Annotated in this window: 49 protein-coding genes (2 of these 49 cut by a window edge); 21 read left to right on the top strand and 28 right to left on the bottom strand. The window is 58.1% G+C overall.

Annotated features, from left to right (window positions below; genetic code table 11):
* The 4 genes from ABLQ08_RS26510 to ABLQ08_RS26495 form a co-directional block, all read right to left on the bottom strand.
* On the bottom strand, nt 1-401 hold the 5' end (the start) of the coding sequence (locus ABLQ08_RS26510) for an ABC transporter ATP-binding protein (protein ID WP_352948734.1). Its footprint begins 661 nt before the window's first position; 401 of the gene's 1,062 nt are visible here — the first part of the coding sequence; its start codon is at nt 399-401; its stop codon lies off the left edge, out of view.
* On the bottom strand, nt 398-2,629 hold the full coding sequence (locus tag ABLQ08_RS26505; RefSeq protein ID WP_352948731.1) for an ABC transporter permease: 2,232 nt from the start codon (nt 2,627-2,629) through the stop codon (nt 398-400). The genes ABLQ08_RS26510 and ABLQ08_RS26505 overlap by 4 nt, the downstream gene beginning before the upstream one ends.
* An 88-nt stretch (nt 2,630-2,717) precedes the next feature.
* A complete protein-coding gene (locus ABLQ08_RS26500) occupies nt 2,718-3,719 on the bottom strand; it encodes an ABC transporter substrate-binding protein (RefSeq protein WP_352948835.1) in 1,002 nt (333 codons plus the stop codon).
* Between the two features lie 191 nt (nt 3,720-3,910).
* A complete protein-coding gene (locus ABLQ08_RS26495) occupies nt 3,911-4,951 on the bottom strand; it encodes an ABC transporter substrate-binding protein (protein ID WP_352948728.1) in 1,041 nt (346 codons plus the stop codon).
* Between the two features lie 213 nt (nt 4,952-5,164).
* Here ABLQ08_RS26495 and ABLQ08_RS26490 point away from each other — a divergent pair, with 213 nt between their 5' ends.
* Together ABLQ08_RS26490 and ABLQ08_RS26485 are read left to right on the top strand one after the other, a co-directional pair.
* Nucleotides 5,165-5,905: a response regulator transcription factor gene (locus tag ABLQ08_RS26490; RefSeq protein ID WP_352948726.1), complete on the top strand. Its 741-nt coding sequence runs from the start codon at nt 5,165-5,167 to the stop codon at nt 5,903-5,905.
* Complete coding sequence (locus tag ABLQ08_RS26485) at nt 5,905-8,025, top strand: ATP-binding protein (RefSeq protein WP_352948832.1); 2,121 nt, start codon at nt 5,905-5,907, stop codon at nt 8,023-8,025. The genes ABLQ08_RS26490 and ABLQ08_RS26485 overlap by 1 nt, the downstream gene beginning before the upstream one ends.
* 58 nt (nt 8,026-8,083) lie before the next feature.
* Here ABLQ08_RS26485 and uxaC read toward each other — a convergent pair whose 3' ends face one another.
* The gene (uxaC, locus tag ABLQ08_RS26480; protein WP_352948723.1) at nt 8,084-9,496 is read right to left on the bottom strand and encodes a glucuronate isomerase; all 1,413 of its coding nucleotides are present in this window, start codon (nt 9,494-9,496) and stop codon (nt 8,084-8,086) included.
* 122 nt (nt 9,497-9,618) lie between these two features.
* On the opposite strand from uxaC, the gene ABLQ08_RS26475 reads away from it, so the two are divergent.
* On the top strand, nt 9,619-10,314 hold the full coding sequence (locus ABLQ08_RS26475) for a GntR family transcriptional regulator (RefSeq protein ID WP_352948720.1): 696 nt from the start codon (nt 9,619-9,621) through the stop codon (nt 10,312-10,314).
* A gap of 2 nt (nt 10,315-10,316) precedes the next feature.
* Nucleotides 10,317-11,255 (top strand): sugar kinase, encoded by a 939-nt coding sequence (locus ABLQ08_RS26470; protein WP_352948718.1) that lies wholly within the window; start codon nt 10,317-10,319, stop codon nt 11,253-11,255.
* Between the two features lie 46 nt (nt 11,256-11,301).
* Here ABLQ08_RS26470 and ABLQ08_RS26465 read toward each other — a convergent pair whose 3' ends face one another.
* The 4 genes from ABLQ08_RS26465 to ABLQ08_RS26450 form a co-directional block, all read right to left on the bottom strand.
* Nucleotides 11,302-12,348 carry an ABC transporter ATP-binding protein gene (locus tag ABLQ08_RS26465; protein ID WP_352948715.1) on the bottom strand — a complete coding sequence of 349 codons (1,047 nt, stop codon included), beginning with the start codon at nt 12,346-12,348 and terminating at the stop codon, nt 11,302-11,304.
* Nucleotides 12,349-12,351: 3 nt separating this feature from the next.
* The gene (locus ABLQ08_RS26460; protein ID WP_352948712.1) at nt 12,352-13,221 is read right to left on the bottom strand and encodes a carbohydrate ABC transporter permease; all 870 of its coding nucleotides are present in this window, start codon (nt 13,219-13,221) and stop codon (nt 12,352-12,354) included.
* The gene (locus ABLQ08_RS26455; RefSeq protein ID WP_352948710.1) at nt 13,214-14,095 is read right to left on the bottom strand and encodes a carbohydrate ABC transporter permease; all 882 of its coding nucleotides are present in this window, start codon (nt 14,093-14,095) and stop codon (nt 13,214-13,216) included. The genes ABLQ08_RS26460 and ABLQ08_RS26455 overlap by 8 nt, the downstream gene beginning before the upstream one ends.
* Nucleotides 14,096-14,159: 64 nt before the next feature.
* The gene (locus tag ABLQ08_RS26450) at nt 14,160-15,431 is read right to left on the bottom strand and encodes an ABC transporter substrate-binding protein (protein ID WP_352948707.1); all 1,272 of its coding nucleotides are present in this window, start codon (nt 15,429-15,431) and stop codon (nt 14,160-14,162) included.
* Between the two features lie 229 nt (nt 15,432-15,660).
* Between ABLQ08_RS26450 and ABLQ08_RS26445 the strand changes: the two genes are divergently transcribed.
* The 5 genes from ABLQ08_RS26445 to ABLQ08_RS26425 are packed head-to-tail and all read left to right on the top strand — an operon-like array spanning nt 15,661 to nt 22,529.
* Nucleotides 15,661-16,392 (top strand): IclR family transcriptional regulator, encoded by a 732-nt coding sequence (locus tag ABLQ08_RS26445; RefSeq protein ID WP_352948704.1) that lies wholly within the window; start codon nt 15,661-15,663, stop codon nt 16,390-16,392.
* Between the two features lie 5 nt (nt 16,393-16,397).
* Complete coding sequence (locus ABLQ08_RS26440) at nt 16,398-17,477, top strand: Gfo/Idh/MocA family protein (protein ID WP_352948703.1); 1,080 nt, start codon at nt 16,398-16,400, stop codon at nt 17,475-17,477.
* A complete protein-coding gene (locus ABLQ08_RS26435) occupies nt 17,477-19,342 on the top strand; it encodes a thiamine pyrophosphate-dependent enzyme (RefSeq protein WP_352948701.1) in 1,866 nt (621 codons plus the stop codon). Before ABLQ08_RS26440 ends, ABLQ08_RS26435 begins: the two co-directional genes overlap by 1 nt.
* Nucleotides 19,343-19,360: 18 nt before the next feature.
* The gene (locus ABLQ08_RS26430) at nt 19,361-20,818 is read left to right on the top strand and encodes an NAD-dependent succinate-semialdehyde dehydrogenase (protein WP_352948699.1); all 1,458 of its coding nucleotides are present in this window, start codon (nt 19,361-19,363) and stop codon (nt 20,816-20,818) included.
* Nucleotides 20,811-22,529, top strand: coding sequence for a dihydroxy-acid dehydratase (locus ABLQ08_RS26425; protein WP_352948696.1), 1,719 nt, complete (start codon nt 20,811-20,813; stop codon nt 22,527-22,529). The genes ABLQ08_RS26430 and ABLQ08_RS26425 overlap by 8 nt, the downstream gene beginning before the upstream one ends.
* Nucleotides 22,530-22,587: 58 nt before the next feature.
* On the opposite strand, the gene ABLQ08_RS26420 is transcribed toward ABLQ08_RS26425, so the two are convergent.
* A complete protein-coding gene (locus ABLQ08_RS26420) occupies nt 22,588-24,129 on the bottom strand; it encodes an acetolactate synthase large subunit (RefSeq protein WP_352948694.1) in 1,542 nt (513 codons plus the stop codon).
* Between the two features lie 359 nt (nt 24,130-24,488).
* Between ABLQ08_RS26420 and ABLQ08_RS26415 the strand changes: the two genes are divergently transcribed.
* Nucleotides 24,489-25,232 (top strand): aspartate/glutamate racemase family protein, encoded by a 744-nt coding sequence (locus ABLQ08_RS26415; RefSeq protein WP_352948691.1) that lies wholly within the window; start codon nt 24,489-24,491, stop codon nt 25,230-25,232.
* A gap of 7 nt (nt 25,233-25,239) precedes the next feature.
* Nucleotides 25,240-26,067, top strand: a complete 828-nt coding sequence (gene proC, locus ABLQ08_RS26410; RefSeq protein ID WP_352948689.1) for a pyrroline-5-carboxylate reductase — start codon at nt 25,240-25,242, stop codon at nt 26,065-26,067.
* Nucleotides 26,068-26,103: 36 nt separating this feature from the next.
* Here proC and ABLQ08_RS26405 read toward each other — a convergent pair whose 3' ends face one another.
* Nucleotides 26,104-26,802 carry a GntR family transcriptional regulator gene (locus ABLQ08_RS26405; protein WP_352948686.1) on the bottom strand — a complete coding sequence of 233 codons (699 nt, stop codon included), beginning with the start codon at nt 26,800-26,802 and terminating at the stop codon, nt 26,104-26,106.
* 167 nt (nt 26,803-26,969) lie between these two features.
* Here ABLQ08_RS26405 and ABLQ08_RS26400 point away from each other — a divergent pair, with 167 nt between their 5' ends.
* From ABLQ08_RS26400 to ABLQ08_RS26370, 7 genes are all read left to right on the top strand, one after another.
* Nucleotides 26,970-28,661 (top strand): thiamine pyrophosphate-binding protein, encoded by a 1,692-nt coding sequence (locus ABLQ08_RS26400; protein WP_352948684.1) that lies wholly within the window; start codon nt 26,970-26,972, stop codon nt 28,659-28,661.
* A 4-nt stretch (nt 28,662-28,665) separates the two neighbouring features.
* Complete coding sequence (locus ABLQ08_RS26395) at nt 28,666-29,919, top strand: NAD(P)/FAD-dependent oxidoreductase (protein ID WP_352948681.1); 1,254 nt, start codon at nt 28,666-28,668, stop codon at nt 29,917-29,919.
* Nucleotides 29,920-29,990: 71 nt separating this feature from the next.
* Nucleotides 29,991-30,974, top strand: a complete 984-nt coding sequence (locus ABLQ08_RS26390; protein WP_352948679.1) for a TRAP transporter substrate-binding protein — start codon at nt 29,991-29,993, stop codon at nt 30,972-30,974.
* Nucleotides 30,975-31,043: 69 nt separating this feature from the next.
* Nucleotides 31,044-31,571, top strand: coding sequence for a TRAP transporter small permease (locus ABLQ08_RS26385; RefSeq protein WP_352948676.1), 528 nt, complete (start codon nt 31,044-31,046; stop codon nt 31,569-31,571).
* Nucleotides 31,572-31,574: 3 nt separating this feature from the next.
* Nucleotides 31,575-32,888: a TRAP transporter large permease gene (locus ABLQ08_RS26380; protein WP_352948673.1), complete on the top strand. Its 1,314-nt coding sequence runs from the start codon at nt 31,575-31,577 to the stop codon at nt 32,886-32,888.
* Between the two features lie 84 nt (nt 32,889-32,972).
* Nucleotides 32,973-33,407 (top strand): universal stress protein, encoded by a 435-nt coding sequence (locus ABLQ08_RS26375; RefSeq protein ID WP_352948671.1) that lies wholly within the window; start codon nt 32,973-32,975, stop codon nt 33,405-33,407.
* A 41-nt stretch (nt 33,408-33,448) separates the two neighbouring features.
* Entirely contained in the window at nt 33,449-34,573 is a 1,125-nt protein-coding gene (locus ABLQ08_RS26370; RefSeq protein WP_352948668.1) for an enolase C-terminal domain-like protein, read from the top strand.
* Nucleotides 34,574-34,633: 60 nt separating this feature from the next.
* On the opposite strand, the gene ABLQ08_RS26365 is transcribed toward ABLQ08_RS26370, so the two are convergent.
* The 9 genes from ABLQ08_RS26365 to glyA all read right to left on the bottom strand — a co-directional run bounded on the left by ABLQ08_RS26365 (nt 34,634) and on the right by glyA (nt 47,595).
* Nucleotides 34,634-36,688, bottom strand: a complete 2,055-nt coding sequence (locus ABLQ08_RS26365) for a methyl-accepting chemotaxis protein (RefSeq protein ID WP_352948665.1) — start codon at nt 36,686-36,688, stop codon at nt 34,634-34,636.
* Between the two features lie 278 nt (nt 36,689-36,966).
* The gene (locus ABLQ08_RS26360) at nt 36,967-38,382 is read right to left on the bottom strand and encodes an L-serine ammonia-lyase (RefSeq protein ID WP_352948663.1); all 1,416 of its coding nucleotides are present in this window, start codon (nt 38,380-38,382) and stop codon (nt 36,967-36,969) included.
* A 62-nt stretch (nt 38,383-38,444) separates the two neighbouring features.
* Nucleotides 38,445-41,300, bottom strand: coding sequence for an aminomethyl-transferring glycine dehydrogenase (gene gcvP / locus ABLQ08_RS26355; protein WP_352948660.1), 2,856 nt, complete (start codon nt 41,298-41,300; stop codon nt 38,445-38,447).
* Nucleotides 41,301-41,312: 12 nt separating this feature from the next.
* Nucleotides 41,313-41,678, bottom strand: coding sequence for a glycine cleavage system protein GcvH (gene gcvH, locus ABLQ08_RS26350; RefSeq protein WP_352948658.1), 366 nt, complete (start codon nt 41,676-41,678; stop codon nt 41,313-41,315).
* A 119-nt stretch (nt 41,679-41,797) separates the two neighbouring features.
* Nucleotides 41,798-42,895: a glycine cleavage system aminomethyltransferase GcvT gene (gene gcvT, locus ABLQ08_RS26345; RefSeq protein ID WP_352948655.1), complete on the bottom strand. Its 1,098-nt coding sequence runs from the start codon at nt 42,893-42,895 to the stop codon at nt 41,798-41,800.
* A gap of 35 nt (nt 42,896-42,930) precedes the next feature.
* Nucleotides 42,931-43,344: a universal stress protein gene (locus ABLQ08_RS26340; RefSeq protein WP_352948652.1), complete on the bottom strand. Its 414-nt coding sequence runs from the start codon at nt 43,342-43,344 to the stop codon at nt 42,931-42,933.
* Nucleotides 43,345-43,408: 64 nt separating this feature from the next.
* A complete protein-coding gene (locus tag ABLQ08_RS26335) occupies nt 43,409-44,782 on the bottom strand; it encodes an alanine/glycine:cation symporter family protein (protein WP_352948650.1) in 1,374 nt (457 codons plus the stop codon).
* A 145-nt stretch (nt 44,783-44,927) separates the two neighbouring features.
* Nucleotides 44,928-46,322 carry a dihydrolipoyl dehydrogenase gene (gene lpdA / locus ABLQ08_RS26330; RefSeq protein WP_352948647.1) on the bottom strand — a complete coding sequence of 465 codons (1,395 nt, stop codon included), beginning with the start codon at nt 46,320-46,322 and terminating at the stop codon, nt 44,928-44,930.
* A gap of 10 nt (nt 46,323-46,332) precedes the next feature.
* Nucleotides 46,333-47,595: a serine hydroxymethyltransferase gene (glyA, locus tag ABLQ08_RS26325; RefSeq protein ID WP_352948644.1), complete on the bottom strand. Its 1,263-nt coding sequence runs from the start codon at nt 47,593-47,595 to the stop codon at nt 46,333-46,335.
* Between the two features lie 160 nt (nt 47,596-47,755).
* Between glyA and ABLQ08_RS26320 the strand changes: the two genes are divergently transcribed.
* The gene (locus ABLQ08_RS26320) at nt 47,756-48,361 is read left to right on the top strand and encodes a helix-turn-helix domain-containing protein (protein ID WP_352948641.1); all 606 of its coding nucleotides are present in this window, start codon (nt 47,756-47,758) and stop codon (nt 48,359-48,361) included.
* Between the two features lie 188 nt (nt 48,362-48,549).
* Here ABLQ08_RS26320 and speB read toward each other — a convergent pair whose 3' ends face one another.
* The 4 genes from speB to dctP all read right to left on the bottom strand — a co-directional run bounded on the left by speB (nt 48,550) and on the right by dctP (nt 52,504).
* A complete protein-coding gene (speB, locus tag ABLQ08_RS26315) occupies nt 48,550-49,515 on the bottom strand; it encodes an agmatinase (RefSeq protein ID WP_352948638.1) in 966 nt (321 codons plus the stop codon).
* A 17-nt stretch (nt 49,516-49,532) separates the two neighbouring features.
* Nucleotides 49,533-50,813: a TRAP transporter large permease gene (locus tag ABLQ08_RS26310; RefSeq protein ID WP_352948634.1), complete on the bottom strand. Its 1,281-nt coding sequence runs from the start codon at nt 50,811-50,813 to the stop codon at nt 49,533-49,535.
* Entirely contained in the window at nt 50,810-51,421 is a 612-nt protein-coding gene (locus ABLQ08_RS26305; RefSeq protein ID WP_352948631.1) for a TRAP transporter small permease, read from the bottom strand. The genes ABLQ08_RS26310 and ABLQ08_RS26305 overlap by 4 nt, the downstream gene beginning before the upstream one ends.
* A 63-nt stretch (nt 51,422-51,484) precedes the next feature.
* A complete protein-coding gene (gene dctP, locus ABLQ08_RS26300) occupies nt 51,485-52,504 on the bottom strand; it encodes a TRAP transporter substrate-binding protein DctP (protein WP_352948628.1) in 1,020 nt (339 codons plus the stop codon).
* A 136-nt stretch (nt 52,505-52,640) separates the two neighbouring features.
* Here dctP and ABLQ08_RS26295 point away from each other — a divergent pair, with 136 nt between their 5' ends.
* On the top strand, nt 52,641-53,525 hold the full coding sequence (locus ABLQ08_RS26295; protein ID WP_352948626.1) for a LysR family transcriptional regulator: 885 nt from the start codon (nt 52,641-52,643) through the stop codon (nt 53,523-53,525).
* Between the two features lie 273 nt (nt 53,526-53,798).
* Nucleotides 53,799-54,563, top strand: a complete 765-nt coding sequence (locus ABLQ08_RS26290) for a peptidoglycan-binding protein (RefSeq protein ID WP_352948623.1) — start codon at nt 53,799-53,801, stop codon at nt 54,561-54,563.
* A gap of 55 nt (nt 54,564-54,618) precedes the next feature.
* On the opposite strand, the gene hisC is transcribed toward ABLQ08_RS26290, so the two are convergent.
* The 4 genes from hisC to ABLQ08_RS26270 all read right to left on the bottom strand — a co-directional run.
* Nucleotides 54,619-55,686, bottom strand: coding sequence for a histidinol-phosphate transaminase (gene hisC, locus ABLQ08_RS26285; protein ID WP_352948621.1), 1,068 nt, complete (start codon nt 55,684-55,686; stop codon nt 54,619-54,621).
* A gap of 81 nt (nt 55,687-55,767) precedes the next feature.
* Entirely contained in the window at nt 55,768-57,150 is a 1,383-nt protein-coding gene (locus ABLQ08_RS26280) for an FGGY-family carbohydrate kinase (RefSeq protein WP_352948619.1), read from the bottom strand.
* A gap of 6 nt (nt 57,151-57,156) precedes the next feature.
* Nucleotides 57,157-57,471, bottom strand: a complete 315-nt coding sequence (gene rhaM, locus ABLQ08_RS26275; protein ID WP_352948616.1) for an L-rhamnose mutarotase — start codon at nt 57,469-57,471, stop codon at nt 57,157-57,159.
* 3 nt (nt 57,472-57,474) lie between these two features.
* Nucleotides 57,475-57,671, bottom strand: partial view of an ABC transporter permease gene (locus ABLQ08_RS26270; protein WP_352948614.1) — the end only. 820 nt of this gene lie beyond the right edge of the window; only the last 197 of its 1,017 coding nucleotides appear in the window; its start codon lies off the right edge, out of view — the gene reads right to left on this strand; it ends in the stop codon at nt 57,475-57,477.

Genomic DNA, 57,671 nt, shown 5'->3' with positions numbered 1-57,671 from the left:
CGATGTCCCATGCCTTCCAGCCCGACCTGCACCAAGCCGTCTTCGGCGCGTTCGCGAGCTTCCTTCTTGTTGAAACCCGAGGACTCAAGCCCGTAGGCGACATTGTCCAGCGCACTCATATGCGGGAACAGCGCGTAGGACTGGAAAACCATGGACACGTCCCGCTCGTGAGCGGGAAGCATGGTCACGTCCTTGCCACCGATCAGGATCCTGCCCGAGGTCGGATGTTCCAGTCCGGCCAGCATGCGCAGGGTTGTGGTCTTGCCGCAGCCGGATGGCCCCAACAGGGTCACCAGGTTGCCGGGCTCGATCGTGAGGGAAAGATCCGGGATCGCGGTAAACGTGCCGAAGTCCTTGCGAACGTTTTCAAATACGACGGATCCGCTTTTCAGGGTAGTCATGCAGTTTTCTCCTGCGACATACGAAATTTACGTGACTTGATGACACCGGAGACCCGGTTTTCCCGGCGCAGACGCCGTTCGCCAACCAGAAGCTGGAACACGGTAATGACCGTGATCATCACGAAGATCAGCATTGAGGAATAGGCGATTGCGATGCCGTATTCGCCATTTTCGACGAGGCCGACAATGTAGGACGTCGCCATGTTGTATTCCGCGCTGACGAGAAAGATGACCGCGCTGATCGAAGTGATCGCCCTGACGAAGGAGTAAACCAGTGCTGCGGTGATTGCCGGACGCAGCAAAGGCAGGATCACCTTGCGCAACGTGCGCGCGCTGTTTGCCTTCAAGGTCAGGGAAGCTTCATCCAGGCTCTTGTCGATCTGGCTCATGGCCGCGACACCGCCGCGAACACCGACCGGCATGTTCCGGAAGACGAAGCACGCAACCAGGATCAGGGCTGATCCGGTCATTTCGAGCGGAGGCAGGTTGAAGGCCATGATGTAGCTGATGCCGATAACGGTGCCAGGGATAGCAAAGCTCATCATCAGGGCGAATTCAAAGGCGTTTTTGCCTGCGAAAGTCTGCCGGACGATGATGTAGGCGGTCAGGAGACCGACAGCCGCAGTCAATGGAGCTGAAATCAGCGCGATTTCCATGGTCGTCCAGAAGGAGTTCCAGGCAACTCCGGTCCAGACGAATGCGCCATCTTCAAAGCTGACGGAGAAGGCGCGGGCGTAGTGTTCCAGCGTCAGGGAGTTGTCGAGACCCCAGGTCTTCACGAAACCACCGAAGATGATCATGCCATATACGACAAGCGTGAAGCCCATCCAGGGAATGACGATGCCGTAGACCGAAATGGACAGGCTCTTCGGCAGTCCCGCATGCTGACCGCTGTCGCCCTTGCCGGTCACTGTGGCGAAGTTCTTGCCCGACAGCCACACACGCTGTGCAAGAAACGCCGTCAGCGTGAAGCTGAGCAGGACAATCGCGAGTACGGCTGCCCGTGATGGATCGATCTGCGATCCGACCACCGCGAAGAAAATCTCGGTTGAGAGAACGCCATGGCTGCCGCCGAGCACCAGAGGGTTGCCGAAGTCCGCCATGCTCTCGATGAAGCCGATCAGGAACGCATTTGCCAGACCCGGCTTCATCAGAGGCAGCGAAACCTTCCAGAAGGTTCGCCAGCGATCGGCACGCAAGGTTTGCGACGCCTCTTCCATTGATGGGCTGACACCTTCAACGACGCCGATCAGCACCAGGAAAGAAATGGGGGTGAAGGAGAGAACCTGTGCAATCCAGATGCCGGTCAGACCGTATAGCCAGCGGCTCGGCTCGATGCCGAAGAGGAAATCGAGCGCTTCGGTGACAACGCCGGAACGGCCGAAAAGAAGCGTCAGGGCCAGACCGATCACGAAGGGTGGTGTGATGATCGGCAGAACCGTCAAAAGCCGCAGGCCTTTCTTGAACGGAAAATTGGTGCGCGTGGCCACCAGGGCGAAGGCAAGTCCCAGAACAGTCGAGCCGATCCCGGTCATCACGGCGAGGGTCAGCGTGCGCCAGGCAACCCCGCAGCGACCTGCGCCAACAACGCAGTTGAGGCTCCAGATTGACGGGTCTTGCATATTCTCAAAAAAGCCGTCCGGCTTGAACGAACCGTCGAAATCCTGAAACGAACCGACGAACATGCTGCCGATCGGATAGAAGATGAAGACGGTCACCAGGAAGATCAGGACGGAAATCGAACCGACGACGAAAGCATCGCCCTTCATCACACCGCGCTCGGCAAAGCCGAAGGCGATGAAAAGAACAAAGACAAGGGACAGCACGATGGCACCGGCGCCCATGGCCGGTTGGCCCGTGGCCAGCATCCCGAAATTGTTGTCCATGAAGGTCCAGGCCCAGCCGGTGAAGCTGATCGCAAGGCCCTGCATGGTCATGTAGACAATGCCGAGGCTGCCGGCAATCACCATGAGCTTGCCGCGTTTGTCAGGGTCCGCGATGAAACGGGCACCTGCGCCCATTAGAAAGAATGCGAGCGCCAGGATGAGCCAGCTGCGCCCCTCGACAAACATTTGCAGGATACCGGGCGCCAGGTCTGACGAGGAAAGGAAACCGGATAGCCATTCAAAGGCAAAGAAGCCCCCCTCCACCCTGTACCAAGGCAGAATTAGAAACGAGATCAGCCCCATTATCAGGAGATAATCCAGCCGTTTATTGCCACTTTGCATGGCCACCCCTGTCATTTCAGTAAGTCATATGATTTGGGCCTGCACCAGAGCCCGAAGGCCCCGGTGCAGACCCGCCCTGGGAGCTCGATTAGTTGGCGATTGAGCCGACTTCCTCATCCCAACGCTCCAGAAGAGCCTTGCGGGTCTTCGGGTCGCCGTAGGTGGTGAAATCGTAATCGATCAACTTGATGTCTTCGAACTTCGGCGCTTCCTTCGGCACTTCAGCAGCCTTGTTGGACGGAAGCTGGAAGGACTTTGCATCTTTCATGCGGGACTGAACCTCAGGAGAAAGCGCCCAGTCATACCAGACCTTGGCATTGTCCAGATTCTTGCTGCCCTTGACGATGGACATGGAGCCGATTTCGTAGCCGGTGCCTTCGCAAGGTGCGATTGCCTTGACCGGGAAGCCGGATGCGGCCTGTGCAACGGCGTCATGCAGGAACACGATGCCGAGGCCGGTTTCGCCTCGTGCGGCAGCCTTGACCGGAGCAGAACCTGACTTGGTGTACTGCGAGATGTTGTTGTTCAGTTCCTTCAGGTATTCGAACGCCTTGTCTTCACCCATGATCTGAACCAGCGACGCCAGGGTCGTATAGGCGGTGCCGGAAGAGTTCGGGTTTGCGACCTGAACTTCACCTTTGAGTTCTTCGTTCAGAAGGTCTGCCCAGCAGACCGGTTCCTTGTAGCCTTTTTCCTTGAAGATCTCGGTGTTGAAACCCCAGCCGAGTGCACCGGCATAGATGCCGACGGTCTTGAAGCCGGAGCTTTCCGCCTGCTTTTGCGCCCACTCATGCAGGTCGCCGAGCTTGTCAGACTTGTATTCCTGGGTCAGGCCTTCGGAAGCTGCCTGAAGGTGCGGGTCACCGGTGCCACCCCACCAGATGTCGGTCTTCGGATTGCGTGATTCTGCACGGATCTTGGCATAGCTCTCGCCTGAGGACAGGCGCACCATGTTGACCTTGATGTCGTGCTGCTTTTCGAAATCGCCTTTGAGCTGTTCGCAGATGACGACGTCTGCCGAGCAGATGACATTGAGATTGCCTGCTGCCTGAGCCTGCGAAACGGTGAATGCTGCCGTAGTGGTCAGCATTGCGATGGAAAGAGCTTTGATTGACATTTAGTTTCCTCCACTTAGGGCGTTTGCCTGATGTTTGGTTTTCCGGTTCAGGCAACCGGATTCAGCCATACGGCTGGGTCATGACCGGCTTTGGACATAGTTCTCCCGTTCGGAGCCGCGAGAACGGTCCGTTGCCGGTCAGATCTGACGTGTTCGAAAATCCTCTAGTTCATGGTCACGGGCTCTGCGTTCTGGAGCACTTCGCCATTGAAGCGTTCAAGCAACCTGCGCCTCTGATCAGGAGAGCCGAAGGTCGCAAAATCGTAGTCGACCATTCTGATCAACGAGATATCAGGAGCTGCCGGTGGCAGCGCTGCCTTTGCGTTTGACGGGATCTGGTTCTGGCCGGAGGCCGCACCGGTCGCCTGTCCTGCCGGACTTAATGAAAAGTCGACGAACTGGCGGGCGGCTTCCATGTTTCGGGCACCCCTGACGATGCTGACAGCGCCGATTTCGTACCCTGTCCCCTCGCAGGGAGCGACGATGACGAGCGGCACTCCGGTTGCCTTCTGTGTCACGGCGTCATGAATGAATGAGATGCCGATCCCGGTTTCACCGCGTGCTGCTGCCTTGACCGGCGCCGCACCCGACGTTGTGAATTCGGATATGTTTCTGCTGAGGGCGGTCAGGTAGTTGAAGGCTTCATCTTCGCCCAGCAACTGCACCAGTGTTGCCAGTGTCGTATAGGCCGTTCCGGAAGAGTTCGGATTGGCCATCCGGATCAGCCCGCGATACTGCGGATCGGTCAGGTCCTTCCAGCACGAAGGCGCGGAAACGCCGTGCTCGGACAGGATTTCCGAATTGTAGGAAAAGCCGAGTGCACCCGCATAGACGCCGGCGGACATGCCGCCCGACATTAGATAAAAATTCTGCGCCCAGGGAAGAACGTCGTCCTCGTTGTAGGACCGGTAGGGTTCCAGAAGGTCCTCGGCAACGGCCTGCAAATGGGTGTCGCCGGTTCCGCCCCACCAGACATCTGTCCTGGGGTCTTCGCTCTCGGCGCGAATCTGGTCGAGGATTTCGCCTGTGCTCTTGCGCTTCGTGGAAACTTCAAAGCCGGTTTTCTCTTCGAAAGCAGCTTCCATCGACTGGCACCAGGCCTCGTCAACGCCGCACAGGACATTCAGGTCCTGAGCCGAAGCATCGGCGAGTGAGGCGGACAGCCAGATGGCTGTGCCCACTCCGAGTGGCGTGACAAGTTTCATGTTTCCTCCCATCCCGGAGACAATGCTCCAGGAACCTCACCAACATGGCAGAAGTGACGGCATTCACAACTGTAATTTGGTTACCGTTGTTTCGCCGGCATAGGAAAAAAGTTGCAAATATTACAAACCTTACAAATGTAACAAACATAAGGAAAATCAGTACTTTGCTTATGCGTCGACGATGCATATTATGCAATCCGGGAGGAATGCAAATTGCTCAATGAAGGCATCAATATCCTGATTGTCGAAGACGATCCGGATATGGCGGAGCTTATTTCGGATCTTTTAGAGGCCGAAGGCTGGTTGCCCCATATTGCCAGTTCTGCTGAAGAAGCCGCCGGAGTTCTGTCGGCAAGGCACTTTGATCTTGTGCTGGTGGATCATAATCTGCCCGGCATGTCGGGGCGCGTGTTCGCTCAAAAGCTGAGATCTCAATTGGATATAGGCATCGTCATGGTGACGGCTGCCGGCAGTGCCGCCGAAAGGGTGCTGGGTCTGGAAACGGCAGCGGATGACTATGTCGTCAAGCCGTTTGAGCCGATTGAATTGACGGCACGCATCAAGGCTGTCCTTCGGCGTCTGCATCCAGCCCTTAAAAGCGAAAAGGAACATGCCACCGTCCAGCATGAGCCGTCCGCAATTCTCCTGGGCGATTGGGTCATCGACCTGGTCAACCGCAAGGCAATCTGTACTTCCGATCCGTCGAAGACGCTGACATCATCGGAATTTTCTCTCCTTGAAATCCTCGCCGCGACACCGAACGAACCGGTAAGCCGCACCAAGATTCTGGAACAGCTTGGCGCGGAAACCGACCGCCTCATCGACCGGAACGTCGATGTGCTCGTTCTGCGCTTGCGACGCAAGATCGAGCGCAATCCGGATCTGCCTCGTCACATCAAGACCCGTCGCGGCAAGGGCTACATCCTTCACCGCGACCAGGCCGATCTGACATGATGATCAGTCGCTCCGTTCTTTCTTCAATTGCGTTCCGGCTGCCGGCGGCCATCGTGCTGATCTGCGTCGTTGCCTTTGCCTTGTCGGCAATCGCGATCTACGGCCTTCTCAAGGCAAGAGAGGAAACGGCGGCCTATGGCTTGCAGGCCTATTCCAGCCTGGCGGATGCGTCTCTTGTCTCGCGCCAGGTGTCGGACCTTGTGTCCAGCGCGCCCTTTCTGATGAACGCGACATCGCCCTACCGGGTTTCGAGCAAAAGCCGGGCGCTGGTGGAGCAGGTTGACGAATTGCTGCGCACGATCCCCGAATATCCGCCCGGCAAGGAAGCTTACCGGGCTGCGAATGCCCGGATTTTCGAGCTTCTGGAAAAGATCAGGAAGCAGACGCTGGCGCTCGCGGATAAGGCCGAAACCGCTCAGCAGTACAAAGAACAGGTTTCTTCCGCCCTTGGTGAAATCGCAGTCGGAGAAACCGTAAAGCAGAAGCAGTTGCGCCAGCGCCTGAATGCGATTGTCCATTCCGTCTCGAGCTCCGGCAGTCTGTTTCAGCTCGGAGAGTTGCGACGCAGATATGTAGCCGAAACCGGAGACCGGTCGATCCCCGCCGAAAAGCTGATGGAAGCCGAACTGGAGCCCTATGAGCGGGTCTTTGCGGCACAAACCAGTTATCTCCTGGAAATTTTCGCGGTCCGTTCCTCCATTGCCCGGCTGCACGATGTGGCGCGGGAGCTTTCCCTTGCGACCGAAACCCAATCCGACATCGTCACCGAAACGCTCAACAAGGATTTTCAGTCGACCTCTCAGACCCTGCAGAACCTCCTGATCATCGTTGCTCTGGCATCCTTGCTGGTTCTGACCATCGCCATCGTATCGATCCGCTCTGCCATCAGGGTCTCGAGAGGGATCGTTTCCCTTTCCAGCGGCATGAATGCTCTTGCCAAGGGGCAGAAGGATGTGGGGCCACCTGTCTATCAGGGTGATGAGACGGAGCTCTTGAACCTTCAGAGTGCTTTTCAGGCGTTCAAGGAGAGCGTGGACCGGGTGACGCGCCTGCGCCGCACCGCCGAAGCGGCGGCCCGGACCATTCGCTCGACCTTCCGCAGCATGAATGAAGGCATTGCCATATTCGACGCAACAGGTCTTCCGATCACAATGAACCGGCGCGTGATCGAGTTGATGGGGCACAAGGGTTCTGCCCGCAAGCTGCCGCTGGTTCAGTTTCTGGAGCCGATCCCGGAAATTCGGACCGACGTCCTGCCGGGAGGGGCGAACGGTCGTCCATTGACCGAGCCTGTCTCGGTTCGCCACCGGGCGGAAGACGGCACGGTCACCGAAATCTCGCTGTCGCACCAGAGCGACGACGGTGTCGTGCTTCTTGCGCGCGATGTCACGCTTCTGGACAAGCAGGAAGCGGAGGCTGCAAAGGCGATGCGGCTTGACGGCATCATGCGGCTGACGCATCAGCTGAGCCATGAAGTCGGCAACATGATCGGCATCATCACCGGAAGCCTTGGCCTGCTGGAACAAGACGGCGGTTTCAGTCAGAAGCAGATGCGCAACATCGCCCGCATCCGCAAGGCTGCGGACCGGGGGCGCTCGCTCGCAAGCAGCATGCTGACCATCGGCCGTCAGCAACCGATCAACTCCAGCAAGATCGAGCTTTCCGCGGTTCTTCGTGGCATGGCCGACATCCTGGAAATCGCCATAGGCGAGACCTGCAGTCTGAAACTCGATCTGGACGGCGATCTGCCAGCCATGGTGTTGGACCCGGAGCTGTTCGAGCAATCGGTCCTCAATCTCTGCCTTAATGCGGCAGCGGCAATGCCCGAAGGTGGAGAGGTCTGTGTGAAGACCCTTCAGCAGCCAGACGAGGTTGTCGTTCAGGTCGAGGACAAGGGCATCGGCATGAGCCACGAAGAGGTCGACAAGGCGTTCGAACCCTATTTCACCACCCGGACAGATCAGGGCGGCGCTGGGCTCGGACTTGCGGTGGTTTATGGCTTTGTTCGCCAAAGTGGCGGTTCCGCGAGCATCATCTCCGAACCGGGCAAGGGGACGACTGTCGAGCTGCGCTTCCCCTGTGAAATGCAGTCTTTGCCCCTGGCTGCGTCTTCCGGCTGAAATCCGGGATCAGGCCGATACCTGCGATGGCTGAACTTGTTTCTTCGAAGACCTACCGTCAGAGCCGGTAAGCCTCTTTTGCGAGCCTGTAGGAAAGGTCATGGGCAACCTCAAAGGCTTCGTCCTCGTCCAGTCTGCCTGAGGTCACCAGCGCTGCAAGGTAAGCGCAATCGACACGCCGTGCGACGTCGTGGCGCGCCGGGATCGAGCAGAAAGCGCGTGTGTCGTCATTGAAGCCGACAGTGTTGTAGAAACCCGCCGTTTCGGTTGTCATCTCGCGGAAACGGCGCATTCCCTCAGGGCTGTCATGGAACCACCAGGCCGGTCCGAGTTTCAAAGTCGGATAAACACCGGCAAGAGGCGCCAGCTCGCGGGAATAGGCGGTTTCATCCAGCGTGAACAATATGATGCTGAGGTCTTTCTCCAATCCGACACGGTCCAGCATTGGTCTGAGTGACTTCACATAGTCCGTTGATGTCGGAATATCGAAGCCCTTGTCTCGGCCGTAAGTCGCCATTATCGGATTAGAGTGGTTCCGGAAGCTGCCCGGATGAATTTGCAGCACCAGCCCGTCATCGAGGCTCATCAGGGCCATCTCCGTCAGCATATGCCCACGGAATGCGTCGGCTTCCTCCGGCGTGCAGCGGCCGGTCAGAGCTTTCTGAAAAAGGTCCTCGGCCTGGCTTGCCGGCAGGTTCTCTGTCCGCGCCGTCGGATGTCCGTGGTCGGAAGAGGTTGCGCCAAACGACTTGAAATATTCGCGGCGAATGCGGTGGGCCTGAAGATACCCTTTCCAGCATGTGGTGTCCTCTCCGGCCAGTTCGCCCAATCTTTCGACGTTGGCCGTAAAACCCTCGAACTCCGGATCGACAACCGGGTCAGGCCGGTAGGCGGTGACCACCCTGCCGTTCCAGTCGTCATCGCGGATTTGCCGGTGCCAGTTCAGGTCGTCGAGCGGAGATTCCGTTGTCGCGATGACTTCGATGTTGAACCGTTCGAAAAGCGCCCGCGGGCGGAATTCGGGCCGGGTCAGGCAATCGGCAATATGGTCGTAGGCCGCATCGGCATTTTCGGCGCTCAGGCGGGTGTTCCAGCCAAATACTTCCTGGAAAGCGTGATCCAGCCACATGCGCGACGGGGTTGCCCGGAAAAGGTGATAGTTCTGTGCAAACAGTCGCCAGATCTTCCGGCTGTCCCGCTCCGTCCAGCCCTCGTCGGTTCGTGGCACGCCGAGCGCGTTGAGGTCGATGCCCTGTGAGAACAACATCCGGAAAACGTAGTGGTCCGGGACGATAAACAGCTGTGCCGGGTCCGGAAAAGCGTCGTCTTCGGCAAACCACCGCGGATCGGTGTGGCCGTGAGGACTGATAATCGGCAGGCGCTCGACTGTCTCGTAGAGTTTTGCGGCGACGGATCTTGTGTCTGGATCAGCCGGAAAAAGCCGCTGCGGATCTAGCTTGTTGTTGCTCATCGCCAAAACACCCACCGGTTCCAATTGCTGTCAGCGCTCCCACAAGGGAAACGCACGGGTTCATGTTGAAACTGGTAAACTGATATGCTAGCTGAGTAGTTGTGTCAACGAAGGGAAACCTGATGGCAGATAGCAGCGCACTCAAGACGCTTGGTCCGTTAAAGATTCAATCGATTGCCGACACGGTGTTCGATGAACTGCATCAGCAGATCCTGTCGCTCGAGCTGCCACCCGGAACGAAAGTTTCGGAAGCCGAGGTAGCAAAGCATCTGGGTGTTTCCCGGCAACCGGTCAGGGATGCTTTCTACAGGCTCTCCCAGCTGGGTCTTCTGTTGATCCGGCCTCAAAGGGCAACAGTGATTTCAAAGATTTCGAAAGCATCCGTGCTGAAGGCGAAGTTCATACGAACGGCCCTTGAAATTGCTTGCTGGAAGCTTGTGCTCAAGGTCATTACAGACAGCCAGACCGGTGAACTGGAAGACCTTTTGAGGCAACAGCAAGCCTCAATTGCCGCCAACAATCAGCAGCTCTTTCACCAGCTCGATGACGATTTCCATCGCCTGATCTGCGAAATCGCGGGGCAGGACTATGTGTGGACGCTCATTCGAGAGCAAAAGGCACATATGGATCGGGTGCGGTTTATCTCGCTCACTGTCGGCGCGGCGCAAAAGGCTTACGAAGATCACATCATGCTTGTCGAGGCCATACGCGGGCGTGACTCAGCCCGGCTGGAGATCGTGCTGACGGAGCATCTGGGCCGTGTTGAAATGGTTCTGGAACAGATTCGCACCGAGAAACCCGAGTATTTTGAGGAGTGACAATGCCGCAGCGGTTTCTCGCCATCGGCGAATGCATGATTGAGATGTCACCGACCGCGGATGGCACCTACGCACTCGGATACGCCGGCGATACCTTCAACACCGCCTGGTATGTCAGGCAGCTGTCTGTGGGCGATGCTCTCACTGTGTCCTACTTCAGCGCGGTTGGCGACGACCAGGTATCTGCCGATCTGATCGCGTTCATGCAAAAGGCCGGTATCGAAACGCACATGGCGCAAGTGGCGGGAGTAAGTTCCGGCCTCTACATGATTTTCCTGGATAAGGGCGAAAGAAGTTTTCAATACTGGCGCTCGACATCGGCAGCCCGGCACCTTGCGGACCATCTTGACCTGTTGCCTCGGGTCGAAACCGGAGATGTTGTCTATTTTTCCGGAATCTCGGTGGCGATATTGCCTGAAGACGGCAGACGGAGATTGCTCGAAAGACTGACCGAACTGGCTCGGGACGGCGCGACAGTCGTCTTTGATCCGAACCTGCGTCCGCGGCTTTGGGAAACAGCTGAAGACATGAAGGACTGGACAATGAAGTCGGCCGCAACCGCCCGGATCGTCCTGCCTTCCTTTGCCGACGAAGCGGAGTTTTTCGGCGATCTGAGCACAGTCGAGACCGCCGATCGCTATCTCCGGAACGGCGCGAAGCTTGCTGTCGTCAAGGACGGTCCCGAACCTGTTGTCGTCAAGGAAGCTGACGGTCGTGAGTTCCGGCATCAGCCACAGGCGGCGGCAGATATCGTCGACACCACGGCCGCGGGAGATTCTTTCAACGCCGCCTTCCTGGTCGAATATCTGAAACACGGCGAACTGCAGACGGCAGTCGAAGCCGGGTGCGAACTCTCACGCCATGTCATCAGCCGGCGCGGTGCGCTCGTGCCGATCGCAAAGGCTGAGCCGGGCGATGAAGTCAGCGCTGTGCACGGCTGAGCGGGCAACGGGCTCCCGTTGCCTTTTGCCGCTCTTTCACGCGAGGTCAGACGGGAAAGACGTGAATGCTGTCCGGCTGAACCTTGAGATGCACGTTTTCCCCCTCGCCGATCGCGGTGCTGCCATCGATACGTGCGGTCAGGGGTTTGTCTGAGAACGGTGTGTTGAGATACAGCAGCGTTTCAGCTCCAAGCTTCTCTACCAGTTCAATTCTGGCGTCGAAGTCGGCTTCTTCCGACCCGACGAGACTCAGATGCTCCGGGCGGATGCCGACAGTCGCCGGTCCGCGCCGAATGACCGGGGTGGCGGGGGAGAGGCTGATATCACCAACCTGTATTGCGCCGCCGTCGCCGACTGTGCCGTCGATGAAATTCATGGCGGGTGCACCGATGAAACCGGCAACGAACGTATTCGCCGGATTGTGATAAAGCTCCATCGGCGTCCCCACCTGCTCGATGCGGCCGCAATTGAAAACCACGATCCGGTCGGCAAGCGTCATGGCCTCGACCTGATCGTGGGTCACGTAAATCATCGTGACGTCGGCGAGCTCCTTGTGCAGCCGGGCGATCTCCAGCCGCATCTGCACGCGAAGCGCGGCATCCAGGTTGGACAAAGGTTCGTCGAACAGGAAAACCCTGGGATCGCGAATGATCGACCGGCCGATGGCGACACGCTGGCGTTGACCGCCGGAAAGCTGGCGCGGTGTCCGGTCAAGCAGCGCTTCCAGCTGAAGCGTTTGCGCCACCTTGCGCACACGCTGGTCGATCTCCGCTTTGGGGACCTTGTTCAGCATCAGCCCGAAACCGATATTTTCGGCAACGGTCAGATGCGGGAACAGGGCGTAGGACTGAAACACCATCGCAAGCTTGCGCTTGGACGGCGCAACATGAGTCACGTCTGCACCGTCAATGTGAATGCTGCCCGAAGTCACGCTTTCCAGGCCCGAGATCATGCGCAGCATTGTGGATTTGCCGCAGCCCGACGGACCGACGAACACGACGAATTCTCCCCGTTCGATTTCCAGGTCAACGCCTTTGATGACCTCCACCGCGCCAAAGGATTTGCGGATGTTTTTCAAAGTGACTTCAGCCATGTCTTATCCTTTGACCGCGCCCATTGTCATGCCCTTGATGAAATAGCGCTGGAAGAAGAGGAAAATGAGAAGCGTCGGCAGACTGGCGATCAGCGAGAGCGCGCCCTGCACGCCCCAAGCCACGGTATACTGCCCGCGCAAATTCACGATGCCGACCATGATCGTGCGCATGTCGTCGGACTGCGTGAAGATCAATGGCCAGAGAAAGTCGTTCCAGATCCAGGTGAATTGCAGCGTCGCGAGAACAGCCAGTGCGGGCAGGCTCAATGGCAAGGCCACCCGTGTCAGCACCTGCCATTCGTTGGCGCCTTCCAGGATCGCCGCCTCTCGCAACGCGTTTGGAATGGTGGCGAAGAAGTTGCGCATCAGCAGGGTACAGATCGGAATGCCGAGGGCTGTGTGTACCAGGCCGATCGGCCAGAGCGTATCGATCAGGCCGACGCTGTTGAAGAGCCTGAACAACGGTACCAGGATCACCTGCGGCGGAAAGAACATGCCCGCAACGATCAAAAGAAAGAGCATGTTTGATCCGCGGAAGGGGAGTTTGGCGAACGTGTAACCGGCCAACACGCCGAGTGCCGTTGAAGCGATGGTGGCCGGAACGGTCACCAGGAGCGTGTTGAGGAAGTACCGGTGCACCGAAGGATTGCTGAGCACCTCGACATAGTTGCCGAGATAAAACGTGTCGGGCCAGGACCACAAGTCGCCAAGCGCGATCGCCCGGGTGGTCTTGATCGATGACAGCAGCACGCCGATGGTCGGCGCCAGGAACAGCACGGCCAGAATGCAGAGGATCGTGAAGATCGTGATCGGCCAGGGATTGAAGCGGGCTGGCACGGAGGTCGGGATGGAGGTGGTGGCAAGCTCAGCCATAGATCTCGTCCACCTTCTTCAGCTGCCGGAAGTAAAGTCCGATGATGGTGAGGGCAACCAGGAACAGAACCACGGAAATCGCGCTGCCGTAGCCCATGAAATATTTCCGGAAACTCTCGTTGTACATATGCATGGCAAGCGTATCGGAGCTGTTGAACGGACCGCCGCCGGTCATGATGAAAAGAATGTCGAATCCCTTGAGGGAATTGATGACCGACAGCGCAACGACAACCACGGTCGAAGGGGTGAGCAGCGGAATGATCACATGACGGATGCGCTGCCAGGCAGAGGCTCCCTCGATCTCGCAGACCTCCAGAAGATCGGACGGAACGGCGGTCAGTCCCGCCAGGTAGATCACCATGGAAAGGCCGGTCTGTTGCCATGACCAGGCAACGATCACCGAGTAAAGTGCGCTGCCGGGTCGGGCCAGCCAGGCATAGTTGAAGCGCTCACCTGTGATCTGCTCGATCGCGGTGTTCAGCAGGCCCCAGTCCGGCTGATAGATCCAGACCCAGATCTGTCCGACGACGATGGCCGAAAGGCAGATGGGAAGGTAGAAAATCGTCTTGAAGACCTTTGAGCCGCGCACCTTTGAATCAAGCAGAAGCGCCAGTGCCAGGCCGAGTACGGTCGGCAGCAGGATTGCGGCAATCATCCAGATTGCAGTGTTGACGGTTGCGTTGAAGAACAGCCGGTCGGTCCAGATGCGGGTGAAGTTCTCAAATCCCACATAATCGTAGTCGCTGCTGAAGCCGTTCCAGTTGGTGAAACTGTAATAGAACGAACTAAGCAGCGGCCAGATCACAAGAACGGAGAAGACAATCAGTGGCAGCGCCAGAAGTATCAGGCGCCATAATCGATTTTCGCGTTCCATTGCCTTCTCCAAGGTGGCGGGCTGTCTGGGGTTGGCGGTCTGACAGCCCGCTGATCGTTCTTGCTTATTGTTTAAACGCAGCCGATGCGTCTGTCGCCGCCTGGGACAGGATGTCGTTCACCTTGCTCGGGTCATCCATGAAGCGTGCAAACATGGAAAGGCCAACTTCGGCGACAGGTGGCGGAGTTGCAAGGTCGTAGTTGAAAGCAAAGACCTCGGAATCATCCACGGTATTGAAAGCCTTGAGCATCACCGAGTTGTAGTTGGACGGATCCACATTCACGTTGGCGGACAGGGCGCCCTGTGCCTTGCTCCACGCGGCCTGAACATCGGTGTTGGTGACCATGTACTCCAGGAATGCCTCGGCACCCTTGGGGTTGGCCGCATTGGCGGCAATCACCAGGCCGTCAACCGGACCGACGGATGTTACCGGAACGCCGCTATCGATCGCCGGGAAGGGGAAGAAGTCGTAATCTTCACCCGGCACCAGGCCGAGGCCGTTCCAGTAACCAGTGATCCAAGTACCCATCAGGGTCATCGCCGCATCGCCGCGGGCCACTTTGTCGGACGCGTCCGTCCAGCTGTCGGCATTGGCGTTTTCGGTGAAGTAACCCTTGTCCGTCAGGTCCTTCCACATTTCCATGGCGCGCTTGACTTCCGGATCGTCATAGGACGCTTCGCCGGCCATCAGGTGTGCACGGTACTCAGGACCTGCGGTCCGCAGCAGGAGGTAGTCGAACCAGAACTGGGCAGGCCAGCGGTTGGCTGAGCCGAGGGCAAGCGGCGTGACCCCTGCAGCCTTCAGTTTCTCGCAAAGCGCCAGGAAACCGTCCCAGTCGGTCGGCATTTCGCTCACGCCGGCCTTGTCCAGAACGGCCTTGTTATAGAAGACGCCCGCATAGTGGTAGTTGAACGGAACCAGGTAGCGGTGGCCGTTATATTCGGTGGCGCTGGCGGCGATCGAACCTGCGATTACCTTGCTCAACCCGGCCTTTTCCCACATGTCGTCGATGGGAAGAAGCGCGCCGGAATCGGCGATGAACTGAACGCGGGCACCGGCCCAGTAGCTGAACACGTCTGGCAGGCTATTGCCCGAGGCGCGGACCAGAATATCCGTCTTGTAGTCTTCGTGGCCGACCGGGCTGTCCTTGAGCGTGTAGTCGGTCGCATCCTCGAAGCGTTTGATCTGTTCGTTGAAGGCGCGCAGACCGAGCTCGCCCGTGAAGTAGTGGCTGATCGTGACCTCGCCAGATTGCGCGTAAAGCGGCGTGGCGAGCCCAACGGCCGACACTGCCATTGCTGTAGCAAGCAGAGTACGGCGGGTGATGCGGGTCATATGATCTCCTCCCAAAAAGTTTCCTTATGCTAAACTATTGCGCATATGGTGATCTTAAAAATGCAAGTATTTTCCCCCTTGTCAACAAAATGTGTTGCACAAGGCAAAAAATCTCGCAATAAATGAGCCGTCAGGAGGCAATGGATTAAAAAGTTTAACTATGCTAAACAAAAAGTACAACATGAGTAAACTTACTGAAAATCCTTTGCCAACAAGAGGAGAGTCCTCCGTGCGCCTGCTTCAATCCCTGACACGCGGTCTAAGGGCCCTTGATATTCTTTATTCAGCTGAAGGCCCGGTTCGTCTCACAGAGATGGCGGACGCGCTTGGTGTCGAAAAATCAAACGCCTCGCACATTCTCAAGACCCTTGTCGCATCGGGATATGCGGTCCAGGACGATTCGCGCCGGTACGTTGCCGAACCGCGCAAGGAGGAACCATGTCAGGGGCACTCGCTTTCCGAGGTGGTGACCTGCAAGGAGCTGTGCAGGCCGGCGCTGGAATCGCTGGTCAGGGAGACAGGGGAATGCGCGCATCTGGCGGTGCTGGTCGACACGCGCGTCTGGTACATCGACAAGGTGGACTCAACGCTGCCGCTCAAGGTGGATCATCCGATCGGATCGCTGTCCCCCTTGCACTGTACGGCGCTCGGCAAGGCATTTCTTGCCTTTGGCGACGCCACTCTGCCTGAAGAAAAGGCGCGTTACACCCCGAAGACAATCACGGATACGGATGCGTTGATGGCGGAAATCGCCAGGACGCGCAGCCGTGGATTTTCCGTCGATGATGAGGAATTTGCCCCCGGCATACGCTGTGCAGCCCGCCCGGTGTTCGACGCACGCGGCCAGATGATCGCGGCGCTCGGCGTCTCGGGGCCTTCGGTTCGAATTGATGATGCGCGTCTGGCCGAGCTTGGCGAGTTGGTCCGCGCCGTCCCCATAACACCCATTCAGGGAGCCTAGAAAATATGAGCGAAACGCCTCTTCGCGTCGGCATTGTCGGCACGGGTCGGATCTCCGATCTTCATGCCATTGAGTATATGCAGAACCCTCGCGGGCGGATTACGGCGCTGTGCGACCGCAATGCGGCGCTTGCAAGGTCACGCGCCGAAGCCTGGGGCTGCACTGACGCCGCTATCGAAGAGGACTTTGAAGCGCTTCTGGCACGCAACGATGTGGATCTGGTCGAGCTTCTCTTGCCGCATCACCTGCATTTGCCCGCTGCACTCAAGGCGATCGAGGCAGGCAAGATCGTTTCGCTGCAAAAACCAATGTGCATGGATCTTGCGGAAGCGGACCGGCTGGTTGCCGCCGCCGAAGCGCATGACCGCCCGTTCAAGATTTTCGAGAATTTCATTTTTCATCCACCGGTCATGAAGGCGAAGGCGCTCGTTGCCGAAGGAGCAATCGGCGAGCCTCTGTCGATCCGCATCAAGTCCAATCCGGGAAAGAGCCGGACGGCATGGGAAGTCCCGAAGGAGGCCGACGCCTGGCGCCAGGAGATGGACAAGGCCGGTGGCGGACCGCTGGTCTTTGACGACGGACACCACAAATTCGCTCTCGCCTGGCATTTCATGGGCATGCCGGAAGAGGTTCATGCCTTCATTCATCACACGCAGCGGCCGGATGGCGGCTGGTTTGATGCACCATCGATGATTTCCTTCCGATTTCCGGGAAGCCGGATCGGCAATCTTGAAGTCGTCTATTCGCCCGAGCTTGAAATTGCGGGTCAGTATTACGCGCAGGACGACCGAGTGGAAATTACCGGCACGCACGGTGTCATCTGGATCAACTGCGGGCATGGCAGTATCGGCAATTCATCGCCCGTGGTGCTCTACCGGAATGGTCAGGTCACGGAATATTGCGACATCGCATCCGGGTGGGAACAGAGCTTCATCCAGTCCACCCGTCATTTCCTGAACGTTCTGCACGATGGTGGAGAGCCGGTGCTGACTGCGCGCCAGGGACGTTCCGTCCTGCGCTTTGCGCTCGCGGCTGAACAGTCCGCGCGGGAAGGGCGGGCGATTGAAGTCAGGGAGGACGACTGATGGACAACCTGCCTGAAACCCGGGAAGAACGGGCCGCCTGGCTGGCCGAGATCGGCGGGATTGAAGCCGCTATCGACAAGGGGCTGCTGTCCGATTTGGTGTCATTGCCGCTGACCGAAGCTCTTGTTCTCGGTCTTATGCGGCAGGGCGTGACCAAGTACCTGATGATACTGGGGCACGGTTCTACGGAACTGGGTGAAACTCTGCGCATCTACGAAGATGCGGGTCTGGTGAAAGGTTTTCAGTTCCGCAACGAAGTTGAAATGGCCCATGCAGGCACCGCGCTTCGCTGGGTCTACAACGAACCGTGTGCCGTTGTGACGTCGATCGGACCGGGCGCATTGCAGGCAATGGCGGGTTCATTGGCTGCATCGTCCAACGGTATCGGCCTCTATCACATTTACGGGGACGAGACGACGCACGGCGAAGGCTACAACATGCAGCAGGTCCCGAAGCCCGAGCAGGGTCTTTTCGGGCAAATCACGGCGGCGATGGGGGCGTCCTATACGCTGCATGCACCAGGTGCCGTGCGCGATGCCCTGAGGCGTGGGGCCGCCACCGTCTTCCATCCCTGGAAGGCTGGCCCATTCTTCTTGAACCTGCCGCTCAACACACAGCCGGAAACGGTGGAATTGCGTCTCGATGCCTTGCCGGTCCGCCCGAGATATCCTTCAACCAGCACGCCGAATGAGCGAGCGCTGGAAGAAGCAGTGGACCTGATAACACGGCATTCGAAGATTGCGATAAAGGCAGGCGGTGGCGCGCGGTCTGCAGCGGCGGAACTGCTCCGCTTTGCCGAAGCGGCGGGTGCGGCAGTGGTGCTTGCGCCCGGTTCGACCGGCGTTCTGCCGGATGCGCATCCGCAGAACATGCATGTGGGCGGTTCCAAGGGCTCGATCAGCGGCAACTTTGCCATGACCGAGGCAGACCTTGTCATTTTTGTCGGCAGCAGGGGCGTCTGCCAGTCGGATTGCTCGGGCATTGGCTGGCCGAACGCGAGGGCGGTAATCAACATCAACGCAGATCCCCATGATGTGCAGCACTACAACAACACGCTGGCATTGACCGGCGACGCACGGCAGATCCTGACCAGGCTGTCCGACCGGCTGCGGCATTCAGAAAACAAGGTCGAATGGCTGGTTGCCTGCGCTGCCAAGAAAGCGGAATGGCAGGCGTTCAAGGCCGAGCGATATGCGGCCGGACCGGTTGATGATTCGACCTGGGCCGATCCCGTCCTGACCCAGCCGCAGGCAATTCATGTCGCTGATGCATTTGCGCGCGATGTCGGCGCCGTGAAGTTCTTCGATGCAGGCGACGTTCAGGCCAACGGCTTTCAGGTGGTTGAAGACAACAGGCCAGGCGAGACGTTTACCGAGTCCGGAGCCTCCTACATGGGCTTTGCCGTTTCGGCGCTTTTGGCAGGAGGTCTGGCCGAGGAGGGACGCTACGGCATTGCCTTCACCGGCGACGGATCCTTCATGATGAACCCTCAGGTTCTGATCGACGGCGTGGAACACGGGGTTCACGGCACGATCCTCCTGATGGACAACCGGCGCATGGCGGCCATCAGCCACTTGCAGCTGGCGCAATATGGCGAGGATTATCGCACCCATGACGAGGTCGCTGTCGACTATGTCCAGATGGCCTCGTCGGTAAAGGGTGTGAAGGCGCTCTGGGGCGGACAGTCCGCAGACAGCCTCAGAAATGCCCTTGCAGAAGCTCACGCGCATCCCGGCCTCAGCCTGATCCATCTGCCTGTCTACTATGGCCCGGACCCGCTCGGCGGAATGGGGGCGTACGGCAGCTGGAATGTGGGCAACTGGTGCGCAGACGTTCAGAAGAAATACGCCGCGACGCTGATCTGACGGCGAAGGAGAGATCGAATGTTTGAGAAATTTGGCCTTCTGATCGGAGGCGAATGGAGGGGTGCGGCCAGCGGCGAGACTCTAGGCGTGGAAAGCCCCGTCAGTGAAACCGAGATTGGCCGTATTCCGGCTGCCGGTGGCAAGGACATCGAGGCGGCTCTTGACACCTGTGCATCGGCTGCACCGGAATGGGCACGCGTTTCAGCCTGGGAACGTGCGGCGATCCTGCGCCGGACAGCGGACAATCTGCGGGATAATGTCGAGGAATATGCCCGCATCATGTCCACCGAAACCGGCAAACCGCTCGCCGAAGCGCGCGCGGAAGTCAATGCAAGTGCCGACCAGTTCGAATGGTATGGCGAAGAAGCCAAGCGCATCTACGGCCAGACCATTCCCGGACGCAATCCGGACGAACGCCTGTCGGTCACCTACCAGCCGGTTGGCCCTTGCCTGTCGCTGTCGGCGTGGAACTTTCCCATGTTGCTGCCCTCACGCAAAATCGCAGCGGCGCTGGCCGCAGGAAATCCGGTTATCGCCCGGCCTGCGTCGGAGGCTCCCGGCTCCTGTTTTACGATTGGCGAAGCATTGATGAAGGCGGGCCTGCCGCCCAATGCCTTGTCGATCCTCACAGGCCGCTCAACGCCCATGGTCAGCGAGCTCATCGCCTCTCCGGTGATCAAGAAGGTCTCCCTCACGGGTTCGGTCCCGGTTGGCCGCGAAATCCTGCGCCAGGCCGCGGAAGGCATCAAGAAAGTGACGATGGAACTGGGCGGGCATGCCCCGGTCATCGTGTTCCCGGACAGTGATCCGGTCGCCGCCGCAGAAAAGCTCGCAGGTACCAAGTTCCGAAATTGCGGTCAGGTCTGCATTTCGCCGACACGCTTTTACGTGCACCGGGAAATCTACGCCCCATTTGCGCAAACCTTTGCCGAAGTGGCCAGAAATCTGAAAGTCGGTGATGGTCTCGACGAGAGCGTAACCACCGGGCCGATGATCCGTGCGCGCGGGCTGGAAAATGCCCTGGCGCTGATTGAGGATGCGAAAGCACAAGGTGCTGAACTGCTGACAGGTGGCGGCCGCTCCGCAGAGCACAATACGGGACATTTCCTTGAGCCGACCGTTTTGAGCAACGTGCCGGACACTGCCCGCATCATGAGTGAGGAGCCCTTTGCCCCGGTTGCTCCGCTAACCACGTTCGACACTTATGACGATGTCATCGCGCGGGCGAATTCGACGCCGTTCGGTCTGGCGTCCTATGTCTTTACCCGTGACAGCGACCTTGCGGCGCGGACGTCCGAGGCTCTTGAGACCGGTATGGTCGGGATCAACGAAACCCTGCTTGCCACGGCGGAAGCGCCCTTCGGCGGGATCAAGGAAAGCGGATTCGGACGTGAAGGTGGCAGCCTGGGAATCCTCGACTACCTCACGCCGAAATACACCCGGCACAAGCTGTTGAAAGGCGCTCTGGATGTCTGAAAAGCGTAAGGGGCCGCAGGGAATAACTGGCGGGCTGACAAATTACGGCGATCCGGATTTCGCGCGTTATCTGCGCCGGTCGTTCGCCAAGTCGATGGGCTACACCGGAGCAGCGCTCGACAAGCCGATCGTCGGCATCTGTTACACTGAAAGCGGGTTCAACAACTGCCATCGCCATTTCCCTGAAATGCTGGAGGCGGTGAAACGTGGCGTTCTGGCGGAAGGCGGCCTGCCGGTTCCCTTTCCCGTAATTTCGCTTGGCGAGGTATTCCTGAACCCGACCTCCCTCGTCTACCGCAATCTGATGGCGATGGCCGTGGAAGAAATGATCCGCGCCCAGCCGATGGACTCCGTTGTCCTGATGGGGGGCTGCGACAAGACGGTTCCGGCTTTGCTAATGGGAGCTGCTTCTGCCGGAAAGCCGGCGGTCATGCTGGTGGCCGGGCCGATGATGACAGGCCGTCACAAAGGCGAACGCCTTGGCGCCTGCACCGATTGCCGCCGTTTCTGGGGGCGGTATCGTGCTGGGAAGGTCGACGAACAGGAGATAAACCAGATCGAAGGACGTCTTGCGGTAACTGCCGGAACGTGTGCGGTTATGGGCACGGCGTCGACCATGGCCTTGATTGCCGAAACCTTGGGTCTGGCGCTGCCGGGTTCCGCCGCAATTCCAGCCGTTCATGCCGACCGGCTGCGCGCCTCGGAAGAAAGCGGAACGCTGGCCGCGAAAATGGCGGTGTCTGGTGGCCCGACACCGGATCGGCTGATCACACCGCAATCGGTCGAAAATGCTCTGCGGGTCCTCCTGGCGGTCTCCGGCTCCACAAACGCCGTCATCCATCTGGCCGCTGTTGCGGGGCGGATGGGAATTAATATCGATCTGGACCGCTTCAACGCGCTGTCGGACGAAACGCCCGTGTTGGTCGACTTGAAGCCGGTCGGATCGGGGTACATGGAAGATTTCAATGCGGCCGGAGCTTTGGAAGGAGTCCTGCGGGGGCTTGAGGCAAACCTCGACAAATCGTGTCTGAACGTCACCGGGCAAAACCTCGGCGACAGACTTGCCGCGCCGCTGGCCGACCCGATCGATCATGGCGTGATCCGCCCCGCCAGCGATCCGATTGATCCCAATGGTGGCCTTATCGCCCTGAAAGGTTCGCTTGCGCCGGAAGGTGCGATCCTGAAACGTGCGGCAGCGACGCCGGAACTTCTGGAGCATGAAGGCCGCGCGGTCGTTTTTTCTTCGCTTGAAGACCTGTCGAACCGGATCGATGACCCGGATCTCGACGTGACGGCAGACGATGTCCTGGTCTTGCAAAACGCCGGTCCGCGTAGTCCGTCAGGCATGCCGGAGGCAGGATATCTGCCGATCCCGAAGAAACTCGCTCGCCAGGGCGTGAAGGATATGGTTCGGATCTCCGATGCGCGCATGTCAGGCACGGCGTTCGGAACCATTGTCCTGCACGTGACACCGGAAGCTGATCTCGGAGGCCCGCTGGCTCTGGTTCGGGGCGGTGACCGGATACGCCTGTCGGCAGCGGAAAAGTCCATCGAACTGTTGGTGCCGGAGGATGAGCTGGAGCGCCGGCGCGCGCAGCTTGAACCGACATCGGGCACCTGGACCCGAGGATATCGCAAGCTCTACCGCGACAGCGTTCTTTCTGCCGCACAGGGTTGCGATTTCGATTTCCTGCGGCAGGGTGAAACTTAGGGGCCGCTCCCGGGCGGTTCTCCGGCGGCGGTCGTGCAGTCTTGCCGCCGCCGGTTTCTCACACCAGCAATTCGATCAGGAACGGACCCGGTTTTGCAAAACTTGTCCGCATCAGGTCACACAATTCATCGAGATTGCTGGCAACGGCGCCTTCAACTCCCATGCCGTTGGCAAGGCTGACCCAGTTCAGATCGGGATTGCCGAGATCCAGCATATCCATCGCAGTTTTTCCCGGCGTGGCGCCGACATTCTCGTATTCGCCAATCAGGATGCTGTACTGCCTGTTGGAGATAATGATCGTGGTGCAGGGAAGATTTTCGCGTGCCTGGGTCCATAGCGACTGAAGCGAATACATCGCCGATCCGTCGGCTTGCAGGCTGATGACCCGGCGTTCTCCCTTTGCGCCGATTGCAGCGCCGGTCGCGACAGGCAGACCGTCACCGATAGCTCCGCCCGCAAGGTGCAGCCAGTCATGCGCAGGCGCGGCAAAGGTGTAGGGATAAAACGCGCGACCATAAGTGATGCTTTCATCCGAAATGATGGATCTTTCAGGCATGAGGGCTCCCACGGCCTGTGCGAAGCCTTCGGGCGTAACCGCTCCTGATGGGGCCTCGGGGCGCGGCCCGGGATCGGGGATCGGAGCGTCCGGCGCGTCGAGTTCCTCCACCAGTGCCGTTAGAGCGGCAATCGCATCCTGATCGGGTCGCGTGAGTGTCAGGAGCTGTGCGTTGGCTGGATATTGCGTTGATGGTTTGCCGGGATAGGCAAAGAACCCGACAGGAGCTTTGGCCCCGACAAGGATGATGTGCTTGTAGACCGCCAGCGCTTCACGGGCCATGTCGGTGTTGTATGGCACGCGCTGAAGCTGAAGCCGTCCGCGTCCGCGGGACAGATGAGAACTCATGAAATCAGACATCAGGTCCGCACCGGTCGCCTGGGCGATCCTCCAGGCCAGCTTCTGCGCCGGTGCCCGGACGCTATCTCCTGCCAGGAGTATCAATGCTTTGTCGCGGCTTCGCAGCACCCGGGCCGCCTGTTCCACAGCATGTGGGTCAAGCGGCGGCAGGGAAGGCTCAGGCAACGGCTCGGCCACAACGCCGCCATCGTTCCAGCTGGTGTCGGAGGGCAGGATCAGTGTTGCGATCCGACCGGGCGCGGTCTTCGCCGCCCGGACGGCCAGCGCCGCATCGTGCCCGACGTCTTCTGACCTGGTGCTGGTGTGGGTCCACTGCGAAACAGTCCTCGCCAGACTGTCGGTGTCTGCCGTCAGCGGCGCATCTAGCGGTCGGTGATAGGTTGCCTGATCGCCGACAATGTTGACGATACCGGCATTGGCCCGGCGTGCGTTGTGCAGATTGCCCAATCCGTTGGCGAGACCGGGACCACAATGAAGCAGGGTTGCCGCCGGCTTGCCTGCGATCCGGTAATAGCCGTCCGCCATGCCGGTAACCACGTTTTCCTGCAGGCCCAGCACACAGTGCATCCCCGGTATTTGATCGAGAGCGGCGACGAAGTGCATCTCGCTTGTGCCCGGATTGGCAAAGCAGGTGTCGATATCGGACTTGAGCAGGGTCCTGACAAGGCTCTCGGCGCCGTTCATATCTGTTCCTTTGCCGGGTGATAAGTGCCCGGACCTTATCTTCAAATCGATGTTGTCGGAAACCTTTTCATCTCATCAATTGTGAAGATCGATCATGCTGCGGCAGGGTGAGCGGATTTTCGTTCTCGGGCAACGCCAGAAAGACCGAAGGCGGATCAGTTCCGTCAAGTCTGCGAATCTTTTCAGAGGTCGCAGAGCATGTGAGCTCTTCTCCAAGAGAAGTCTACACGCCATATTCATGAGCTAGGAAAGAGAGCTCGAGCGGGATCAATCGAGACTTTGGAAAAATTGTATACACTCTTGCGTTCAAAGTTGTATATTGTTTGGCAGATCGATCTCCAAATTCAGAGGGCGTTACAGTGACGACTGAGCATGGTGGCAAGACCGTTTACGGTGCCAATGTTGGAATTTTGATGCTTGAAACCAGGTTTCCGCGAATCCCCGGTGATATCGGCAATGCATCTACCTGGCCATTCCCGGTGCAATACCGTGTTGTGCGCGAGGCAACGCCCGACAAGGTTGTGCGCAATGATGCGCGCGTTCTCCTGGACAAATTCATCGACGCTGCCAAGGACCTTGTGGCAAGCGGCTGTGATGGGATCACTACCAACTGCGGCTTTCTGTCCATCCTTCAGGATCAGCTTGCGGAAGAGATCCAGGTTCCGGTCGCCACGTCTTCGCTCATGCAGGTTCCGATGGTTCAGTCCACGCTTCCACCTGGAAAGCGGGTAGGTGTTCTGACCATTTCGAAGGAGACTCTGACGGACGCTCATCTGGAGGCGGCGAAAGTCCCCCTCGATACGCCGATTGTCGGGACAGAGGGTGGCAAGGTGTTCACCCGGGACATTCTTGGAGACGCCGCCGAGATCGATTTTGCCGCCTGCCGGGAAGACATGCGTGAGGCCGCCCGCGAGTTGGTTTCGAAGCATGATAATCTCGGAGCAATCGTTCTGGAATGCACCAACATGACGCCGTACGCGGCCGATGTGCGCAAGATTACCGGTCTGCCGGTCTATTCCATCTACAGCTATCTTCTCTGGTTCCATCAAAGCCTGGCGCCTGACCGCTTCCCTGCCGGTCTCGATGATCCGCGCTGGAGTTGAGCGGTCGATGACGAAGGAAAGCGAAGCGTTTGCCAGGGTCAACCAGGACGGGCTCTTTCTGGTGGGCTGCGGCAAGATGGGGTCCGCCTTGCTCAAGGGGTGGCTCGGTGCCGGAGTGAAACCGGCTTCAGTCAGTGTTCTTGATCCTAATCCGTCCGACTGGCTCAAGGGACTCGCCAAAGAGGGCCTGCGATTGAACGACGTGCCTGAGGCGGCCGCCGTGTGCCTGCTCGCCGTAAAGCCTCAGGTGATCAGCGACGTGATCGACCTGGAACAGTTGCGTAACGGTGGCACGACATTCGTTTCTGTCGCAGCCGGAACAACCCTGGCAAAACTCGCTGAAATCATCGGTCCGGAAGCAGCAATCGTGCGTTCGATGCCGAACACGCCGGCCGCCATCGGGCAGGGAATTACGGCATTGGTCGGGAACTCCCATTGTGATGGCAGCCAATTGGCACTGGCGGATGTGTTGTTGCGGACGGTCGGTCAGACCATCGTGCTGGATCGTGAAGAGCAGATGGATGCGGTGACTGGCGTATCCGGTTCAGGACCTGCCTACGTTTTTCACATGATCGAGGCCCTGGCCGATGCTGGCGAAGTTGAAGGTCTTGCGCCTGATATTGCGATGAAACTGGCCATCGCCACGGTGGCCGGTGCCGGGGCGCTTGCCCAATCGGCGGAAGAAACGCCGAAAGTGCTGAGAGAAAACGTAACCTCTCCCGCCGGTACTACCGCGGCCGGGTTGAGCGTTCTCATGTCCTGCGAAGACGGGCTTAGACCGCTCATGCGAGGAACGGTGAGCGCAGCTTCCGATCGAAGCCGGGAGCTGGCCTAGACTGCGGGCTCTCGGTCATCTGACCGGACACATGGCTCAGAAGGTCGGAACGTAAAGCTGGGAATAGGCGAGGCGGACGAGCTCGATGGTTTCTTCGCTTCGCCTTTCGATATGGCTGCGCAGCGCCTTGACCGCAGCATCCGTATCCCTGTTTTTTACGGCGTCGACAATCTTGCGATGAGCGGAAAGCGATGAATTGTCCGTATGGTTGTCGTGATGACGCTCACGGATCTGGCGTAAGTTGATAATCCGCACATAACGGATTCTGTCATTCAGGTTGCCAAGCAGCCTGACCAGTTCGCCATTGCCTGAAAGTGCAGCCAGGCGCAGGTGAAATTCCTCGTCCATCTGTACCAGTTCGGGCAGGTCGGTGCAGGTAAAATAGACCTTTTCAGATTCTTCCAGATAGGCATACAAATCAGCGATCGCCTCGTCGCTTGCACTTTCGATGCCGCGGATGATGGCCTCGGTCTCGATGGCGCAGCGGGCCTGGTAAAGCTCGAGAATCTGGTCGGGTTCCAGAGAGCGGCAAAAGAACCCCTGTCCCTTCGCAAGGGTCAGGAAACCTTCGGCGACGAGCCGGTTGAGGGCCTCGCGCAACGGCGTGCGGCTGGCGCCGAGCTCTGACGTCAACGCAGATTCGTTGATGCGCTCACCCGGTTTGAAGTCGAAGTTGATCGCCATATCGCGCAGTGTCTCGTACACGCGATCCACGCTGCTGACACGTTTCGTCATTGTTGTCCTTCAGTGCACATTCAATCAGCCGTACTCCCTGATAGATCAAAAAAATGAACTTGTGAACATTTGCGTCTTCACATTTGCCTACAGAGCTGTATACAATGTTGCGTGCAGAGTTAATTCAATGGGTCGCCCACCTGTCGGCGACAAGCTTGGGGGATACCTTGCGAAACACGATGAATGGCGCCGAGGCAATGGTGCGCTCCCTGGAAGCACATGGCGTGCGGCATATATTCGGGCTTTGCGGTGATACGACGCTGCCCTTCTATGACGCGATGCATAATCTCGACCACAACATCACGCATGTGTTGACGCGGGACGAGCGCAGTGCGACCTACATGGCTGACGCTTATTCCCGGGTTACGGGACGTGTCGGGGTCTGTGAAGGTCCTTCTGGCGGTGGCGCCACCTACATTTTGCCCGGCCTGATCGAGGCAAACGAAAGTTCTTATGCCGTCCTGTCCATCACCACGGATATCTCGGTTGCCTCCTATGGCAAATATCCGCTGACCGAAGTGGACCAGGAAGCGCTGATGCGACCACTGACAAAGTTCAACACGGTCATCAAGCGTGCAACCCACATTCCGCGCATGGTTCGTCAGGCATTCCGTGCCATGACCACCGGCCGCTCCGGTTCGGCGCATCTCGGTTTGCCCTACGACATTCAGTACGATGACGTGCCGGCGGAAGATATCTGGGGCGATCCCAAGCACCAGACCTATCCTTCCTACCGCGCAGCGCCCGAGCCGGGAGTTGTCGAGGCCGCAGTCGAGGCGATCCTGACTGCAAAGTCACCGCTGATCGTCTGTGGCGGCGGTGTCGTGATCGCCGGCGGAATGGACGAGCTGGAAAAACTGGCGAGCCGTCTGGACCTTGCCGTGGCCACGTCGATTTCCGGTAAAGGTTCGCTGGCCGACACACATCCGCTGTCTCTTGGCGTTGTCGGTTCTAACGGTGGTACCGATGAAACCTGGGAAATGATGGAAGAAGCCGATCTGGTGATCTTCATGGGGTGCCGCGCCGGCTCCACGACGACATCGCGCTGGGAAGCACCTAAACCCGGTCAACGGATCGTCCACTTCGACAATGATCCGATGACAATCGGTGCGAACTATCCGACCGAAGTTGGCGTCGTCGCCGATCTGAAGCTGGCTCTGGCTGAAGTGAATGCCTATCTGGATAGGCGTGAAGGGGACGTAACGTCTTTTGGCGGTGCAGCCAGGGTTGCCGACATCAAGGAACGCAAGTTCGCCAAGTTTCAGGCGCTGGCACAGAGCGACGCCGAACTGATCATTCCGGAACAGATCATTGACACGCTGAACAAAAACCTCCCTGATGATGCCATCGTGGTATCAGATCCGGGAACCAGCTGCCCTTATTACAATGCCTACTCGCAACAGAAGAATCCTGGCCGTCAGTATATAACCAACCGCGCCCATGGCGCCTTGGGGTATTCGCTTTCGGCTGCACTGGGTGCCTGGTATGGCCGCCCGGACAGCAAAGTTGTGGCAATGATGGGTGATGGTTCCTTCGCGTTTGCATGTGGGGAGCTGGAAACTGTCGTGCGAAGCAATGCGCCGATCACATATATCGTTTTCTCCAATTCCAACTTCGGTTGGATCAAGGCGAGCCAATACGCCGATTGCGAGAAGCGGTACTACAATGTCGACTTCAACCGGACGAACCAGGCAGCCGTCGCCGAGGCTTTCGGCCTGAAATCCTGGCGGGTGGAAAAGGCGGAAGACCTGGAGAAGGTCATGAAGGAAGCGTTTGCCCACAATGGGCCGACCCTGATCGACGTGATCTGTCAACCACTCGAAGAAGCCGCTGCCCCTGTGCGGCGCTGGATGGGCTGACGGCATGAGTGGAGGCAACCCCTCTCATGTTGTTGTGATTGGAGCGGGCATCGTGGGGGTGTCCGCTGCGATCTGGCTACGCCGGGCCGGGATTGACGTGACGATCGTTGACCGCGAAACCCCCGGCAGCTCGGCAGCAACATCCTATGGCAATGCCGGGGTGCTGGCATCCTGTTCGGTCGCTCCGGTTACCGCACCGGGAATGATCCTGAAAAGCCCGAAAATGCTTCTGGATCCTAACTTTCCGCTGTTTCTGCGATGGTCCTACCTGCCCAAGCTGACACCATGGCTTCTGAAATACCTGTCGCATGCCAACGACAAGGAAACCCGGCGCATTTCCTCCGGGCTTGCGCCGATCACCTTCGACAGCACTGATCAGCATGCAGCCCTGATCAAGGGAACAGAAGCGGAAGAGTGGCTGGTCAACTCCGACTACAGCTTTGTTTATCCCTCCCGAGCGGCGTTTGAAGACGATCACTACACCTGGATGCTGAGGCGCAAGGCAGGATTCGAACCGGAACTGATTGAAGGCGAAGAAGTTCGCGAGTTTGAACCGAACCTGTCCAAGGATCTCAACTTCCTGGCCGTCATGCACGATCACGGCTACGTCCGCGATCCGGGAAGCTATGTCGCTGCTCTGGCGAGCGAGGCACAGAAGCTCGGTGCAAAGATCGTTCAGGCGGAGGTCAAGGACTTCACTCTCTCCGATGGCCGCGTAACCAGCGTCAGCACCTCCGATGGTGAATTGAGCTGCGATCAGGTGGTTCTGGCCACGGGCGTCTGGTCCGGTCCGCTGGCGAAGAAGCTCGGTCTTTCGGTACCGCTTGAAACCGAGCGTGGCTATCACATCGTGTTCCGGTCTCCGGAGGGGGCGCCGAGAACACCGCTGATGGTAACCAGCGGAAAGTTCGTCGGAACACCCATGAAAGACGGGTTGCGCTGTGCAGGCGTTGTCGAATTCGGCGGACTGGAAGCTCCGGCTTCGAAGGCACCACTCGAACTTCTGCGCCGCAAGGTGCTTGAAAGCTTCCCGAATCTGACCTTCGAGAAGGAAGAAAGTTGGCTCGGTCATCGCCCTGCTCCATCCGACAGTTTGCCCCTGATTGGGGAAATCAAGGGATCGGGCGTCTTTGCGGGCTTTGGCCACCATCACATCGGTCTGACGGCCGGACCGAAAACCGGCCGCATTCTGGCCGGGCTGATATCCGGCCAGCGTCAGAATATCGATCTGTCAGCCTATGATCCGTCGCGGTTCTAGGTCGGCATGCAAGAGCAGTTTGTCCCGCATTGGGTGGGGCATTCGGGGACAAGAAAACGAGGAGGAGTTACATGTCCAGCAAAGTGAAAGTTCTTCTGGCAAGCGTTGCCGTTTCCGCAGTGACCGCAGCTTCTGCCACGGCGGAAACGTGGGACATGCCGATGGCTTATTCGGCAACCAACTTTCATTCCGCAACCGGTGAAGTGTTTGCCGAATGCGTAACCAAAGGCACCGGCGGTGCTCTTGAGATCAAGACCCACCCGGGCGGTTCTCTCTATGCCGGTTCTGAAATCAAGCGCGCGATCCAGACCGGCCAGGTGCCGATCGGCGAGCGTCTTCTTTCCGGCCACCAGAATGAAAATCCGATTTTCGGCTTCGACTCCGTGCCGTTCCTGGCAACATCATTCGAAGATTCCGAAAAGCTCTGGGAAGTGGCCAAGGAGCCGTTGACCAAGATCCTGGAAGAGCAGAACCTGCACCTGCTTTATTCCGTGCCGTGGCCGGCACAGGGTCTTTATTTCGATCGTGAAGTGAACTCGCTCGAAGACGTGAAAGGCCTGAAGTTCCGGACCTACAACACGGCAAGCGCCCGCATGGCTGAACTGGCCGGAATGCAGCCGGTCCAGATCGAAGCGGCTGAAATCAGCCAGGCTTTCGCCACCGGCGTTGCCCAGGGCATGGTGTCTTCCGGTTCCACCGGTTACGACCGGAAAATCTGGGAAAGCCTTTCCCACTATTACTCCGCTGATGCCTGGCTGCCGCGCAACTACGTGATGGTGAACATGGACAGTTGGAACAGCCTGGATGACGCAACCAAGAACGTCGTCAACGGCTGTGCGGCTCTTGCCGAGTATGCGGGTGACTGGCGCTCCATCCAGTACAACGAGTTCACCGTCAACGAACTGGGCAAGAACGGCATGGCCACCGGCCCGGTCAGCGACAAGATGGCTGAAGAGCTGCGCGCGATCGGTGAAACCATGACCGCTGAATGGCTGGAAACCGCTGGTGATGGCGGCAAGGCGATCGTTGATGCGTTCAAGGCATCACAGCAATAAGCTGTTGAAATGTCATGATTCTGCCCGGTGATTTCCATCGGGCAGATTTTCTCGGGAGGAGGAACGGCGGTGGCCATTTTCAAGGTGCTTCGCACCAGTCTCGATGCAATTTACAAGTATGCCGGCTACCTGGCCGCGATCTTTCTGATCTTGATTCTGGTCTTTGTTGCGCTCCAGATGGTAGCCCGTTGGGGGGGCAGCATCATCACAGGTGCTCCTGATTTTACCGGCTACTGCATGGCGGCGGCGTCATTTCTCGCGTTGCCTTACGCGCTCAACGGCGGAGCCCACATTCGCGTCAGCCTGCTGCTGAATGCGCTGGGCCGTTACAAGAAATTCGGCGAAATCTGGTGCTGGGCTATCGCAAGCTATTTGACGTTTCTCTTCGCGCGTTACGCGATCAAGATGACTTATGAAAGTTACCGGTTCAACGAAATCAGCCAGGGACAGGACGCCTGGCCGATCTGGATCCCGCAAATGTCCATGACCGTGGGCACGATCCTCCTGGCCGTCTGCGCGTTCGACAACCTCGTATCAACGCTGTTCACCGGGCGGGACAATATCCACGCCGCCGGCTTCAACCCGCACGGAGAGTAAAACATGGAACAGTTCTACCTCGTTGCGATCTTTCTGTTTGTCCTGTTCCTGCTTCTTGGAACCGGTGTCTGGGTTGGTCTGGCCCTGTTCGGCGTCGCCTATCTGGGCCTTGAGATGTTTACCTCCCGTCCTGCGGGCGACGCAATGCTCACGCGTATCTGGACCGGTTCGTCCAGCTGGACCCTGACCGCCTTGCCCCTCTTTATCTGGATGGGTGAGATCCTCTTCCGAAGTCGATTATCGCAAGACATGTTCCGTGGTCTCAGTCCTTGGATGCAGCGACTTCCCGGTGGCCTGGTCCACGTCAACATCGTCGGTTGCACGATCTTCGCAGCTGTATCGGGTTCATCTGCGGCAACCCTCACCACTGTTGGCAAGATGTCGATCCCGGAACTGCGCAAGCGCGGTTATCCGGAATACATGACCATCGGCACGCTGACCGGCGCCGCTACGCTTGGTCTTATGATCCCGCCGTCTCTGACCCTGATTGTGTATGGCGTTGCCGTTGAGCAATCGATTTCAAAGCTGTTCATGGCCGGCATCCTGCCCGGTATCGTTCTGGCGGGCCTGTTCATGGCCTATGTGGCAGGCTGGTCCTTTGTGCGCCCAAGCGAGGTGCCGACAATCGCGAACCGCATGACATTCCGTGAGAAAATTCATGAAAGCCGGTTCCTGATCCCGATCATCATTCTGATCCTCGTCGTTATCGGTTCCATGTATGGAGGTTGGGCAACGGCAACGGAAGCTGCTTCCATCGGCGTGATCGGCGCATTCGTTCTTGCGGCAACGCAGGGGTCTCTGACCAAGGAAGCGTTCATCGAGAGCCTTCTGGGCGCGACCCGGACTTCGGCGATGATCGCTCTCATCCTGATGGGCGCGACGGCGCTCACCCTGGCTATGGGCTTTACCGGCCTGCCGCGGGCTTTGGCCGAGTATATCGAAAGCCTGCAGCTGTCACGCTTCTCCCTGCTGATGGCCCTGATGCTGTTCTACATCGTCCTTGGTATGTTCCTGGACGGGATCTCGTCTGTCGTTCTGACCATGGCGATCGTTCAGCCGATGGTGCAGGGCGCAGGTATTGATCTGATCTGGTTTGGCATCTTCATCGTGGTCGTCGTCGAGATGGCCCAGATCACGCCGCCGATCGGGTTTAATCTGTTCGTCATGCAGGGGATCACCAAGCATGAGATGGGATACATCGCGAAAACAGCCTTGCCGCTGTTCCTCATCATGGTGGTTATGGTGTTCGTGATGATCTTCTTCCCGGAACTGGCGACCTATCTGCCTGAAAGCATGCGGAACGCGAACGGTCGATGACCGTTCGCTGTCTCCTCTTCCGCTCATGAAAGCCGGATGAGGGGACAGCGCGAAACTCATTTGGGCATCCAGGAGAGATTCATTATGCCGAAAACCAAGATCATTGCTGCTGTGGACTTGCACCACAGGGATTGGGACAGCTGCGTGGTCAGGGAAGCGATCATGCTGGCGCAAAGTCATGACGCCGAAGTTGAGCTCGTCTTCGTGATCCCCGATCAGCAGAATTCTTATGTCCAGGAATACATCCCGGCCGACATGCGCGACCGGGTCGAGATCGACGCCCGCAAGGACCTTGAGGCCTATGGTGCGCAATTCGACTGGGGAGAGATTGATCACACCACCGAGATCCTGCGTGGTGTTGTCTATGAAACCCTGATCGAGCACGCAGATGAGCAATCGGCGCGCTTTATCGTTATCGGTGCGAACAAACCGAGCGTGAAGGACCTGTTCATCGGCCCGAACGCAGCACGCGTGGCCCGCTACGCTTCTTGCTGCGTACTCGTTGTGCGTCCGGAATAATCCTTTTTCTTCAACATCGCTAAGTTGCCTCGGAGGCCCTGGTGAGCGACCACAAGATAGAAAGGATCCGGGTGCACCGGATCCTGATTCCTGCAAAGGCAGTCCATTCCCACGGCAGTGGTGATGTCGCCGGCATCAATGTAGCCATCCTGGAAATCACAACGGATACCGGGATCACGGGGTGGGGAGAGGCTTCACCCTGGCCGGTCTTTACCGGAACGGCGGAAGGTTGTGCAGCTGCACTCCACGTTCATTTGAGGCCGCACCTGATCGGTCAGGACCCGGTGCAGGTCGAAAAGCACATGTCCATGGCCGACAAGATCGTTGTCGGACACACCGAGGCCAAGGCGGCACTGGAAATGGCGCTTCTGGACATCACCGGTCAGATTTCAGGTCTTTCGGTGTGTGAACTTGTCGGCGGCAGGATGCGCGACGACATGGGCATGAGTTTTTCCGTTGCCAATCCGGACTTCGACAAGGACCTCGAGGATGTCGCCGCCATGTGGGACGATGGCGTACGCATCTTCAAGTTCAAGACAGGGTTTGCAGGTCACAAGTTCGACTTGATGCGGCTTGAAAAGATGCGAGAGATCTACGGCGAGGAAGCCGATATCCGCATCGATTACAATCAGGGACTGCCGGCGTATGATGCTGTGCGGTGTATCCGCGATCTGGAGGCGTTCCGGCCCACTTTCGTTGAGCAGCCGGTCAAGATGCATGAACGCGAGGTTCTGGCGCATATTACCGACGTCATCGACACGCCGATCATGGCCGACGAAAGTGTCTTCGACCCCAAAGGCGCGCTTTACGGCGCCAGCATCCGGATGGCTGACATCTTCTCGCTCAAGATCATGAAGTCCGGTGGCATCCGGCGTGCACTTGAAGTTGCCGCGATCGCACGGGCTGCCGGCATCGAAATCTATGGCGGCTGCATGTTTGAAACCGGTCTTGCACACGCCGCAGGCGCACATCTGATGGCCGCCGTGCCGGATCTTGTCCTGCAATGCGAGTTCTACATGGCCACCTACTACGCTCAGGACGATATCCTGACCGAAGCTTTCCCGGTCAGGAAAGGCAGGGTCCATGTTCCGGAAGGACCGGGCCTGGGGGTTGGTGTCGACCCTGAAAAGCTGACCAAATACGCGGTATCCGAACCGCTGGCCTGAGACACGTCTAACGAATTGGAAGCATCGGGCGGATCCACGAAGGATCCGCCCGATGCTTTTTCAACTTGCGCGAACCTGCTGGATGAAGTCGGAGACTTCAGTCTTGAGACGTTCCGACTGAGTCGAGAGCTCGTGGGAGGCGGACGTCACCTGGCTGGCGGCGGCACCAGCTGCCTGCGCGGCTTCGCTCACGCCGGCGATGTTCTGGTTTACATCGTTGGTGCCGACCGCTGCTTCCTGTACGCTCCGGGAGATTTCCTGGGTCGTCGCGCCCTGTTCTTCCATTGCCGCTGCAATCGCGGTTGCGACATCGTTGAGATGAGCAATACCGCTGGAGATCTCGGACATCGAGGCAACGGCATCTTTGGTTGCCATCTGAACTTCCTCGATCTGGCGATTGATTTCCTCGGTCGCCTTTCCGGTTTGCCCGGCAAGTTCCTTCACTTCCGAGGCAACCACGGCAAAGCCCTTTCCGGCTTCCCCCGCACGCGCCGATTCGATGGTCGCATTCAGAGCAAGCAGATTGGTTTGCTCGGCAATGTCGGAAATGATCTTCACCACATCGCCGATCTTCTCGGCCTTGTTGGAAAGCACCTCGATCTGCTGACTGGTGTTCTGCGCGCTGTCGACAGCCTTCTGAGAGGCTTCGGAGGCCTGCACCATTTGCCCGCTGATTTCGCCAATGGAGGTGGCCATCTCTTCAGCTGCAGATGCGACGGTCTGAACATTTGCGGAAGCCTGTTCAGAAGCTGCGGCGACCGTCGCCGCCCGCCCGCTGGCCTGTTCAGAGACGTTGACCATGGCCTCTGCTGTTGTGTTCAACTCGGCTGATGCGGACGAAACCGTCTGGATGATCGAGCCGACCTTCAGATCGAAATCGTCGGCCAGCTGCTGCATTGTATTGCGCTTTTCGGTTTCCGCCCGTTCGGTATCCCGTGCCTGGCGTTGTTCAAGTTCCGCCTTTTGGATCGCGTTTTCCTTGAAAACCTGCACGCATTTGATCATTTCACCGATTTCGTTGGAGCGCATCTCGGGCAGTTCGGTCTCCAGATCACCCTCCGCCAGACGTTTCATGGCGGATATCAGCTGCCGGAACGCACGATTGAGACTTGTAATGATCACGAACGCCAGAACGGCAGCTGCAAGAAGTGCTCCGAGAGCTTGCAGGATCGATTGCCATTCACGGCTCAGTGCCTGATCTTCCAGGTCGGCAAGGTCCTGCATGAGACCAGCGCTCAGGTCATCCTCGATCTTCTTCAACCCGTTGATTTTTTTCGTGATCGTGGCGAACCAGGTGTTGGCCGTCAATCCGTCGAAATCGCCGGCAAGGCCGCCGGCCATGATCAGGTCGCGCATGGCTGTGACTTCTTTTGCCGGTTGGCCTGTCATGACCTTTTCAAACACCGCGGTCTGTTCGTCGGTGGCTTCGCTCAGGAACACGTTGTTGTAGGTATCCTGCATGGAAATCAGCCGCTTGAACCGGTCCATCAGTTCAGGTGTGAAGGTACCCGCGGCGAGACCATTGGACCCGACGGCCCTTTCAATGCCCGCTCGTTCCTTGCCTTGCAGGTAGTTTGCGTAGCCGAAAAGGCGCCTGGTTACCGTTGGATCGGAGCTCAGCGACGTCATCGAGCTGATCAGCGACAAGCTTTGCCCGTTCAGGCCGGTGAAGTATCCAATCGCTTCCTTGGTCGGAATAGAGAGAGTATCGATTTCTCTGCGAACCGAATCCATTTTCTCGTTATTTCGCAGGATCTTGCGAAGATCGTAAGAGAAGGTCTTACCGTAGACCGACTTGTCGAAGTTGCTCAGAAAGGTCTCGAGCGCTGCACGTTTCCCGTCTGTCAGCTCGCGCTGTTCAGCCAGTTCGCGGACAAAACGCTTGCCTTCACTTCCAAGGTAAACAGCTGTCGCTCCGCGTTCCTTCTGCTGCTCGTGCACAAGCGCGCTAAGCTGAACCGAAAGACCGACAAGTTGACTTAGATCGCTCGTTTGCGAGGCAACCTCAACGTCGTTGAGAACACTTCGCCCGGCAAACAGCATCGTAGCGAGAATGGGGATGGCTGCGACCAGCACGATCGCGTGCGAGATTTTAAGATTACGTAGCAACGACATAGGCTTACAAGCACTTTTCGGATTTGAATTCAGCACGTTTTTTGCGTGCAGCTGAATGTCCAAGACACGAAAATCGCTTATATGAGCCGATGATTAACGAAGGCTGTAGCAGTGTTGTACGTAGTTTAACTTATCGCGAAGGTTGAGTAACCTTTCGTCACTTGATAGTCATGCCGGTCACGGCTTTTAATGCGCCGTTTTCTGCGAACTTAAGGGAAAGTTGCTCGTTGCTATGGCGCCCAAAATAAAGGCGCGACACGTGTTGCTGCGTCAATCTGTCAGCATTCGGGAAGGTTGACCGCCAGTCCGCCCAAGGACGTTTCCTTGTACTTCTCGCGCATGTCCTGACCGGTCTGGCGCATGGTCTCGATGCAGTTGTCGAGTGGCATGAAATGCGCACCGTCACCGTGGAGGGCCAGTGATGCTGCGGATACGGCCTTGATCGCACCCATGCCGTTGCGCTCGATGCAGGGAACCTGCACCAGACCCTTGACCGGATCACAGGTCATGCCGAGATGATGTTCCAACGCAATTTCGGCGGCATTTTCAACCTGCTCATTGCTGCCGCCGAGGGCGGCGCACAAGCCGGCTGCGGCCATTGCAGAGGCCGATCCGACTTCTGCCTGGCAGCCGCATTCTGCACCGGAGATGGAGGCGTTGTGCTTGATCAGGCCACCGATGGCAGCGGCGGTCAGCAGGAACGTATCGATGCCTTCGCGCGTGCAGTCCACACAGTGATCGCGGTAGTACCGGATTACCGCAGGGACCACGCCGGCAGCGCCATTGGTCGGTGAGGTAACCACCTGACCGCCGGCGGCGTTTTCTTCGTTCACGGCCATGGCATAGACGGAAAGCCAGTCATTCACCGTGTGGGGCTGCTGACGGTTCGAACCGCTCTGGCTTTGCAGACGCTGATAAATTCCCTTGGCCCGGCGTTTGACGCTCAACCCGCCGGGAAGCTCGCCTTCCTGCGACAGACCGCGTTCGATGCAGTTGTTCATCACATTCCAGATGGCATCGAGCTTGGAATTCAAGGCTTCGGCACCGAGAACGGATTCTTCGTTGGCGCGTTTCATCTCGGCGATCGACATCCCGGATGCCTTGCCCATCTGAAGCATTTCCGCGGCCGAGCCGAACGGGTAGGGGTAACCGACGGCTTCCTTCTCTTCGTGAAGATCCACATCGGGACCGTTCTCCGAAGCGATGAGTTCAGCCTCGGTCATCACGAAGCCGCCACCGATTGAGTAATAAGTATCGGCGAGCAGAATGTCGCCGTTTTCATCCAGGGCGTTCAGCTTCATGCCGTTGGCATGGAGTGGCAGTGCAGGGCCGAAGTCGAAGACCAGATCGTTTTCAGGATCGAAACGGACCTTGCCGCATCCTGCAACGGTGAGGGTGGAGGTCTCGTGAAGTTCCTTGAGCCGTTTCTCGGCCAGATCCGCATCCACGGCGTCCGGTCTGAAGCCAAGCAGACCCAGCATGACGGCGCGGTCAGAGGCATGGCCTTTGCCGGTGAAGGCGAGCGAACCGTGCAATGATGCGGTGATATGTGCGACCGAACCGGGATCAAACCGGCCGTTTTCGCCGCTGGACAGACGGTCGAGGAAGTCAACCGCTGCCGTCATCGGTCCCATTGTGTGGGACGACGAAGGCCCGATGCCGATCTTGAAGATATCGAAGACGCTGAGAAACATGGCTTCAGGCTCTGTCTAGTGTGCGGCGCCCCGAATTCCGGGGCGCCACGCATCGTTTCAGGTCATTCTGCGGCTTCCGCGTAGTCCGACATGGGCGGACAGGTGCAGACCAGATTCCGGTCACCATAGGCGTTGTCCACCCGGTTGACCGGCGACCAGTACTTGTCGACATCCAGAGAACCGGCCGGATAACAGGCCTGTTCGCGGCTGTACGGACGGTTCCACTCGCCAACAAGATCGGCCACCGTGTGCGGTGCGTTCTTCAGCGGGTTGTTTTCCGCATCCATCTTGCCGTCGATGATGTCCTGCGCTTCGGCACGAATGGACAGCATTGCATCGCAGAACCGGTCCAGTTCTGCCTTCGGCTCGGACTCGGTCGGCTCGACCATGAGCGTTCCGGCAACCGGCCAGGACATGGTCGGAGCATGGAAGCCGTTGTCGATCAGACGCTTGGCGATGTCGTCAACGCTGACACCGGCGCTGTCGGCCAACGGACGCGTATCAAGGATACATTCGTGCGCCACCCGTCCTGTTTCGGACGTGTAGAGAATATCATATCCCTGTTTCAGACGTGCCGCGATGTAGTTGGCGTTCAGGATCGCAACCTTGGTTGCCTGGGTCAGGCCATTCCCGCCCATCAGAAGGACGTAGGCCCAGCTGACCGGCAGGATGGAGGGCGAACCGAACGGTGCCGCGGACACCGGTCCGACGCTTGAACCGTATTCCGGGTGACCGGGAAGGTAGGGTTCCAGGTGCGCCTTGACGCCGATCGGGCCCATGCCTGGACCGCCACCGCCATGTGGAATGCAGAAGGTCTTGTGCAGGTTCAGGTGGCTGACATCGCCGCCGATCTTGCCCGGTTGAACCAGACCGACCATGGCGTTCATGTTTGCGCCGTCGATATAGACCTGGCCGCCATGATCATGAGTGATCTGGCAGACTTCCTGAACGGTTTCCTCAAACACCCCGTGCGTCGACGGATAGGTGATCATGCAGGCCGCGAGATCGTCAGAGTACTTTTCCGCCTTTTCGCGGAAATCTGCGATGTCGATGTTGCCGTGATCGTCGGATTTGACCGGAACCACCTTGTAGCCAACCATCTGCGCGGACGCCGGGTTGGTGCCGTGTGCGGAGGTCGGGATCAGACAGATGTTCCGATGCCCTTCGCCACGTGCCTTGTGGTAGTTGCGAATGGTCAGAAGACCCGCATATTCACCCTGCGCGCCGGAATTCGGCTGCTGGCTGATGGCATCGTAGCCGGTGATCTGGCACAGCTTGTCGTTCAGATCAGCGATCATCTCGTAGTACCCGGCAGCCTGATCTTCAGGCACAAACGGGTGCAGGTTGGAGAATTCCGGCCAGGTGACGGGAATCATCTCGATGGTCGCGTTCAGCTTCATCGTGCACGAACCCAACGGGATCATCGCACGGTCGAGCGCCAGGTCGCGGTCGGCCAGGCGGCGCATGTAGCGGGTGATCTCCGCTTCCGCCCGGTTCAGGTGGAAGATCGGATGAGTCAAGTATTCGCTTTCACGCAGCGCATGCTGCGGCAGGCGGTACTCCCGGTTTGCTTCGCTGTCGTCCTTCATGTTGCCGCCGAAGGCACGCCACACGGCCTCGATGGTTTCCGGACGGGTCTGCTCGTCGAGCGAAATACCGACACGGGTTTCGCCGACCTTGCGCAGATTGATACCGTTGGCGACACCGGCATTCAGGATGACGCCCTGGAGAGCTCCGACTTCGACGGTGATCGTGTCGAAGAACACTTCCGGCTGGACTTCGAAGCCGAGGGACTCGAGACCTTTGGCCATGCGGGATGTCTTGCGGTGCACGGACTGGGCGATTGCCTTGACGCCGTCCGGGCCGTGGTAAACCGCGTACATGGACGCGATGACGGCCAGAAGCGCCTGTGCGGTACAGACGTTGGAATTGGCTTTCTCGCGGCGGATGTGTTGTTCGCGGGTCTGCAGGGCAAGCCGGTAGGCTTTCTTGCCGCGGCTGTCGACGGAAACGCCGATGATACGACCCGGCATGGAGCGCTTGAAAGCGTCCTTACAGGCCATGTAGGCAGCGTGAGGGCCGCCGAAGCCCATCGGAACACCGAAGCGCTGGGTTGAGCCAACCGCGATATCCGCGCCCATTTCGCCCGGCGATTTGAGAAGCGCCAGCGCCAGCGGATCTGCGGCAATGATTGCCAGAGCCTTGTTCTCGTGCAGTTTCTCGATCAAGCCGGTGAAGTCGCGGACGTGACCGTAAGTGCCCGGATACTGGAAGATCGCACCGAAGACTGCCGCCGGATCCAGGTCGTCGGGGTTGCCGACGATGACTTCGATCCCGAGCGGCTCCGCGCGAGTCTGGATCACCGCAATGTTCTGCGGATGGCAGTTTTCGTCCACAAAGAAGGCATTTGCCTTGGACTTCGCCGAACGCTTGGCCATGGTCATGGCTTCAGCGGCAGCGGTGGATTCATCAAGAAGCGACGCATTGGCGATATCCAGGCCGGTCAGATCGGAGACCATGGTCTGGAAGTTCAAAAGCGCCTCGAGGCGTCCCTGGGAAATTTCCGGCTGGTAAGGCGTATAGGCGGTGTACCATGCCGGGTTTTCCAGAATGTTGCGCAGGATCGGGGCAGGCGTCGTGGTGCCGTAATACCCCTGACCGATCAGGGAGGTCAGAACCTTGTTCTTTTCTGCGACTTCACGCATGTGAAACAGTGCGTCGCGTTCCGAAAGTCCCGGTCCGCCCCAGTCAAGGGGATCCTTCTGACGGATGGACGGCGGCACGGTTGCGTCAATCAGGTCGTCCAGGCTGTCGAAACCGACAACCTTCAGCATCTCTTCCATTTCGGCAGGAGATGGGCCGATATGCCGGCGATTGGCAAAATCGTAGGCCTGATAGGTGGTTATTTCAAATGGCATTTCTGCGCTCCTTTAGGCGATAAAGGACTTGTAGCCGTCAAGATCCATCAAGTCGTTAAGCTGGGAAGTGTCGGACAGCTTGATCTTGTACAGCCAGCCGTCGCCTTCCGGGCTTTCGTTCAGCTTGGCGGGGTTATCGGCCAGCGCTTCGTTGGCTGCAACGATCTCGCCATCGACAGGCGCATAGATTTCAGAAGCAGCCTTGACCGACTCGACGACGCCGATTTCGTCGCCTTTTTCGAAAGTGTCGCCGCCGTCTTTCTGTTCGACATAGACGATCTCGCCAAGCTGTTCGGCAGCGTGTGCGGTGATGCCTACGGTGGCGGTGTCGCCGTCAACGGTGATCCATTCGTGTTCTTCGGAATAGTAGGTGGTCATGTCGGTCTCTCCCTGATGACTGCGTCTCCGCCTTTTTGGTTCACCGGCTTGGCGGTTCGGAGACGCTTAATGACAATGAGTTAGAGCATTTGAGCGATTTAGCGAATACGGGAAATGCTCTAGCGCTTGTAATTCTGCTGCACGAACGGCAGCGACACGATTTCGGCTGGTTGAGCCTTGCCCCGGACCATGAGATTGACCTTGGTGCCCGGTTCCGCCTGTGCGGTGGCAACGTAGCCGAGAGCGACCGGACCACCGACTGTCGGACCAAAGCCACCGGAGGTGACTGCGCCGATGCTTTCGCCGTCCAGGCCCTGCACTTCAACACCCTGACGGGCCGGAGCGCGACCTTCCGGCTTGATACCGACCAGCTTGCGGGAAGTTCCTTCGGCGATGTCACGCAGGACGCGGTCCGCACCTGGGAAGCCGCCTTCTTCGCGGCGGCGCTTCTGGATAGCCCAGTTCAGCGAAGCTTCGATCGGAGATGTGTCGTTGTCGATATCATTGCCATAGAGGCACAGGCCGGCCTCCAGTCTGAGGGAATCGCGTGCACCAAGTCCGGCCGGCTCACAGTTTTCGTCCGCAAGGAACGCGCGCGTGATTTCGACAGCCTTGTCCTGCGGAATGGAGATCTCATAACCGTCTTCGCCGGTGTAGCCGAGGCGGGAGATCCGGCATTCGACGCCGTTGATGTCAGCCACCATGGTCTCCATGAATTTCATGTCGCGGGCTGCCGGGCAAAGTGTTCCGACGACATCTTCGGCCTTGGGACCCTGCACCGCAACAAGCGCCCGATCGAAAATCTCGGTTACTTCCACGCCGTCCAGATGCTTGGCCATATGCGGGATGTCCTGGTGGCGCATCGAGGCGTTGACGACCACGAAGAAATGATCACCGGCATTGGAGACGATCAGGTCATCCATGATGCCACCGTTTTCGTTGGTGAAGAAGCTGTAGCGCGCCTTGCCTTCTTTCAGGGCCGTGAAGGCCTGCGGGCAGATCGTTTCGAGCTTCTCGGCGACATTCTCACCCTTGAGGATCACCTGGCCCATATGGCTGACGTCGAACAAAGCAGCTTTTTCCCGGCACTGCTTGTGTTCCCCCATAATGCCCATGGGGTATTGCACCGGCATCTCCCAGCCGGCGAAGTCGACCATTTTACCGCCGAGTTCGACATGCAGATCGTAGAGCGGGGTGCGTTTGGGGGCGTCAGCCATTTTCCCGGTCCTTCCTTTTTCAGATTATTTATGGGTCAGTTACGCACAACCATGACCGTACAATGCGCGTTGCGCACGACACGGGCAAGATTGGGGCCGATTTCATAGTTCGGAAAGTCGCCTTCCGCGGAAGCCATCACGATCAGGTCGACGCCTTCCTTGTGGGCGAATTTGAGGAGTTCTCGATAGACGCTGCCTTCTTCGATATGAACCGGCACGTCAGAAGCATTGTTGGCGGACAGGATCGCGGCGATCTTGTTACGCACGAAATCCTTCGCTCCGGATCCGTAGCCGGCCGGCAGGTTGGGCAGCTGAATGATCTCGGGAATGATGGAAATGGTGTGCAGCTCGGCACCGTAAAACTTTGCCTGTTCCAGAGCCAGCGGCAGCGCCTTCTTCCACGAATTTTCATCCGTATGGTCAATCGGCAAAAGAATTTTTGTGAACATCAGTCATCTCCAGAATATGGGATGTCGGGAAGGGAGGGCCGGGGTGCGGCCCTCCCGTGGTCACTCATTCAGCGGGGCTTGTCCCACCCTCTTCAGTCGCACCATTGGAAGCGAAGAACTCCCTGGTGAGTGTGAAGACGACCGGGCTGAGCAGAGCCAGAGCGATCAGGTTCGGGATTGCCATCATGGCGTTCAACGTATCGGCCAGCAGCCAGATGAAGCCGAGATCCGCGGTTGCGCCGAAGTAGATCATCACGATCCAGAGGATCCGGTAAGGCATCAGGGCACGGTATCCGAAGAAGAACCCGACGCATTTCTCGCCGTAGAACGACCAGCCCAGGATGGTGGTGAACGCAAAGATCGACAGTGCGATCGCGATCAGGTAGCCACCGATACCCGGCAGAGAGGTCTCAAACGCCAGGGACGTCAGGGCCGCACCGGATTCACCGCTTGTCCAGGCACCGGAACTGATGATTGCAAGACCGGTGATCGAGCAGACGATGATCGTATCGATGAACGTGCCGAGCATTGCGACCAGACCCTGGTTGACCGGACCTTTGGTGGATGCAGCAGCGTGAGCGATCGGAGCGGAGCCAAGGCCTGCTTCGTTGGAGAAGACGCCACGTGCGACACCGAAGCGGATAGCCGCCCAGACAGCCGCGCCTGCAAAGCCGCCCTGCGCTGCGGACGGAGTGAAGGCATATGTGAAGACGAGCTCCAGCGTTTCGATGATCTGACCGGCGTTGATGAGCAGCACCAGGATACCGGCGACGATGTAGCTGACCGCCATGAAGGGAACCAGCTTACCGGCAACAGCACCGATGCGGGTAATGCCGCCCAGGATGACAGCGGCGGTAAGAACCATCAGGATCACGCCGGTTACCGACGGGTTAAGGCCGAAATTGGCGTCCAGAACGTGGGCCACGCCATTGGCCTGTACGCCGTTGCCGATACCGAAGGCAGCGATTGCGCCGAACAGGGCGAAAGCCCAGCCGAGCCAGTGCCAATGGGAAGCAAGGCCGTTCTTGATGTAGTACATCGGGCCGCCGACAAAGTTGCCCAGTTCGTCGGTCTCACGGTACTTCACGGCACAGACGGCTTCTGCGTACTTGGTGGCCATGCCGACAAGAGCGGTCATCCACATCCAGAAGAGCGCACCGGGGCCACCGAGAAAGATCGCCGTTGCCACGCCGGCAATGTTACCGGTACCGATGGTGGCCGAAAGCGATGTCATCAAGGCGTTGAACGGACTGATCTGGCCTTCGCCCTGGCTATGACGGCCCTTGAACAGCAGGCCGAAGCCGGTGCCCAGACGCAGAATCGGCATGAATTTCAGGCCAACCTGCAGGAAAAAGCCGACGCCAAGGATGAGAACCAGCATAAGCGGCCCCCACACAACGCTATTTATGGCCCCTACGATACTGTCTAACGCTTCCATGGTTTTCCTCCCAATGCGTTTAGGTTCATGCTCTTCAGGTCCTCACCATGTGGCGTGACCGGTAGAGAGCGACGAATTCTTCAAACTCCATCAACCGGCCAGGTTGAGCATGTTGGAGTGAAGTCGGTTGTTGTTTGCCGATGCCTCAAGCGTGAATTGCGCGGCCGAGCGCGTCAAGACATGCTTCCTTGACGGCCTCGCCCATTGCCGGGTGGGCATGACAGGTTCTGGCGACCTCTTCCACGGTGGCGCCCTTCGTCATGGCCAGCACCAGTTCCGCAATGAGATCACCACCATGAGCGCCGCAAATGTGAGCGCCAAGAAGTTTGCCACCGGGTGACGCCAGGACCTTGACGGCACCATCGGTTTCGCCCGTCGACCGGGCGCGGCTATTGGCCATGAAGTTGAATTTGCCGCTGATATATTCAGTTCCAGCTTCTTTGAGTGTTTCCTCGGTCACGCCGACGGACGCAACTTCCGGGTCGGTGTAAACGACACCGGGAACCGTGTTGTAGTCCACGTGACCGTGTTCGCCTGCGAGGATCTCGACACAGGCAACACCATCTTCTTCCGCCTTGTGGGCCAGCATTGGACCCGGAACGCAGTCACCGATCGCATAAATGCCGGGAACCGATGTCTGGAACGCGTCATCAACGTCAATGAAACCGCGGCCGTCGACCTTGACGCCGAGCGCGTCCAGACCGAGGCCACGGGTAACCGGACGGCGGCCGATCGCCACCAGAACCTTGTCCGCCTCGAGGGATTCGGTAACATCCTTGCCGACACGTTCCAGCGAAAGGGTCAGGCCGTTCGAGCCTCGCTCAATCCCGGTGACCTTGCGACCGAGCTGAAATTTGAGGCCGCGTTTTGACAGCGCCCGTTGCGCCAGCTTGGCGATCTCGCCGTCAATCCCGGGCAGTATGCGGTCGAGATACTCAACGACCGTTACCTTTGCGCCAAGGCGGGACCAGACCTGGCCGAGTTCGAGCCCGATGACACCGGCTCCGATCACCGCAAGGTGCTGAGGGACCTCGGAAAGGGCGAGAGCGCCGGTGCTGCTCAGGACATCGGTTTCATCGATGTCGATACCCGGAAGCGGGGTCGGCTCGGAGCCGGTCGCGATCAGGATGTTTTTGGCGGCAAGCATTGTTTCGCCGTCGTCGGTCGAGACGCGCACCTGGCCTGCCTCCGGAATGGAGGCCCAGCCCTCGATCAGTTCAACACCGTTTTTCTTGAACAGAAAGGCAATGCCTTTGGTCAGGTCACCGACAACCTTGTCCTTGCGCCCCATCATTGCGCCAAGGTCGAGCGACGCACCTTCAACGCCGATACCATGGGCCGACAGATGGGACAGTTCTGCGTATTTGGCTGATGAGGTCAGCAAGGCCTTGGATGGAATGCAACCGACATTCAGGCATGTTCCGCCAAGGGCACCACGGCCTTCGATACAGGCAACGCTCATGCCCAGTTGTGCAGCGCGGATGGCGGCCACGTAGCCGCCAGGGCCGCCGCCAATGACGACAAGGTCAAAGTTTTGCATTTAGATCGCCTCAGCGCTCGTCGTAGATCGGGAATTGTTTGCAGAGTTCGGAGACCTGTGCCCGGGTCGCAGCTTCGACCTCGGCATTGCCGTCCGGATTTGCGGCCAGTGCGTCCAGAACGTCGCTGATCAGATGACCGATCTTGCGGAACTCTTCCGGACCGAAGCCGCGTGAACATCCTGCTGCCGTGCCAAGACGGACACCGCTTGTGACGGTCGGTTTTTCGGGATCATCCGGAACGCCGTTCTTGTTGCAGGTAATGCCGGCCCGCTCCAGAGCTGCCTCCGCGGCATTGCCCTTCACGCCCTTGGGGCGAAGGTCGACCAGCATCAGGTGATTGTCCGTTCCACCCGATACGATGGCACAGCCGCGCTCGGTCATGACGTCGGACAGCGCGTTTGCGCTGTCGACGACGCGTTGGCAGTATACCTTGAAGTCGGGCTTCAAAGCTTCGCCGAACGCCACGGCCTTGGCCGCAATCACGTGCATCAGCGGCCCGCCCTGCAAGCCCGGAAAGACGGCAGAGTTGATCTTTTTCGCCAAGGCTTCGTCATTGGTCAGAATGACCCCGCCTCGCGGACCGCGCAGGGTCTTGTGGGTGGTGGAGGTTACGACATGGGCGTGTGGCATCGGCGACGGATGCAGGCCGGTAGCCACCAGTCCTGCGATATGGGCCATGTCGACCAGAAGCCAGGCGCCAACTTCGTCGGCGATCTCGCGGAACTTCTTGAAATCGATAATGCGGGAATATGCGGAAGCGCCTGCAATGATCAGCTGCGGTTTTTCGGCTCTTGCCAGCTCTGCCACCTGATCGTAATCGATGACGCCTGCAGCGGTCAGACCGTACTGGACCGGACGGAACCACTTGCCTGACTGGGCCGGCTTGGCGCCGTGAGTCAGGTGGCCGCCTGCATCAAGGGACATGCCGAGGATCGTGTCGCCTGGTTTCAACAGAGCCAGTTTCACCGCTCCGTTTGCCTGTGCGCCTGAGTGAGGTTGGACGTTGGCGAATTCGGCGCCGAACAGTTTCTTCAACCGGTCGATGGCTTCCGCTTCGACTTCGTCGACATATTCGCAGCCACCGTAATAGCGCCGTCCCGGATAGCCTTCGGCATATTTGTTGGTCAGGACGGAGCCCTGAGCCTGAAGCACTGCTTTAGAGACGATGTTTTCCGAGGCGATCAACTCGATCTGATCGGCCTGACGCTCTGCTTCACGGTCTATCGACTTGGCAATGACCGGGTCTGCAACATCCAGATTAGTCCGAAACATTTCTTCCTCCACATGATTTCCGAAATGCCACCCGTTTCCCCTAAGGCGTCTAATGTTTCTTATAGGAAACTTTTCTTATTTTTGCAACAAATGTTTTCGTTAGAGAAATTTGACCGGTTTTCGAGAATGTGCGACTTACGATGGAGCAGTTGAAAGGTAGATGATGGAACCGGTTTCTCAGAACAAAGACGAAGAGATCGCTGAGGCGGTGGATCCCGATCACCTGGGAAAAATGATCCGCGAGGCGCGCCTGCAAAAAGGCTGGACTCTCGAGGAAGCTGGCAAGGCGGCCGGAATTGGCCGATCGACCCTGTCGAAGATCGAAAACAACCAGACGCGTCCGAGTTTCGATATCGTTCGTCGCCTGACGAAGGCGTTGGAGCTGAAAACGCCGCAGTTGTTCGTTCAATCGGGGCCGAGTGATATTTCAGGCCGGCGCGATGTTACCTTTGCCGGTCAGGGGGAACAGCAGGACACGCCGACCTACAGTCACGAGTTATTATGCACCGAGCTGACCAGCAAACGGATGTTTCCGTATATTAGCACGATCAAGGCCAGGGATGTTTCCGAATTCGAAGCGTGGATCCGCCATCGCGGCGAGGAATTCATGTATGTGATCAGCGGAGAGTTGACCCTGTTCACCGAACATTACCGCCCGCTCGCGCTCAAGGCAGGCGATTCCGTTTATTATGATAGCGGTATGGGTCACGGATGCGTCTCCACAAGCAAGGAAGATGCAAAGGTTCTCTGGGTGTCCCTGGAATAGGTCTTCTGTTCCCATCTGAAAGAAACAGAAAATGGTGTCAGACAGGCTGGGTTCCCTATGAGAGAGCTCGGCCTGTTTGCATGTCATGTGCCGATATTCTCGCAAAAAAAGAGCCTGACGCGCTTTCCGGAGCATTGCGTCAGGCTGGCAGGAACCTTTTCTGAAGGGGGAATCTACAGAAAGGGAAATTATTTCTTATTATGGAAAATGAAGCCGATGAAGTTCAGCAACAGCTGGGCAGCAAGAACCTGCGTGCTTTGGCTTGGGTCATAGTCGGGCGCAACTTCGACAAGGTCGATGCCGACCACATTACCCTGCCTAGACAGTCCCTGCAGAATTTCCAGAACGTCATAATACTGGAAGCCGCCGTGGCTGGGTGTGCCCGTTCCCGGGGCGATTGAAGGGCAGAAAGCGTCGATGTCGATGGTGACGTAGTAGCGGGCGCCTTCCGGAATGCGTGCCAGCACCTGCTCGGTTCCCAGCTTGCGCACCTGGCGGACGGAAAGAATGTCTGAACCGCGCGCTCGGGCGTCTTCATATCCTTCTTTCGCTGTTGACGACACGTTGCGGATGCCGAGTTGCGTCATCCCGGAAACGTAGTCTTTTTCGATCGCGCGGCGCATGGGGTTGCCGTGCCCGACAGTGACGCCATGGCGCTCGTCAACGAAGTCCAGATGGGCGTCGATCTGGATCACGTGGATCGGACCGTTTTTCGCACAGTCTTCTTCGAAAGCGTTGACGCATGGAATATTGACCGAATGGTCTCCGCCGATGGTCACCGGCAGGGCTCCGGCATCGAGGATCTTCTTCACGCCATATTCGATGTTGGCATGGCTTTCTTCCGTTTTGGTATGAATGATGTCGGCATCGCCGATATCGACAATCCGCACATCCTCGCCCAGATAGGTGGCATCGTCTTCATGATCATAGGCACCGGCGTGACCGAAGCTGAAGAGTGTCGAGGCTTCCCGCACCGAACGAGGACCGAAGCGCGCGCCTGAGCGGAACTGGCAACCAAAATCGAACGGGGCACCCAGGATTGCGACATCAGCGTCAATCTTGTCCCAGTCGGCGACATATTCCTTTTTGCCAAAGGTGGCGATGCCGACGAACGGCAAGTTCAAGCGACCTGATTCATAGCCATGTCCTGACATGAATTTCTCCGTGTTGTTTATCTGTAAGCCAGTTCCGGCAGGAACAGGGCGATTTGCGGGAAGACGACCAAGAGACCGGTGACGACCAACAAGATGATCAGAAAAGGTGGCACACCTCGTACCACATCCACAAATGGGCGTCGGAAGACGGCAATCGCGGTGAAGAGGTTACAGCCGAAAGGCGGCGTTGCGGCACCGATGGCGACCTGAAGCGTAATCAGCACGCCGACCAGAACCGGGTCAAGGCCGGTTGCCTTGATCATGGGCGCGAAGATCGGCACCAGGATCAGGATCACCACGATCGAGTCCACGAACATGCAGCCGACAAAGAAGGCGATATTGATCGCAAGCAGAACCGTGAGCGGACCGGCCTCGCTCAGCCCGAGTGCCGAAATGATCGTCTGCGGGACCTGCGCGAACGACAAGGTCCAGGAGAAGGCAGCTCCGGCGGCGATCAGGATGAAGACAACCGAGGTGATGGCACCGGTCGACAAGGCGATGTCGGGCAGATCGCGCAGACGGATCGAGCGAAACACCGCAGCTTCAAGGATGACTGCATAAAGCACGCAGATTGCTGCAGCTTCAGTCGGTGAAAACACACCGCCATAGATGCCGCCGACGATGATCAGCGGAAAGCCCATCGGCCAGACGGCACGGCGAACCGATTTGAACCGTGCGCCCCAGTCCGCCTTTGGCAGGACCGGAATGTCATGACGGATCGCGTACCACATGCAGTAGGCGGAGAAGAGCACCACGATCAGAAGACCCGGTACGATACCGGCGATAAAGAGCTGCGAGATCGATGTGCCTGAGACAACCCCGTAGATGATCATGCCGATGGAAGGCGGGATCAGATAGGCAAGGTCGGCTGCATTGACGATCAGTCCGATCGCGAAGCTGTCATTGTAGCCCGATTTCAGCATGCGGGGGCGCATGGCACCGCCAATGGCGACCACGGTTGCCTGAGTGGATCCGCAGACCGCGCCGAACAGGGCGCAGGCGCTGGTGACCGAGATCGCCAGACCACCCTTGATGTGGCCCATGAAACTCATGACCACGTCGATCAGCCTGTTGGCGGAATGTCCCCGTGTGATGATGTCGGCGGCCAGAATGAACATTGGCACGGCGATCAGGGCAGCGGGCTTGACCCCGCCGATCATCTGCTGGACCAGGATCTGCAGGTTCATGTCCGGAAAATAGACGAGAAACCCGAGAACGGCTGCCGAGATCAACGGCATCTTCATCGGAAAGCCTGCCAGCAGCAGGACGACCATCACAATGAGCATGAGCTCGGTCATGACTTGCTCTCCTCACTCTGCTGTTCTGCGTAGCGGCTGAGCGCAGCAGTGGTTTCCGGATCTTCGTAGCTGTCCACCTCGACGTAAGAGACATAGACCTCTTCTTCGTTGAAGTTCAGGTTGCGAAGTGCAGTCAGGAAGTATTGAAGGGATGTCAGGGCCAGGCCGACCACCACCCAGATATAGGTGAGATAAAGCGGCACCTGCAGCGACGGTGTCACTCGTCCCCTGCGGGCAACCTTGGCGACATATTCATAAGCGTACCATGCAAGAACCGCCATCATGATTGCAGTCGTCAGCGCGATGACGATCATCAGGATCTTGCGCGCCTTCAACGGCAGGGCGTCATAGATCGCCGACATGCGGATATGGATGCCTTTTCGCGTGGCATAGCCCAGTCCCATGAAAGTGACGATCACGATCAGGAACTCGTTGAGCTCTTCGGAAAAATAGATGGATTGATGAAACACGTAACGGCCAAGCACGTTGGCGATCGTGTTTACCGCCATCAGGATGATACCCCAGCTCAGGATCTGGACTTCGATCTTGCCGATGATGGCGTCGATCTTGCCAAGGATGCTGAGCGGTGCGGGTTTGCTCTCCTGCATGATCCCCTCCCGGTGTTGTGTCCCCTGCGCGAACCACGCAGGGGACGGTTTGACCGAACAGGCTTACTGGGAGGCTTGGATTTCAGCCTGCAGAGCGTCCAGCAGCTCCTGGCCACGTGCACCGGCAGTTTCTATGTAGGCTGCTGCGGTGTCACCGCTGCGGGCACGAAATGCATCACGCTCTTCTTCGGTCAGGACGACGATGCCGATGTCCGGTTTCGCTTCCTTGATGATGTCCAGGCGCTTCTGGTTGAAGTCCGTGACCACACCGTCAATGAAACCGGTCATGTCGGCCATGGTGTCGCGAACAAGCTTCTGGCGATCCGGAGACAGGGTCTCGAACCAGTCGGACCCGGCGACAACGGTGGTCACGAGTTCCTGCTCACCGGCCCAGATCAGGTGGCTGGTAACTTCGTAGAACTTCATTTCCTCAATGGTCGGGATCGGGTTCACCTGACCGTCAACCGCACCGAGCTGCAAAGCGCCGAAAACCTCGCCGAAAGGCAGTGGGGTCGGGCTGGCACCCATGTTCTTGTAGGTCTCCAGAAGGATCGGAGAGACCATGACGCGCATCTTGAAGTTCGAGAAGTCTTCAGGTGAGCGGATTTCCCGGTTGGTGGTCCAGACCTGTGCGCCTTCGGAATACATGGTCAGCACTTCCAGACCCCGCTGGCGGAAGTCCTCGTTGAGCGGGCCATAGATGGTTTCCGAGCTGCTCAGGATGTTCGATATCGCAGCCGGATCGGACGGCAGCAGGTAAGGTAGCAGGAAGACCTGGCTTTCCGGAACGATGGTGCCGAGATTGCCGATGGAAACGTTGGTGAACTGGATGACGTTGTCGGCAGCCTGTTCGACTGTCTGGGTCGGGGTGCCAAGGGTTCCCATCGGGTAGACGGTAACGGTCACCTCGCCGTTGGTTGCGGTCTCGATGCGCTTTTTGAACTCTTGCGCATAGGCGTCCATGATCGAGCCCGGAATTTCCTCGATGGCAAATTTCCAGTCTTCAGCCTGTGCGCTGAACGGGGCCAGTCCGAGTGCGGCGACAACCGCAGCAGACTTCAGGATCGGGAACTTGAATTTCATGCTGGTTCTCCTCCCAGAGATTTCAAAGTGGAACTGAGTGGGCAGAGAACACCACATTGCCTTTCGTTAAAAAATATCGTTTATATGATCTTTACATGAACGAAATTCATGTAAAGCCGATGACATGGAGAACGTCATGAAATTGCTTCGCAATACACTGCTGGAGACCTTCGTGGCTGTCGTTGAATGTGGTGGCTTCAGCGACGCGCAACACCGCCTGGGCATCACGCAATCGGCAATAAGCTGCCGCATCCGCGACCTGGAGATCACGCTCGGTTACCGGGTTTGCGAGCGTGGACGGGGAGGCTTTTGCCTGACGGAACGGGGAAAGATTGCCTATGAAAAGGCAAGGGATGTTCTGCGGCGGGTGCGCGACTTCGATTCAGAACTCACCGAACTCAGGGATAACATCTCGGGCGACTTGCGTATCGGCATCGTCGATACGGTCAGCAGTCTTCCGGGCTTTCCGCTGGTGCCGGCAATGCAGAAATTCCTGAGCCGCAAAAACGAAGTCCAGCTGGAAATCGTCGTTGCCTCCCCGACGGATCTGACACAAGGCCTGATCACCGGCCTTCTGCATGTCGCGATCGCACCTTTCAAGAACAAGGTCGCGGACCTGAGTTACGCTGAAATATGCACTGAGGTTCACCATCTTTATTGCGGTCGGGATCACCCCTTGTTTTCGACTCAAGCCGAGGAGATCACGCCGGACATTCTGCAAAATTATCCGGTTTGCCGACGCGCCTACGATCCCGGGACGGCCGCACTTGTTTCCGCCTCGGTGCCAAGCCCCGTGGTTGCCAACATGGAAGCCATGGCGATGTTGATCGAAAGCGGTCACTATCTCGGCGCGCTGCCCGATCATTTCGCGCAGGCCTGGGTGCATAGAGGCGCTTTCAAGGAACTGGCCCACGAAGAAATGAGTTGGACCTCGACCTTTTACATTGCGGCGAGGGAGTCCCAGGTTCAACGGCGTGCGGTAGAACTGTTCCTTCAGGATACAATGAGTGTCGTGACATAACTTTCGCCCCAGGCGCAAATCCCACGGGCTGGAAAGCCGAATTCTACTTCAAGACCCTAGAAGATCTGCCAACTAGGAGGTTGAAGTGGATCGTGCAAAAATCACCTTAGGAGCAATTCCGTGCTGGGTGGGATGCGATATTCGCTCTGCGAGCAGGTCCACCAACAAATGATGCGTCGCTGACCGGTTCTTTGTCTTCAGAAGCGGCGCGTTCTGATTTTATTGCTGGTTTCTTCAGTCTTTGAACTCGTATTTAGCGAAGGACTTTTCGATATGCGCCTGTTGATCGTATTCCTCGCCGCAATGGTCGGATCAACCCTTGTCCCCGCATTTGCCCAATCATCAGACCCGATGGATTTGCAGCGCTGCATATGGGGGTGTCTGGCCAATTCCAAAGGGAATGACGACCCGGCATACCATGCGTGCGTCAAGCAGTTCTGTGTCGAAGAGGAACAGTCGTCTGTTGAACAAACCGGGCAACAGCCGAAAGCCGATCGGCAAACGGTTATGCTCGTTCAGCGCAGTCTTGCTGCCCGCGGCTTTGATCCGGGACCGGCGGACGGAATTTGGGGACGCCGGACGGCGGCAGCGGTCAAGGCCTTCCAGAGGTCGGAAGGGTTAACCCAGTCAGGCATCATCGACGAAGCTCTCGTCTCCGCCCTTCGCTCAGCTGAGCAGTCGGATCAATCAGGCTCCGCATCATCCTCGCCTCAGAATATTGCGACCAGGCTCGATGTCCCGATCCTCGAACATGGTGGCGACGGCCAGATGTCCAACTGTGGAAGCAGTGTTGTCACGGGCCTGAAGACGAACGGTGACGGATTTCTGGCTGTCCGCTCAGGACCGGGAACCGGGTACCGGAAAATCGATGAGCTGCATAATGGGGATGTGGTGTACGCGTTTGACCGGAAGGGCGATTGGGTCGGTGTTGCGTACAAGGTCCAGTCGCTTGAGTGTGCATCAACGACGACCAGGCCCATTCAATACGAGTTCATGGGTTGGGTGCATGGCAAGTGGCTGAGCGATCTGGCCGGATGATTTGCTGAAACGGGCGGGTCAGTCAGGCTCGATGACCGAGCGCCATGTTCGCCCCTTAACGGGACTTGGAAAGAATTTCATCAACGGTGCCCAGAAGTTTGTCGCATTCCTGTGACGAGCCGATGGAGATCCTGAGCCAGTCGTTGATCCTTGGCTGGTTGAAATGGCGCACGAGGATGCCCCGGGACCTGAGGCCTGCGAGCAGATCCCTCGCAGGCATGTGGCTGTGCGAGACGAAGACGAAATTCGTCGCGGACGGCAAGACTCTGAAGCTTTGGATCTTGAGAGCTTCTGCAACTCTTTCGCGGTCCGCAATGACTTTGTCCCGTGTCGTCTCGAACCAGTCCCGGTCGTTCCAGGCGGCCAAGGCACCCGCAAGCGACAGACGGCTTATGGGATAGGAGTTGAAACTGTCCTTGATCCGTCTAAGAGCCTCGATGAGGTGCTGCTGTCCGGCGGCAAAGCCGACGCGCATTCCGGCAAGGCTACGGGATTTGGAGAAGGTCTGGACCACGAGAAGGTTGTTGTATCGGGGCACCAGAGTGATCGCACTCTCAGCACCGAAATCGACATAGGCCTCGTCAACCAGAACGACAACGTCAGAATTTTGCCTCAGGATCTGTTCCAGACTGTCCAGGGACATGGCAATCCCGGTAGGTGCGTTCGGGTTTGCAATGACGACACCGCCACAAGGAGCCGCGTAGTCCTGAATGTTATATTCAAAGGCGTCATTCAGCGGGACGGTCCGGTGCTCGATCCCGTAGAGCTGACAATAGGTTTTGTAGAAGCTGTAGGTAACATCGGCAAAAAGAACCGGTGCCTTGCCGGTGAAAAATGCATTGAAGGCATGGGCCAGAACATCGTCGGAGCCATTGCCGATAAAGATATTGTCCGATCCGAGTAGAAGCTCAGCGCCAATGGCGGATCTCAGGTCGGAAGCCTCGGGATCCGGATAAAGCCTCAATCCGTCATCTGTTGCAGCGCGTATCGCGTCCAGTGCGCTGGGCGATGGCCCATATGGATTTTCATTGGTGTTGAGCTTGACGAAAATCTGGTCCCTGGGCTGCTCCCCTGGCGTATAGGGAACCAGTCTTTCCACGATGGGGCTCCAGAACCTGCTCATGACCTATCCTGCATTGTCCGGTTTGCTTGCGGGTTTGCAAAACACACGCCTAGGCCGGATGAAAGATTTCAGCAAGCCGATTCAGCGGACGAGATCGCGCCACCTTGCTGCATAGCTGGAAAATGCCGGATTGTTGGCCAGAGTTCGTTTGCCGTTGTCGGCCATGGAATCGTTCCGGCGTTGAGGTCCTTTGGCCAGCAAGGCCGCTCCGATGCTGGTTCCGGTAACGGAGCTTTCGGCTGCTTCGACCGGCCGTCCCGACGCGGTTTCCAGCATGCGTGTGTAGAGGGAATTGGACGCAAACGGTCCTTCCACAATGATTGGGCCCTTCGCTCCGGTCATGGCAAGGCATTCTGCGGTCATCAAGGCAAGGTAGAAGGAAAGTGCGGCATAGCGCTCTCCATCCGTCAGTTCTGTTTCGGTAACGGTCCAGCGATGGCTCCTTCCCTGAAACGGCCCGGAGCGGGGATCAACGGCCGGGAGCAGCATCACACTCTGATCAAGGACATTTCGGGCATCAGTGTCAGTTGCGATGCGCGGACGACCATCCAGGACCATTTCGAACTCACGCCCTCCCATGAATCGCGCGGACGGTACCGCATCGCCAAACGCGTTGACATTGATCAGCGTATCGCGTGTCGGGTCGAGATGAACGGTTTCTCCGCCTAGCGCCAGAACGATGACCCAGGTTCCGGTCGAGACGACCGAGAAGGGAGCCTGTCGCCTCAGAAGATGCGGAAGCAGAGATGCGTTGGAATCGTGAATTCCGCACGACACGGCAACATTCTCCGGCAATCCGGTCACTGCCGCCACGGCCGGCAGAACTGGATCGAGAGTGTCGACCGCCCGTTTGACCGGTGCCATTTTTCCGGCAAGTCCCATGCGCTTAACAAGCGAGGAAAAGCAGTTTTGCGACGGGTTCCACAAATCCGTGTGGCACCCGAGAGAAGTTACCTCATTGGCGCGAATTCCGGTGAGGCGGTATGTCCAGTATTGCGGGTAAGTCAGAATGGTCGCCGTTCTGTCCAGCAACGTCGGGTCTGACCTGAATTGCCAGTACAGCTGGGCACCGACATTCAGACCCATTCCAAGGCGGGGCGATCCGGTTTCGGAAAACTCCGGCCTGATCGCATCATAATCGGTTGCAAGCGTTTGCGGGCCATCGAATTCGTAGTCCAGAACCGGTGCCGCGAGAGAACCGTCCTCTGTCAGCAGGACAGCGGATGCACCGTGGGTCGTGACCGAAAGGGCATCTATGCCGAATTCTGAATGAAGCTGCTTCAGGGCATCGCAAATGAAGTGCCAGTGCCCGTCGATGTCGTAGTGCGGAAAGGGGGGACCTGACAGCACTTTGTTGGGTCGCGTCAGAACCCCGATCTCCCTTTCGGCGTCAATATCGACGACAGCGACTTTTGCATTGGTCTTGCCGATATCGATCACGCCGACATGTCTCACATCCCTCATCCGCTGTCAGTCCATGTGAAAGACGGTTTCAAGCGGAATGGCGACGGGTTCATTGTCCGATCCGGTTTCCATGATGTCCGCCATATGCGCCCACCACTTTTGCATGACAGGATGAGACGGCAGGTCTTCCATCTTGTGGTCGTCTGAACGCCACAGGACCCCGAAAAGAATGTGCGTCTGCAGGTCAAGGTGGATGGAGTAATCCCGGATACCCGCCTCTTTCAGCAGAACGACAAGCTCGGGCCAGATCTCGTCATGGCGTTTTCTGTATTCTTCTTCCATGCCCGGATTGAGCTGCATCTTGAACGCAAATTTTTCCATGGGTCACGTTCTCCTGCGGGCGAGCAGTTGCCGGGCGATCCTGGGAAGCGCGATCACAGCGATCAGGAGCAGGCCGATGAAGATGGACATCACGATGCCCGGCACGTTCAAGAGGCCGAAGCCGAATGTGACCATGCCCATGACGAATGCGGCAATGACGACACCGGGGATGGTTCCCGATCCACCCAGAATGCTGATGC

The organism is Roseibium sp. SCP14 (assembly GCF_040329475.1).
In the GTDB taxonomy this organism is placed as follows: domain Bacteria; phylum Pseudomonadota; class Alphaproteobacteria; order Rhizobiales; family Stappiaceae; genus Roseibium.
Note: the sequence above shows the minus strand (reverse complement) of the source record. Positions and strands in the feature narration are given on the sequence as shown.

Coding starts and splice junctions, on each gene's coding strand:
- ABLQ08_RS26500 (WP_352948835.1), bottom strand. CDS start 3,719: ATGCTGACCACTACGGCAGCATTCACCGTTTCGCAGGCTCAGGCAGCA.
- ABLQ08_RS26320 (WP_352948641.1), top strand. CDS start 47,756: ATGATGGAACCGGTTTCTCAGAACAAAGACGAAGAGATCGCTGAGGCG.
- dctP (WP_352948628.1), bottom strand. CDS start 52,504: ATGAAATTCAAGTTCCCGATCCTGAAGTCTGCTGCGGTTGTCGCCGCA.
- ABLQ08_RS26435 (WP_352948701.1), top strand. CDS start 17,477: ATGGACAACCTGCCTGAAACCCGGGAAGAACGGGCCGCCTGGCTGGCC.
- ABLQ08_RS26405 (WP_352948686.1), bottom strand. CDS start 26,802: ATGACGAAACGTGTCAGCAGCGTGGATCGCGTGTACGAGACACTGCGC.
- ABLQ08_RS26295 (WP_352948626.1), top strand. CDS start 52,641: ATGAAATTGCTTCGCAATACACTGCTGGAGACCTTCGTGGCTGTCGTT.
- ABLQ08_RS26430 (WP_352948699.1), top strand. CDS start 19,361: ATGTTTGAGAAATTTGGCCTTCTGATCGGAGGCGAATGGAGGGGTGCG.
- ABLQ08_RS26465 (WP_352948715.1), bottom strand. CDS start 12,348: ATGGCTGAAGTCACTTTGAAAAACATCCGCAAATCCTTTGGCGCGGTG.
- ABLQ08_RS26460 (WP_352948712.1), bottom strand. CDS start 13,221: ATGGCTGAGCTTGCCACCACCTCCATCCCGACCTCCGTGCCAGCCCGC.
- ABLQ08_RS26440 (WP_352948703.1), top strand. CDS start 16,398: ATGAGCGAAACGCCTCTTCGCGTCGGCATTGTCGGCACGGGTCGGATC.
- ABLQ08_RS26290 (WP_352948623.1), top strand. CDS start 53,799: ATGCGCCTGTTGATCGTATTCCTCGCCGCAATGGTCGGATCAACCCTT.
- ABLQ08_RS26505 (WP_352948731.1), bottom strand. CDS start 2,629: ATGCAAAGTGGCAATAAACGGCTGGATTATCTCCTGATAATGGGGCTG.
- ABLQ08_RS26305 (WP_352948631.1), bottom strand. CDS start 51,421: ATGCAGGAGAGCAAACCCGCACCGCTCAGCATCCTTGGCAAGATCGAC.
- ABLQ08_RS26375 (WP_352948671.1), top strand. CDS start 32,973: ATGCCGAAAACCAAGATCATTGCTGCTGTGGACTTGCACCACAGGGAT.
- ABLQ08_RS26425 (WP_352948696.1), top strand. CDS start 20,811: ATGTCTGAAAAGCGTAAGGGGCCGCAGGGAATAACTGGCGGGCTGACA.
- gcvP (WP_352948660.1), bottom strand. CDS start 41,300: ATGCCATTTGAAATAACCACCTATCAGGCCTACGATTTTGCCAATCGC.
- ABLQ08_RS26495 (WP_352948728.1), bottom strand. CDS start 4,951: ATGAAACTTGTCACGCCACTCGGAGTGGGCACAGCCATCTGGCTGTCC.
- ABLQ08_RS26470 (WP_352948718.1), top strand. CDS start 10,317: ATGCCGCAGCGGTTTCTCGCCATCGGCGAATGCATGATTGAGATGTCA.
- ABLQ08_RS26310 (WP_352948634.1), bottom strand. CDS start 50,813: ATGACCGAGCTCATGCTCATTGTGATGGTCGTCCTGCTGCTGGCAGGC.
- gcvH (WP_352948658.1), bottom strand. CDS start 41,678: ATGACCACCTACTATTCCGAAGAACACGAATGGATCACCGTTGACGGC.
- glyA (WP_352948644.1), bottom strand. CDS start 47,595: ATGTTTCGGACTAATCTGGATGTTGCAGACCCGGTCATTGCCAAGTCG.
- ABLQ08_RS26395 (WP_352948681.1), top strand. CDS start 28,666: ATGAGTGGAGGCAACCCCTCTCATGTTGTTGTGATTGGAGCGGGCATC.
- ABLQ08_RS26380 (WP_352948673.1), top strand. CDS start 31,575: ATGGAACAGTTCTACCTCGTTGCGATCTTTCTGTTTGTCCTGTTCCTG.
- ABLQ08_RS26450 (WP_352948707.1), bottom strand. CDS start 15,431: ATGACCCGCATCACCCGCCGTACTCTGCTTGCTACAGCAATGGCAGTG.
- ABLQ08_RS26485 (WP_352948832.1), top strand. CDS start 5,905: ATGATCAGTCGCTCCGTTCTTTCTTCAATTGCGTTCCGGCTGCCGGCG.
- ABLQ08_RS26280 (WP_352948619.1), bottom strand. CDS start 57,150: ATGAGGGATGTGAGACATGTCGGCGTGATCGATATCGGCAAGACCAAT.
- uxaC (WP_352948723.1), bottom strand. CDS start 9,496: ATGAGCAACAACAAGCTAGATCCGCAGCGGCTTTTTCCGGCTGATCCA.
- ABLQ08_RS26390 (WP_352948679.1), top strand. CDS start 29,991: ATGTCCAGCAAAGTGAAAGTTCTTCTGGCAAGCGTTGCCGTTTCCGCA.
- ABLQ08_RS26475 (WP_352948720.1), top strand. CDS start 9,619: ATGGCAGATAGCAGCGCACTCAAGACGCTTGGTCCGTTAAAGATTCAA.
- ABLQ08_RS26335 (WP_352948650.1), bottom strand. CDS start 44,782: ATGGAAGCGTTAGACAGTATCGTAGGGGCCATAAATAGCGTTGTGTGG.
- gcvT (WP_352948655.1), bottom strand. CDS start 42,895: ATGGCTGACGCCCCCAAACGCACCCCGCTCTACGATCTGCATGTCGAA.
- ABLQ08_RS26365 (WP_352948665.1), bottom strand. CDS start 36,688: ATGTCGTTGCTACGTAATCTTAAAATCTCGCACGCGATCGTGCTGGTC.
- proC (WP_352948689.1), top strand. CDS start 25,240: ATGACGAAGGAAAGCGAAGCGTTTGCCAGGGTCAACCAGGACGGGCTC.
- ABLQ08_RS26360 (WP_352948663.1), bottom strand. CDS start 38,382: ATGTTTCTCAGCGTCTTCGATATCTTCAAGATCGGCATCGGGCCTTCG.
- ABLQ08_RS26455 (WP_352948710.1), bottom strand. CDS start 14,095: ATGGAACGCGAAAATCGATTATGGCGCCTGATACTTCTGGCGCTGCCA.
- ABLQ08_RS26340 (WP_352948652.1), bottom strand. CDS start 43,344: ATGTTCACAAAAATTCTTTTGCCGATTGACCATACGGATGAAAATTCG.
- hisC (WP_352948621.1), bottom strand. CDS start 55,686: ATGAGCAGGTTCTGGAGCCCCATCGTGGAAAGACTGGTTCCCTATACG.
- speB (WP_352948638.1), bottom strand. CDS start 49,515: ATGTCAGGACATGGCTATGAATCAGGTCGCTTGAACTTGCCGTTCGTC.
- lpdA (WP_352948647.1), bottom strand. CDS start 46,322: ATGCAAAACTTTGACCTTGTCGTCATTGGCGGCGGCCCTGGCGGCTAC.
- rhaM (WP_352948616.1), bottom strand. CDS start 57,471: ATGGAAAAATTTGCGTTCAAGATGCAGCTCAATCCGGGCATGGAAGAA.
- ABLQ08_RS26420 (WP_352948694.1), bottom strand. CDS start 24,129: ATGAACGGCGCCGAGAGCCTTGTCAGGACCCTGCTCAAGTCCGATATC.